Raw genomic sequence first — 57,531 nt, 5'->3', positions numbered from 1 at the left:
GATCGAGAGTCTGTCCCCACAGCTTTTCGAAGGCCCCACGCAGATCGTCGCGGCCGACCGGCTGATAATCCGGCAGAAACATCGGAATCAGGCCGGCATCGGAAGCGCCCTGCACGTTGTTCTGGCCGCGCAGCGGATGCAGGCCGGTGCCGGGACGGCCGACCTGACCGGTGATCAGCGCCAGCGCAATCAGGCAGCGCGCATTGTCGGTGCCGTGAACATGCTGGCTGATCCCCATGCCCCAGAAGATGATCGAGGATTTGGCCCGCGCATAGGTTCGTGCGACCTCGCGCAGGGTTTGCGCCGGGACGCCGCAGATCGGCTCCATCTTCTCCGGCGTGAAGTCCTTGATCTTCTCCTTGAGCTCTTCGAAGCCCTCGGTATAGCCCGCGATGTACTGGTCGTCGGTCAGGCCTTCGGTGATGATCGTGTTGATCATCGCGTTCAGCATGGCGACATCGGAGCCCGGCTTGAACTGCAGATGCTTGGTCGCGTGGCGCGACAACGTCTGCCGGCGCGGATCCATGACGAAGAGTTTTGCGCCATTCTCCCTCACCGCGTTCTTGATGAAGGTCGCAGCGACCGGGTGGTTTATAGTCGGGTTGGCGCCGATCACGATGATGACCTCGGCGTCCATGGCCGCCGAGAACGGCGCCGACACCGCGCCCGAGCTCAGGCCCTCGAACAGTGCCGCGACCGACGAGGCGTGGCACAGACGGGTGCAGTGATCGACATTGTTGGAGCCGAAGCCGGTGCGCACCAGCTTCTGGAACAGATAGGCCTCTTCGTTCGAGCCCTTGGCCGAGCCGAAACCGGCGAGTGCCTTCACGCCCTTTTCGTCGCGAATCTTGACCAGGCCCTTGGCGGCGATATCAAGCGCCTCCTCCCAGCTCGCCTCGCGGAAATGCGTGAAGGGATTGGCCGGATCGACCTGGTCGTTGGCATCCTTCTTCGCATTGGGCAGCCGCACCAGCGGCTTGGTCAGCCGATGCGGGTGGTGGATGTAGTCGAAGCCGAAGCGGCCCTTGACGCAGAGACGGTTGTGATTGGCGGGGCCGTCGCGGCCCTCTGCGTAAATCACCTTTTCGTCCTTGACCTGATAGGTCACCTGGCAGCCGACGCCGCAGAACGGGCAGAGCGAGTCGACCTTCTTGTCGGCGTAGGTGACGCGGGTCTGCTTGTCGTCGAGCATCACGGCCGGCATCAGGGCGCCGGTCGGGCACGCCTGCACGCATTCGCCGCAGGCGACGCAGGTGGACTCGCCCATGGGATCGTCGAAGTCGAACACGATCTTCGACTCGTGATTGCGATAGGCCATGCCGATGACGTCGTTGACCTGGACCTCGCGGCAGGCGCGCACGCACAGGCCGCACTGGATGCAGGCATCGAGATTGACGCGCATCGCCGGATGGCTGGCGTCGGTCGCCCAGCGCTCGGCGGCGGGGAAGCGGCTCTCGGTGACGCCGGTGGTCTCGGCCCAATGCCAGAATTTGGATTCCGGATCATGCGAGGTCGCGCGCGCCGGCTGGTCGGCGACTAGCAACTCCATCACCATTTTTTGCGCAGCGACCGCGCGGTGGCTTTCGGTCTTCACCTTCATGCCGACCGATGGCGTGCGCTTGCAGGAGGCCGCCAGCACGCGCTCGCCCTCGATCTCGACCATGCAGGCGCGGCAATTGCCGTCGGGACGGTAATCCGGCTCCGGTGAATAGCACAGGTGCGGAATCTCGCGGCCCTGGCGCTTGGCCACCTGCCAGATGGTCTCGCCGGCGCTGGCCTCGACCTGCTTACCATCGAGCTCGAACGTAATTTTGGTCATTCGGCCGCTTCCTTGAACTCGTCAGGGAAATATTTGATCACGGATGAGAGCGGGTTCGACGCCGCCTGTCCGAGCCCGCAGATCGAGGCATCGCGCATCGCCTGGCTCAATTCTTCCAGCAGGGCGCGGTTCCAGACCGGCTTCTGCATCAACAGCGCCGCCTTCTCGGTTCCGACACGGCACGGCGTGCACTGGCCGCAGCTCTCGTCTTCGAAGAACTTCATCAGGTTCAACGCCGCCGCCTTCACGCTGTCGTGCTGCGACAAGATCACGATCGCAGCCGAGCCGATGAAGCAGCCGTATTTTTCCAGCGTGCCGAAATCGAGCGGGATGTCGTCCATCGACGCCGGCAAGATGCCGCCGGACGCGCCGCCCGGTAAGTAAGCGTAGAACTGATGGCCGTCGGCCATGCCGCCGCAATATTCGTCGATCAACTCCCGCACGGTGATGCCGGCGGGCGCGAGCTTCATGCCGGGAGTCTTGACTCGTCCGGAGACCGAGAAGCTGCGCAGGCCATGGCGCTCATGGCGGCCGTTGCCCTTCCACCAGTCGGCGCCCTTCTCGACGATGTCGCGCACCCACCACAGCGTCTCGATGTTGTTAATCAGGGTCGGCAGGCCGAACAGGCCGACCTGGAACGGATAAGGCGGCTTATGCCGCGGCAGGCCCCGCTTGCCCTCGATGCTCTCGAGCAACGAGGATTCCTCGCCGCAGATGTAGGCGCCGGCGCCGCGGCGCATATGAAGGATCGGGCCGCCCGCTGGCAGTTTTGCGATTTCGCGTTCGAGGATGGCGCGCGCCGCCGGATACTCGTCGCGAATGTAGATGTAGACTTCGGACGCCTGCACCACATGCGCCCCGATCAGCATGCCCTCGATGAAGCGGTGCGGGTCGGTTTCGAGATAGACACGGTCCTTGAACGTGCCGGGCTCGCCCTCATCGCCGTTGATCGCCATCAGCCGCGGGCCGGGCTCCCCTAACACCGCGCGCCATTTGCGTCCGGTCGGGAAGCCGGCGCCGCCGAGGCCGCGTAGCGAGGCATCGTCGAGCGCCTTCAGCAAATCGTCGGTCGGCAGCTCGCCCGAGCGCAGGCGATTGAGCAGCTTGTAACCGCCGTCGGCAACATAAGCATCGTAGTCGACATATTTCGGCAAGTGCGCGTGGGTATCGCCGGCCTTCGCCGCCGCCAGCACATTGCCCACAGTCGCATGGTCGACGAAATTGTGTCCCACTTCCGCGGCAGGCGCCGTATCGCAGCGGCCGACGCAGGGCGCGCGCACCACGCGAATGCCGGGGCCGGACGCGCTTTGCAGATCTTCCAGCAGCTTCTCGCCACCGAGCATCGCGCAGGTGAGCGAATCGCAAACGCGGATCGTCAGCGGCGCGATATCCGCCTCGCCTTCCTTCACCACGTCGAAATGCGCATAGAAGGTCGCGGTCTCAAACACCTCGGCGAAGGCGAGCTTCATTTCGTCGGCCAGCGCCGCGAGATGCGCGGCCGAAATCTGGTGATACTTGTCCTGGATCAGGTGGAGATATTCGATCAGCAGATCGCGCCGCCGCGGCCTGTCGCCGAGCAATTGCTCGATTTCATGCGCGGCCGTGGGATCAACCTGCCGCCCCTTGGGGGTGGCCTTGGCTCGCTTTCGTCCCTCGCCTGGATGTTCGAACGAGCGGACCTCGTGCACGTCGTGGCTCATCAATGCGTCTCGTAACTCTCTTTAGAACGGGTCAAAGTCTAACTCTTGGCATACCAGATGCCAAGAGAATTCATACGTTCCAATAAGCGTTTAAGGGGGGCATGCAGCCGCCAGCTCCCATGCCCCCTCACCGATTCGATTGTCGCGCAGTCTCACGTCTTGTTCATGCACTCTTCGATGTAGAACCAGCGGTCGTCGCCTGCGAGGCCCTTGGATTTCACGTCGGCGCGACAGGCCTTGAGCTTGGGCTTGTTGGCTGCCCACTTGGCCTTCATGTCCTTCAGCTTTTGCATGGTGAGCTTGATCTTGCCCGGCGGCTTGGCGTCGGTCGTTGCGGCGGGTGCCGCAGGCGCCGTTGCGGTCTGCGCGGATGCGGAGTGGAGCGAGCCGGCCACGAGCAGTATTGCGGCAAGGCAGACAAAACTACGAACCATTGGACTCCCCCAGCTATTCCTTGTTGCGGTAAGGCGACCGCGGCGCACGAAACGCGCGCCGCGGCGGTGATGTTGCAATCAGAGAATCTTGACCGCGCTCTCCAGGGTCTTCCACACACCCCAAGCCAGTGGAACACCAACGAACGCCCAGAACAGCGCAGCCTTGACGTCGAGGCCACCCGTGCCGATACCAAACGAACCATGCTGGACGCCGGCTTCGGTCTTGGCGCTGGCCGCCTGAAGTCTGGCGACTTCCGCGTTGCTCATGTTCCACTTTGGATCGACCGGCTTGATCAAAGAGTTGCAGATCAGGCCCGCGATCAGCATGGCGCACAGGATGTACATGGTCGTGTTGTAGAGCTGGTCGCGCGGAACGCCCGCCGCGAGCTGGAACTCGCGGATGTAGTTCACCACGACCGGGCCAATGATGCCTGCAGTCGACCACGCCGTCAGCAGCCGGCCGTGAATGGCGCCGACGAACTGGGTGCCGAACATGTCGGCGAGATAGGCCGGCACGGTCGCGAAGCCACCGCCATACATCGACAGGATGATGCCGAAGCCGAGTACGAACAGCAGTTTCGAGCCCATCGCCGCGAAGGTCGGCGCCAGCGCATAGAGCGCGATGCCGAGGATGAAGAACGTGTAGTAGGTGTTCTTGCGACCCATGAGGTCCGACATCGACGCCCAGAAGAACCGGCCGCCGATGTTGAACAATGACAGCAGACCGGCGAAGCCCGCAGCGATTGCAGCGATCGTTGCCTTCTGTTCAACCGAAAGCTGGCCGAAGGTCAGCTCCGGATGCCCGATCAACTTGCCCGCGAAGATCTCCTGGAGCATGGGCGAGGCCATGCCGATCACGCCGATACCCGCCGAAACGTTCAAGCAGAGCACCCACCAGATCAGCCAGAACTGCGGCGTCTTGTGCGCGTTGTTGAGGTGCACATGGTGCTCGGTGATCATCGACTTCTTCTCACTCGGCGGGGTCCAGCCTTCGGGCTGCCAGCCGGCCGGAATCACGCGATAGGCGAAGGCGCCGATCATCATGAAGACGAAGTAGATCACCCCCATCGTGACGAAGGTCTCCCATACGCCGACCGAGGTGGGCGTCTTGAAGTAGTTGATCAAGAGATTGGCTAGAGGCGCCCCAATCATGGCACCGCCGCCAAATCCCATGATGGCCATGCCAGTCGCCATGCCGCGGCGATCCGGAAACCATTTAATCAAGGTCGACACCGGGGAGATGTAGCCGAGTCCAAGTCCCACGCCACCGATCACGCCGGCGCCGAGCCACATGATCCAGAGCTGGTGGACGTAGACACCGAAAGCACCGATCAGAAGACCACCGCCCCAGCAGCAGGCGGCGACGGCGCCCGCCTTGCGCGGACCGGCGCGCTCGAGCCAGCCGCCCCAGATCGCGGCGGAGACGCCGAGCAGGACGAAAAACAGCGTGTACATCCAGCCCAGGCTGGCGACCTTCCAGTCGCAGGTCGTGGTGAACAACTCCTGCCACAGCGACATGTCTGGACACGCTTTGCTCTGCGTGATGCCGATCGCGCGCGACAGCGGCAGCCAGAACACCGAGAACCCATAGGCCATGCCGATGCAGAGATGGATGCACAGCGCCGCCGGCGGCACCAGCCAGCGATTGAAGCCGGCCTTGGCGACCGTGTGCTCGCGATCAAGAATTCCTGCGCCAGCGCCCGAAACTGTCCCAGCGCCTTCAATTGTAGCCATGCATTTCTCCCCTCCAGCCGCCCTTCTGAGCGGCCTGCCACTAGGATCCTGATCCTCAGCCCCTTGCAGTGCAGCCTATGTCCCTGCTGCTCTGCACGATCGTTGAACGCGCCAGGATCATCACGCGCGTTCGAGACGTTAACCCCTTGAGCCAGGGTCTATGCCTGACGTTCAGGCTTCCTTCGATGGCCCGTTTGCTCCCCAGATCGCAGACGCGACTGAACCTCCGCGTCTCGGCGGCGGTAGTCAATTGGGGCAGAACTGATGATCGATGTCGATAGACAAAAGGTAGGTATCAACCGCGTGACCGCTCGCTAAGTGGACGCATCATTGGTTTTCCCTATCGATCAATCGGACTTCTCTATCAGAAACACGATGCGCGCGGCGTTGCGCTCGGTGACCTCCACCTTGTCGCCGGTCTCGCGGATCAAGTTTGGAATGTCGATCACCGACAAGGGATCGGTACAGTGCACTTCGAGCTGATCGCCCGGCTGCAACGGCTTTAAGGCTTTACGCGTCTTCAAGGCGGGCAGCGGGCACTTCAGCCCCGTGAGATCAAGGGTGGTTCTGGTCATGGGCGCAACATGGCGAGCTCAGTCGATGGCGTCAACGCGACCGCTCAGATCAGACCGGCATAGGGCAAGAAACCCACACTCTGCCCCGGCTCGACACCGGTGATGTCCTCACCAAGCTCAACGAGCCCGTCGGTCTCGACCAGCGAGGACAACAGCCCGGCACCTTCGCGCGGAAACTTGACCGCCTCCAACGCGCCATCGTCGCCGCGCCGCAAGGTGGCGCGAACGTATTCGCGCCGGCCCGCCTTCTTCTTGTAGGTGAAGGCCGCGCGCAGCGGCATCGGCGTGAGCGGCTCGGGCAGGCTGCCGGCCAGCGCCAGCACGGTCGGCCGCACCACATGGACGAAAGTGACAAAACTCGCGACAGGATTGCCGGGTAATCCGATCAGCGGCGTGCCGCCGATGATGCCCATCGCCACAGGCCGGCCGGGCTTGATCGCCATCCGCCACAGCACCAGCGAGCCGACGCTCTCGACCGCCGCCTTGACGTGATCCTCCTCGCCGGTCGAGACGCCGCCGGTGGTGAGGATCAGATCATGCGTGCCGGCGACCCGCTTCAGGCCGTCCGCAAGCAAGCTGCGGTTGTCGCGCAAAATGCCGAGGTCGCTGATCTCGCAGCCGAGCCGGCGCAGCATCGCCATCAGCATGAAGCGGTTGGAGTCGAACAACTGCGAGGCGCTGCGCGGCGCGCCGGGCGAGGCCAACTCGTCGCCGGTCGAGAACACCGCGACCCGGATGCGCCTGACGACATCCAGCCTGGTCAGGCCGAACGCGGCGGCAAGCGCGACATGCTGCGGCCGCAGCCGCTGGCCGGCACGCAGCGCAATATGCCCCTCGGGAATATCCTCGCCCGCGGGGCGGACGTTCGCACCGGGCTTCAGCCCGGGCGGCAGCACGATCTTGCCGGCCTCGTCAATGCGGACATCTTCCTGCATGAAGACGGTCTCGGCGCCCGGCGGCATCGGGGCGCCGGTGAAAATGCGCGCGGTGTGGCCGGGCTTGACCGCGACATTTGCAGGGCCTCCGGCCTGGATACGACCGTCGAGCGGAAGCGCCCGTTCCTGGGCTTGCGGAATGTCCGCATCGCGCACGGCATAACCGTCGACGGCGGAGTTGGTGAAAGGCGGCAGCGGCAGGGGCGCTGCGATATCGCGCGCCAGCACGCGCCCGTCGGCATCGACGAGCATCACGGTCTCAAGATCGGTAATCGCGTTGACACGCGTCGTGATCAGGCCAACGGCCTCGTCGACCGACATCATCGGTCCACCGAAGGCAAAGCAATCGTCGGACAATTGCGCCATGTTGCCTCGTCAGCGCATTGCAGCGCTTCTAGCGACCACTTCCTCGACCGGCATCGCCGCGCGCAGCAGCAATGCCGCCGCAGCCGGGATATCATCGAGATGGACGGTCGGCAGCCGGGTTTCAACCGCGATGTCGGTCGCGATTCCGGCAATTCCGGGATCGTTGGGGAACAGCAGCGGCTTGTCGTTCCCCGCACGATGCACCTCGATCTTGCGATGCGGCTCGCGCTTGAAGCCTTCGACCACGACGAGATCGACCGCGGACAACTTGTTCAACAACTCGGGCAGGCGCGGCTCCGCGGCCCCGCGCAACTCATGCATTAGGGCCCAGCGGTGAGCCGAGGACACCAACACCTCAGCCGCGCCCGCCTCGCGATGGCGCCAGGAATCCTTGCCCGGCACGTCGACGTCGAATTGGTGATGCGCATGCTTGATGACGGAGACGCGCAGGCCTTGCGCGTTGAAATGCGGGATCAGCCGCGTCAACAGCGTGGTCTTGCCCGCACCGCTCCAGCCTGCAAGGCCGATGACTTTCATCACTGTTCGATCCTCGCCAACAGCTCGCCAGCCGATGGAACCTCGGACCTCTCCCCGTCATTGCGAGCGCAGCGAAGCAATCCAGAGATATATCCGCGGTGGCAGTCTGGATTGCTTCGCTACGCTCGCAATGACGAGGAGGTGCCATTACGTTCTCTCGCCAGCATGCTTATATCGGCTTGAGCCGAATGTCATGCTAACCTCGCACCCATGATGAAGATGGACAAAGCCCCCGTCCCCCTGATCGTTCCTGATACGGACGACCCGCGCCTCACCCGGAGCGTGACCGGGACCGACCAGGCCGGCGCCAAGGTCGAGATCAAGGTGCCGATGGAGCGACCGCTGACGCTCTACCTGAATGCACAGGAGATCGTCACCATGATGACGATCGGCGACTATCCGGAGTATCTGGCGCTGGGCTACCTGCTCAACCAGAACATGCTGAAATACAATGACGCGGTCAGCGAGGTCGAATACGACGACGACCTCCAGGTCGTGGTGGTGCGCACCGAACATCACACCAATTTCGAAGCCAAGCTGAAGAAGCGCACGCAGACCTCGGGCTGCGCGCAGGGCACCGCCTTCGGCGACCTGCTCGAAGCCGTCGAGAGCGTCGCCCTGCCGCAAGCAGAACTGCGCACCTCCTGGCTGTACCAGATGACGCAGACCATCAACACCATGCCCTCGCTCTATCTCGAAGCCGGCGCAATCCACGGCTGCGTGCTGTGCAAGGAAGGCACGCCGCTGTGCTACACCGAGGACGTCGGCCGCCACAACGCCGTCGACAAGATCGCGGGCTGGATGTACCGCCATGGCGTCGATCCGTCCGACAAGATCCTCTATACTACGGGGCGGCTGACGTCGGAGATGGTGATCAAGACGGTACGGATGGGAATTCCGATTCTGGTGTCGCGCTCCGGCTTCACCGCCTGGGGCGTCGATCTCGCTAGGCAGGTCGGGTTGACGCTGGTCGGACGTGCGCGCGGCAAGCGGTTCATCGTGCTGTCGGGAGAAGAGCGCATCGTCTACGACCAGAACCTCGCTTACGTCGAGGAAGAGTCGGCGAAGCACAAGCGCAAGGGCGAAAGTGGTGACGACTAGGATACCACGCACGCAAGGCGTGCTGCTCGCCGGCGGTCTGGCGCGGCGCATGGGCGGCGGCGACAAGCCGATGCGCACCATCGGTGGCCGCACCATTCTGGACCGCGTGATCGCCCGCCTGACGCCGCAATGCGATGGGCTGATCCTCAATGCCAATGGCGATCCGGCGCGCTTTGCTGCGTTCGGATTGACGGTCGTTCCCGATAATATCCCCGACTTTCCCGGCCCGCTCGCCGGCATACTCGCCGCGCTCGAGTGGACCGTGGCGAACCGGCCGGAGGTGGAGTGGGTGCTCAGCGCCGCTGGCGACTGCCCGTTCCTGCCGCGCGATCTCGTGGCGCGCCTGCATGAGGCACGGGAGCGAGAAAGCGCGCAGCTCGCAGTCGCCGCATCAGGCGACCAGTCGCATCCGGTGATCGGCCTGTGGCGCGTGAACTTGCGCGATCAATTGCGGCACGCGCTGGTGGTCGAGGACCTTCGCAAGATCGACCGCTGGACCGCGCGCTATCCGCTAGCAACCGTGACGTGGCCGACCGAGCCGCTCGATCCGTTCTTCAATGCCAATACGGTCGAGGACATTGCCGAAGCCGAGCGGCTGGCGGCGCTGGATGAAAAGCGCCCAGCTTGAACCGCCGCGTCGTTCGTCTAGAGCATGATCCGGAAAAATGGGCAGCGGTTTTCCGAAAAAGATCATGCTCAAACAAAAACCTAAAGCGCAATGACGATTCATCCCAATCTCATCGCGCTTTACGCCGGCCGAAATCCGGCTCGCTCCAGCGCCGCGCGGGCCTGGTCCGAGCCGAGTGCGTCGAGGAAAGCCTGCACAGCCGGACGCTGCTTGCGCGCCGTGACCAGCGCAAAATCATAGTGCTCTTCGGCGAGCGGAGTGAAACCGAGGCCGGAGGCATGGGCGACCGGCGCAATGCTCATGCCCCAATCCGCGCGGTGCTGCGCGACGGCTGCCGCTACGGCGTTGTGCGAGCGCGGCTGGTTCCAGTAGCCTTCCGGGCGCGCGCCGCCGAGCAGACGGTCGATCAGAATGCGCGTGCCGGCGCCCTGATTGCGGTTGACCATGATGCAGGCGGAGTCAGTGAGCGCAGCGGCGACGGCCTCTTTCGCGGAGAGCCCTTCGAAGCGCTTGTCTCCCTTTCGGAAGACAATGCCCTGCATCCGGCACCAGCCGGGGACGAGTTCGAGTCCCTCGACGAGAAACGGCGTGTTGTAGGTTTCGCTCTTGTCGTCGAACAGATGGATCGGCGCCAGATCGCATTCGCCACGCCGTGCCGCCGCAAGCCCGCCAAGGCTGCCCACCGCGATCGAACGCACGATCAGACCGGCATGCGCAAGCGGCGCGGTGACGAGATCTAGCCCGGTACAGTGGCTGCCGACGATGACGAGATCGGGCACGCGCACATGCGGCGTGAACAGCGTGACCTCGGCCTCGGTCCCGGCCGGCATCTGGTCGGCAAGCGCATCGATCCGCAGAAAGCCGTCAGCCTGCGCAAACGAGGTGATTGCACCAGAACCCTTGCCGGACGGATAGGCGATCAAGCCGTCCTTGCCCTCGACCAGCGAAACCATGACGAACTCGGTGCGGCCAAGTTCGGAGGCAATGCGCACCGGCACGGTCGCGCTCACCTTGGCGTCGGTGCGCGACGGCAGTCCGGCCATCTTGCGCAGCACCGGCACGATCATGTCGTGGAAGGTGAACATCGCCGAGGTCGGGAAGCCCGGCAGGATCACCACCGGCTTGCCATCGCACACCGCCAGGCACAGCGGCTTGCCGGGCTTAAGCGCAACACCATGGGCGATGATGCCGGGCTTGCCGAGCCGGCCGATGATGCGATGGGACAGATCACCTGCACCCTTCGATGTGCCGCCCGAGAGCACCAGCATATCCGCATCGGTCAGCGCACGGCGCATTGCGGATTCCAGCTTCGCTTCATCGTCGGGAATGGCGCCGAGGAAGGTCGCCTCGCCTCCGTTCTCGTCGATCGCAGCGGCGACGATTGCGCCATTGGTGTCGTAGATCGCGGCCGGCGGAAGCGGCTGACCGGGCTGAATCAGTTCGTCGCCGGTAGAGATCACGGCCACCCTCGGCTTGCGTGCGACCGTCACCTCGGCGAGACCGCAAGCCGCCAGCATGCCGATTTCGCGCGAGCCGATGATCGTGCCGGCACGCAGCAATGCCTCGCCGCGCGCGATGTCGGACCCTGCGTAGGATACGAATTGCCCCGGCGAGGCCGCGCGGCGGACGTCGATGCCATCCGATCCGGCCGGCTGGGTGTGCTCGACCATGACGACGGCGTCGGCGCCGCGCGGCAGCGGACCGCCGGTGGCGATCGGCGTCGCGGTTCCCGGCGCCACTTGCAGCGCCGGCACGGTCCCACAGTGAATGGTCTCGCCGTTCAGCGCGAGGCGAACGGACGCGCTTTCGCCGGCCGCGGCGAGATCCGCCGAGCGCACGGCAAAGCCATCGACATTGGAACGGTCGAAGGGCGGAACGTCCACCGGCGCAGTGACATCTTCGGCGAGTGCCGCGCCGAGTGCATCGGCAAGCTTGCGCGCTTCGCTTCGCAGCGCCCGCGGGAACAGCGCGGCCTGGAAGCGCGCCAGTGCATCCTCACGTGGTAGAATCTTGAGGAACTGCTCCTGCTCGAATTGCAGTTGAGGATTCATGGACATGTCGGAACCCAATTCATTCCTGCAACAGATAGGCATCGACCGGCGTGCCCGCACCAAATCCCTCGCTGCTGCCGGGAATGAGCAGCCATGCGCCTGCGCGGGCAATTGCCTGTAGCGGCCATTCGCCGACCGCAAGCGGCAGCCAAACGCCCTGCTCTTGCGCCAACAACGCGATTTCGGCGATGCCCACGCCCGATGCAATCTTGCGCGCGAGCGGCAAGGTCAGCGACAGGCGCGGCCGCCGTGCCGACAATCGATCGATCAGCGGAAGGGCAAGCGCGAGCCATGCAGCGAGCGCATGATCCGGCGAGCCGGGCAAGACGACGACGGGAACTTTTCCGAGCCGCCCGACAGCGGCGGTGCGCCCCGGCTGGAGCGCAATGCCATGGGCGATCACATCGCCACGTTGAGCCAGCGCTGTCACGACAGCATCCTGGCGCCCGACGCCGCTGCCGCCGATCGTCAACAGGAGATCGCAGGCTGAATCATCGAGCTCAGCGGCAATCGATGCCGCGTCGCGCGCGCCGGCTTGGTGCACGCTCACATCCAATCCCGCTGCACGCGCGATGCCGGCGATCATATGCGTCGTCGCCGTTGCACCCGGCAGATTGACGATGCGCAGCCGCGGGCGGCGAACGCTCAAGCTATCAACCCGGGCGACCCGCGCGAGTAGCAGCGCGGCCGCGCTGACCGCACATCCCTTTGCAACGACCGGCGTGCCATCGGCGATGTCGCTTCCGGCTCGCCTAACGCCCTGCCCCGGCAATCCCTCCGCCAACACCTGCGCAAGCGGACCCGAGACGTCGATCGCATCGGCATCGAGCACGCAATCGCATTGCTCCGGCATCGCGTCACCGGCATCGACCCACACCGGAAGGTTCGCCAGAGGCAGCGGCGAGTACGAAGACGCACCGACGAGATCGTCGGCGCGCAACGCCCAGCCATCCGCGGCCGCGATGTCATAGGGCGGATAGGCCGCGAGCAGCGGCGTGCCCGCTGCGATGCAACCCGCTGCCTCTGCGAGCGGCAGCTCGACCGGCGCGACCGGATCAACGCCGCGCAGCAACGCCGCGAGCGCGGTGTCGAGCGATGTGAGCGATGGCGGCAGGCGCTGGGTCATGCGCCATGATGGACCATGCATCGTGCGGTTTGGCAACCGCTCCCGATGCGGACATCAGCCGCCCGATTTGTCCGCATTGGGAAAGAACAGCTGCTGCCCATCGACCTTGTAGGCGGCGATCACCGCCTGCCCCTCCGGCGAGATCAGCCAGTCGATAAAGGCCTGCCCGAGTTCCTCCTTCACGTTCGGAAACTTCTCCGGATTCACCAGCATCGCGCCGTATTGGTTGAGCAGCCGCTTGTCGCCTTCGACGACGATGTCGAGATCGCCGCGCTCCTTGAAGGAGATCCAGCTGCCGCGATCGGACAGCACATACGCTTTCGCCGCGCGCGCGGCGTCGAGGGCCGCGGCCATGCCCTTCCCGGCCTCGCGATACCAGGCGCCCTTGGCGCCGGCGATGTCGATGCCGGCGACGATCCAGAGCGCAAGCTCCGCCGCATGGGCGCCGGAGCGATCGCCGCGCGTCACGAACGGGGCGCCCTTGGCCTCGATCGCCTTCAGTGCGGTCGCGATGTCCTTGCCCTTCACGCCGGCGGGATCGCTCTTCGGCCCGATCAGCACGTAGTCGTTGTACATCACGTCGAAGCGTTTTGCGCCGAAGCCGTCGGCGACGAATTTCTCCTCCTGCGGACGCGCATGCATCAGCACGACATCGACCTCACCCCTGCGCGCTCCGTCGAGCACCTCGTCGGCGCGCCGTGCAATCACCGTCACCTCGATGCCGGTCTTGTCGCGGAAGATCGGCAGCAGATAGTCGAGCAGGCCTGATTCCTGCGTCGCCGTCGTCGTGGCCAGGACAATCTCGCGGTCCTCCGCGGATGACGCTGCAACGCCAGCGGCAAGGCCGCAGAGGAGCGCAAATGCAGCGTAGAGGCGGCGAAAGGCCATGAGCTGGCTCCCTTTGGATAAGGGGCGATCTTGATGATCGATTGCGCCGCACTCGTGGCGCGTTCGCCCATTGCGCCCCTGCTCGGGAAAGTTCGGCAATGCCGAGCGGCACGCCGATCGCAATGGCGGCAGAGACAGCCGCAAGACCCGCGTCACGCGAGCACTTGGGGATCATTCACCAAGGCGAGAAGCGCGCATGAGGATGTGTTGCAAAGCAGCAAGATGATCGGGCATGGTCCCCGCGGACGAAAATGAACTGCAGAATTCCACCTGCGTCGAACGTCAAAAAAGAAGCAAGAATTTGCATAGGAATGCAGGATGGAATTCCTGACGACCAGCGAAGCCGCCGACTATCTCAGGCTCGGCGAACGCAAGCTGTACGAACTCGTCACCAACGGCGCGATCCCCTGCACCAAGGTGACCGGCAAGTGGCTCTTTCCCCGGCACGAGCTCGACCTCTGGGTGTTGTCGGGACTGGCGCGTCCGGCCGGCATGCTGACGGCCGAGCCGCCGCCGGTCGTGGGCGGCAGCCAGGACGAGTTGCTGGACTGGGGCCTGCGCGAATCCGGCTCCGGGCTGGGGTCGATGAGCGAGGGCAGCGCGCGCGGGCTCGAGCGCCTGCAGCGGGACGAGGTCATGGCCGTGGCGGTGCACTTCCACAGCCTCGATGCCTCCGACAACCTGGCCAGCGATGCCAATGTCGAGGCGCTGCGGGCCGCAACGAACCTGCACGATGCGGTGCTGGTCGCCTTCGTGCGCCGCGAGCAGGGCCTCGTGCTGCCGCCGGGCAATCCCAAGCGGCTGCGCGGCCTGTCCGACGTGCTCGCGCTCGGTGCCAGGATGGCGATGCGACAACAAGGCACAGGCGCGCAGATGTTGCTCGACGTGCTGGTCAAGCGCGCCGGCGCCACGATGCGGGATTTGCGCCGGGTCGAGACGCCGTCGCTGACCAGTCCGGATCTGGCCGAAGTGATCCGCGCCGGCCAGGCCGATTGCGGAGTGGCGACGCGGGCGGCGGCGCGCTCCGCCGGCCTCGATTTCGTGCCGCTGGTCTGGGAAAACTTCGATCTTGCGATGCGGCAGCGCAGCTATTTCCGCCCCGCCATGCAGGCCCTGATCCGATTCCTCGGCGAAAGACGGCTGCAGCAGCGGGCCGACGAGCTGACCGGCTACGATCCCTCGCCGGCCGGACAAATCCGCTTTTCGGCCTGACGTTGACGCCCGCCCCCAAATAGTTGCAAAAGAAACCAATTCAGCCGGGCCGTACCCGGAAAAAAGCAACACCGGCCAACGCGCCGGATCAGCGGAGGACAAGCGTGAATCCAGTCAGATTTGGACTGCCGGTTGCGGCCGCGCTCGCGGCGGTGCTCGTATCGGGTGCGGCCTCGGCGCAGGTTTCCGACAATGCCGTCAAGATCGGCGTGCTCACCGACATGAACGGTCCGGCCTCGGCGGCGACCGGCCCGGGGTCGGTGACGGCGGCGCAGATGGCGATCGACGATTTCGGCGGCACCGTGCTTGGCAAGCCGATCAGCATCGTCACCGGCGACCATCAGCTCAAGGCCGACGTCGGCGGCGCCATCGCGCGGCGCTGGTTCGATGTCGACCAGGTCGATCTGATCGTCGACGTGCCGGTCTCCGCGGTGGGGCTTGCGGTGCAGAACGTCGCCACCGAGAAGAAGCGCCTGTTCATCACCCACTCCACCGGCACCGCCGATTTCCACGGCAAGTTCTGCACGCCCTATGCGATCCAGTGGGTATTCGACACCCGCGCGCTCGCGGTCGGTACTGCGGATGCCGTGGTCAAGCGCGGCGGCGACAGCTGGTTCTTCATCACCGACGACTACGCCTTCGGCCATTCGCTGGAGCGCGACGCCTCCAGCGTCGTCACCGCCAACGGCGGCAAGGTGCTGGGCTCGGTACGGCCGCCGCTGGCGACGCCCGATCTGTCCTCCTTCGTGCTGCAGGCGCAGGCCTCCAAGGCCAAGATCATCGGCATCGCCGCCGGCCCCCCGAACAACATGAACGAGATCAAGACCGGCTCGGAGTTCGGTGTCTTCAAGGGCGGCCAGCAGATGGCGGCGCTGCTGGCGCTGATCACCGACATTCACGGCCTCGGTCTGCAGGCAGCCCAAGGCCTGTTGCTGACGACGTCGTTCTACTGGGACATGGACGACAAGACGCGCGAATGGTCGAAGCGCTATTTCGCAAAGATGAACAAGATGCCGACGATGTGGCAGGCCGGCGTCTATTCGAGCGTGACGCACTATCTCAACGCCATCAAGGAAACCGGCACCGACGATCCGCTCAAGGTCGCGGCGAAAATGCGCGAGAAGCCGATCGAGGACTTCTTCGCCCGCAACGGCCGCTTACGCGAGGACAATCTGATGGTGCACGATCTCTGGCTGGTGCAGGTCAAGACGCCGGAAGAGAGCAAATATCCGTGGGACTATTACAAGATCCTCACGACCATCTCCGGCGACAAGGCCTTCGGGCCGCCGGACCCGGCGTGTGCGATGGTGAAGAAGTGACGGCGTAGAGCCGCGCTGACGGTCACCCTCGCCCCTTGTGGGAGAGGGTGGCTCGCAGCGTCAGCGGCGAGCCGGGTGAGGGGTTGTCTCCGCGAGTCCGTCTCTCATTTGAATGCGCGGAGACAACCCCTCATCCGGCGCTTCGCGCCACCTTCTCCCACAGGGGGAGAAGGAAGTAAGCGGGCGTCGCGTCCTATTTCATCACGCCGATCTCGCGGAAGTATTTTGCGACGCCGGGATGAATCAGCTCCGGCTTTGGCGCGGCGGCAACCGTGTTCGCGGCCGTGGTCTCGCAGGCCTGCGCCAGCTTCTTGCAGAACGCCGGCTCGATGCCGTGCAGCGTTTTCGCGAGGCGATAAGCGATGTCATCCGGCAGGTCCTCGCGCGTCAGCACAAAGCTCCAGGAGCCGAGCGAGGCGATCGGCTCGGACTGGTTCGGATAGCTGCCCGCCGGCACGGTCAGCGGTTTCAGGAACGAATGCTTGGCGCGGATGCGCGCGATCTCCTCGGCACTTGGCGCGATGAAGCGCGCGCCTGACGCGCTCGATGCGACCGCGGCAAAGCCGGGCCAGCCGATGCCGGCGCCCCACAGCGCCGCGGCGCGGCCGTCCTCGACCATCGCGGGGCCATCGCCGGCGCGATCGAGATAGATCGCCTTGAAGTCCTCGTCCTGCTTCAAGCCGAGCCCGTCGAGCACATAGCGCGCCAGGATCGGCAAGCCGGAGCCCTTGGCGCCGAACGCGACGGGCTGGCCGACGAGATCGCGGATCGTCCTGTAGGGACTATCCGCCCGCACCACGAACATTCCGGGATTGGAATAGATCGCGGTGAGGATCTTCAGGCGCACCGGCGCGCGGCCGATGCCGGCAAAAGCCTCGTAGGCCGGCTCGCCCGCGACCAGCGCGAGATCGAGCTCGCCCTTCTCCAGCAGCGGAATGTTCTCGTTGCTGCCCTTGGTATTGCGCGGCGCGATTGTCAGCGACGAATCGGCCGCGTTCATCACCTCCGCAAAGGCATTGCCATAGAGCGGGAAGCCGCCGCCGGGCGTGGCAGTCCCGAGACTGATCGTCGAAATGGCCTTGTCTCCGGTTTGGGCCACAGCGGGGCTCGCGAGCAGCGCCGCGGCGAGAAGGATGGATGATGCGAGTTTCATGATGTGTCCCGGCCGCTCCGCGTCAACATCGACTTGAGGCGATGTAGGCAGCGGGCGGTTTTTATGAAAGCATGCGGCCCAACGACAATAAAGCAATGGGAGACGTCATGTTGCGAATTTTGCGGTGCGCCGTTGTTGGGCTTGCGTTGATGTCAGGCTTGTTCGGCGCGGCGCCTGCCGCCTCCGCCGCCGACTACCCGAGCCGCCCCGTGCACTGGCTGATCGGCTTTTCCGCCGGCGGCCCGGTCGACATCGTGTCGCGCATCATGGCGCAGTGGCTGTCGGAACGTCTCGGCCAGCAATTCATCGTCGAGAACCGCACCGGCTCCGGCGGCAACATCGCGGCCGCGGCGGCGATCAGCTCGCCGCCGGACGGCTACACGCTGCTGTTCGTCGCGCCCAACAACGCGATCTCGACCTCGCTCTACAAGAAGCTGCCGTTCGACTTTTTGCGCGACACCGTCCCTGTCGCCAGCATCATGCAGCTCACCAACATGCTGGTCGTCTCCAACGTGTTTCCGGCCAAGACGGTCCAGGAGTTCATCGACTACTGCAAGGCCAATCCCGGCAAGATCTCCTTTGCCTCATCCGGCAACGGCACTTCGGTGCACATGTCGGCGGAGCTGTTCAAGGTGATGACCAAGTGCGACATGGTGCACGTGCCCTATCGCGGCTCGGCGATCGCCTTCCCCGACATCATCTCCAACAAGGTGCAGCTGATCTTCGACAACCTTCCTTCCGCGCTGGAGCAGGCGAAAGGCGGCACTGTCCGGGCGCTCGGCGTCACCTCGCCGCAGCGCTGGCCGATCGTCCCCGACGTGCCCGCGATCGCCGAGACCGTGCCGGGATTCGAATCGGTCGGCTTCTACGGCATCTCCGCGCCGAAGGGCACGCCGCCCGAAGTGGTCGAGATCCTCAACAAGGCCGTCAACGAGGCGCTGAAGGACCCGAAGCTGGTGGCACGCCTCGCCGAGACCGGCGGCATCCCGAAGCCGATGACGCCGGCCGAGTTCGGCAAGCTGGTCACCGACGAGACCGAGAAGTGGCGCAAGGTGGTGGAGTTCGCAGGGGTGTCGGTCGACTAGCGCCAGCCCGCCGCGGGGCTCTGCCGGCGGCACATCGGGGGGCCGGTGGCCCCCTCGAATCAAAAGCGCGAAAACAACCCCATGCACAGTAGAAAAGGCGCGCGATCACAGCGGGTTACAGAAGCGAAAAACAAGCCCCTCAGGGGCATTTGACCCGTCGGGCAAAACACCGGCATAATGCTATCATCATCCATCCAGTAATCGACCGACGCGCAGCGCTTGGACTGCGCGAGGCGGGCGTTCCCGCCTCGGGGCCGGCATTGCGCCCTCGCCTCCGGCCTTGTAAACGAACCGCGCACCGTTGCCGGCCGCACATCCGCGGCCGTCTCGCGGCGGGGCCTGTAGCTCAATGGTTAGAGCCGGCCGCTCATAACGGTCTGGTTGCAGGTTCGAGTCCTGCCGGGCCCACCAGCAAATCGACGATGGCTTAGTCGGTGTTATTTCATTGCCCCGCTGAGCTACCGCACCAGAAATGCTCTGCTTCGTCACTGATTGTCGTAGTTCAGTGCCCGGCAAGGTAACGCTCCTGGTTCGATCTGACTATGGTCTCTACCATTCCATCGTAGAATCGGTGGCCTTGTCGCGTGAAACGGCCTGCCCCCAATTCGCATCGGCGTCCGGTCGAGCGCCACGAGCTCGGCGGCGACCAAGGATTGTTCTGTGCCGGGAGTGCGGCATGAGAGCGCACGGACGCGCGCTTCGATTGCGGTTATAATCTCGAACTGCCCGGTATCCCGCCCAAGCGCCTGCAAAAGCAAGCGCTGTCACGTGGAACGACATCCGTGAGACGGGTCGGACCGATTGATCGTTTCCGTGCGGCTTTGCCGCTCGTCGTCGGTCGCCCGCCTCTGTCGCGATTTGACACGCTCCTGCCGAGCGCACTCCTGTCGTTCGACGTCGTCGGCAGACGGCGCAAAGGCGGCTGGATAAACATCGGAACGATGCGCCGACGCTCCCGGGGAGGGAATAGGTCCAGCGCCGCTCCGAGTGTTTCATATCAGACGCTGGGCTACCGATGGCGGTGCAACCCAAGCATCGGAGGCACCCATGTACACGATTTATGAGGGGCACGACGATCTGACAGCGGTCTCCCTTTTCTCTGCCCTTGGCTTGGTGCTTTCGCTGGCGGTCATACCCATGATGCCGGCGGAGGCCATGAGCTGGGCAATTGCGCAGCTGGAAGTGACGGGACATTGACGGAGGAGGTTCGATGGCCGCCGCGGTGCCAGCATCGGAGGTATCATGACGTCATCAGCAACGATCTCGACGGCGCATCCTGGCGCGCAAGCCCAAGCGGGCTACCGCTGGATGCAGCTCATTCTCGGCGTCATCTGCATGGTCGCCGCCGCGAACATCCAATATGCCTGGACGCTGTTCGTGCCGGAAATCCAGAAAACGTTCGGTTGGCAGCGCGCCGGGATCCAGGTCGCGTTCACGATCTTCGTGCTCGTGCAAACCTGGCTTACGCCATTCGAGGGCTATCTGATCGACCGCTTCGGCCCGCGCATCATCGTGCTCATCGGCGGCTTCTTCACGGGGCTCGCTTGGATCATCGATTCTTACGCCGCCTCGCTCACGGACTACTACATCGCCGCCGCAATCGGGGGCATTGGCGTGGGCTGCGTGTACGCGACCTGCGTCAACAACGCGATCAAATGGTTTCCGGATCGCCGCGGGCTTGCGGTTGGGTTCACTGCGGGAGCCTACGGTGCGGGATCCGCTCTCACCATCATTCCGATCGCCAACATGATCGCCAATGGTGGATTCCAGGCCGCCTTCTTCTGGTACGGCCTGATCCAGGGTATCATTATCATGCTCGCCTCGCTGGCGCTGCGGGCTCCGCAAGCGGGTGAAACGCGACCCTCGACGACCGTTCCGCAAAGCCGACGCGATTACACGTTGCTCGAAGCCGCCAAGACGCCTGTCTTCTATGTCTTGTTCGTGATGTTCACGATGACGGTGACCGGCGGCCTCATGGCAGTCGCGCAGCTCGGGCCGATGTCGCAGGATCTTGGCGTGAAGGATCTCAGGGTCGATCTGTACTTCTTCGCCCTCGCCGCGCTGCCCTTCGCGCTCCTGCTTGATCGCATCATGAACGGGATTTCGCGGCCGCTGTTCGGTGTCATCTCCGATTATATCGGGCGCGAGAACACGATGTTCGTTGCCTTCTCATTGGAAGGGCTCGGCATTACCGCGCTCGCCACGTTCGGCGGCAATCCATGGGCTTTCGTTTTCCTGAGCGGCGTCGTCTTCCTGGCCTGGGGTGAGGTCTATAGCCTGTTCAGCGCTACATCGGGAGATGCCTTCGGGACGAAGAATATCGGAAGCATCTACGGCGTGCTGTATTGCTCGAAAGGCGTCGCCGCTCTGCTCGTCCCGATCGGCAATCTCATCACGGAAGCGACCGGCACCTGGTCCACCGTTCTTTACACGGTATCTGCGATGGACATTCTGGCAGCATTGTGCGCGATGGTGCTGCTCAAGCCGGTGCTGCGGCGCCACCTCGCGAATGCTTGACGCTAGGATCGGATCGCTCCCTCCGGCATCGTCTGCGGCGAGGTGGCAATCCAGATGCTAGGATTACGGTGACAGTGCACTCAATGACCATCGTCGCTTTCGGTCGAAGGCTCGGCAATTAAGTGCACTGTCACCGTAATACCCGCACTCGCAGCATTCGAGCAATCTAGGCCGTGAAACTATAAATCTGCGGGGCGACCGGCTTGCCAAAGTCGGCTAGGGATTACGGTGACAGTGCATTCAATGATACCAGCCGCTTTCGCGGATTCGAAGACCTATGAATTAGTGCGCTGTCACTGAAACTGTCTGGATTATCGACTACCGCCCTCGCCCCACTCCGCCTATACAAAGCGCCAGTTAACCGCTCTCCAGCGGCAGGAGACTTTCATGGTCAGTGAAAAAGGCCCGAACATAAAGAAGAAACAGAAATGCAAAAATTGTGAAGGCAAAGGTTTGCTCAAGAAGGGCGACAAGGTGGTGAAGTGCCAGCGCTGCAAAGGCACGGGGGTGCGGTGATGTCGAGTTGATGACCCCAATACCAAGGTAAAGGCCGCTAACTGCGCAAACTTTCCTTCCCGCTCATAACGGTCTGGCTGCAGGTTCGAGTCCTGCCGGGCCTACCAGCCTTCGCTCGCTTCGCGAGCTGCGGCTCGGCAAGCCGGTGCCGCAAAAAGGCAAGGGATTATGGGCGCCGGCCGCTTTTGCGAGTTCGAACGCTCAGAGTTAAGTGCACTGTCACGTAATTCCCAGAGTTTCGCATCGGTCCATCAAACCCTAGCTCGCCATTCGCTGCTTCAGGCTCTGGTAGAATGCCGTTTCGAAATTCATGTAGCCGATAAACGACGTTGGGTCCCCGAAAGGAAGAATCTGGGTGGCCCAGAACCCACCGACCCCGTTCTGCTGATCGATCCAGTAGAACAGATTGGCAAGGCCGGCCCAGCCCAGAGCACCGGCGGGACGCCCCGTGGGGGCTTGCTCATCATTGATCATGAAGCTCAGCGCCCAGGATTTTGACTGGCCCGGGAAGAACTCCGCGTCGTTGCACAGCGACGGAATGACACCGGTAATCGGCGTCACCTTCTTGTCGCCCAGATGGTTCTTTTCGGCCATGCGCACGGTCTCGGCCTTCAGCACGCGGCCGTGCTCGCCCGCGCCGTCGTTCAACCACATCCGGATAAAGCGCATGTAGTCGCCGACCGTGCCGTAAAGGCCATGGCCGCCCATGTGCACTTCGGGCTTGGCCGGCAGTTCGAAATCCATCGGCGTGAGCGAGCCGTCGGCACCTCTCGCATGGATCCCGGCCAGCCGCCCGCGCATCGCATCGGTCAACTCGAACGTCATGTCCTTGATGCCGAGCGGTTCAAAGATGCGCGTCTTGAAGACGTCACCAAGCCGTCGGCCGGTGATGGCCTCGACGATCTGGCCGCACCAATCGAGATTGGTGCCATAATCCCACCGCTCGCCCGGATCGAACAGCAGCGGAGTCATCAGGCAGGCCTTGGTCGCCGTGATCACGCTCGGCTGACCCTTTTCCTCTGCCAGCCGATTATAAGTGTGATTGATGAAATCATAGCTCAGGCCTGCGGTGTGCGTCATCAGCATGCGCGTGGTGATGTCGCGCTTCGGAGCGCGCAGGATCGGCTCGCCCTTGCCATCGAACCCCTCGATCACCTGGAGCTTGCCGATATCGGGCGCGTATCGCTTGGCCGGCGCCTCGAGATCGAGCTTGCCTTCCTCGACAAGCTGCAGGACGGCCGTGGCGGTGATCGCCTTGGTCGTGGAGAAGATCGCGAAGATGCTGTCGGTCGTCATGTCGGCCGCCTGGTCGAGACGGCGCTTGCCGGCTGCGCCTTCGTAGATGTTACGATGGCGGTTCGTCACCATCGCGACGATGCCGGGTACGCGCGGCATCGATGTAACGACATCGTCGAGAACGGTGTCTGCCACCGCACCAAAATTCATGATCATGATTGTGCTCCAGCCTGAATTGGATTGAGTTGGTCGACACGGCGCTTCGCGCCGCTCAATGCATGGCGAAACCCTGATAGCCGTTCGCGGCGACCTCGTCGCATTTCTGGCGATAGGCGCCGACGCCACCGCAGTAGGAAAGAACGCGCCGCGGCTTGCCTTCGACGTTCGAGCCCAGGTACCAGGAATTAGTCTTCGCGATCAGCGTCGCGTTGGCGATCTCATCGTGATGCGCCACCCATCCGTCTTCCGCATCCTTCGTCGGCTCGACGACCTTCAGATCCTTGCCGCGCATATGTCTGATGCAATCATCGATCCATTCGACCTGCTGTTGCAGGCACGTGGTCATGTTGCAGAGCGCCGCTGAAGGCGCGAGCGGCACGGCGGTCGTGAAGAGATTCGGATAGCCGTGAACCTGAAGGCCCATTGTGGTGCGGATGTCCCGGCTCCAATCCTCCTTCAGCGACCGTCCGCCGCGACCTCTGATATCGATGCGCGTCAGGGCCCCGGTTCCGGCGTCGAAGCCGGTGGCCAGAATGATGACGTCCAGCTCGTGGATGGTGCCGTCGGCGGTCTGGATACCCGTGGGCGTCACCCGTTCGATCGGATTTTGCTTGACGCTGACGATCTCGACATTCGGGCGGTGGAAGGCCTCGAGAAATTTCTGCTCTAGCGGCACCCGGTGCGTCCCGAAGCCGTAATCGGCCGGGATCAAGGCGTCGCACAGCTTTGGATCCTTGAGCCGCTCGCGCATCTTCTCGCGCACGAATTCGGAGATCTCGGCGTTGACCTCCGCGTCGAAGAACAGCTCGCCGAACGAGGATATCCACAGCTTCAGGGAGCCGTCATTCCAGCAATCCTCGATCACCTCGCGGCGGCGCTCTGGCGACAGTTCGGCCCAGGCGCGCTCGAAGTCATACTCGAATCCGGTGAAGGTGTGCGGGAGGCGCTCCGTGAACGACTTGAATTTCGATTTGTAGGCCTCGACATCCGCCGCGCCGTATTTGGGATTCTTCATCGGGATAATGTATTGCGGCGTACGAATGAAGACCTTGAGGTGACCGACCTCGCCGGCGATCGTCTGGATGACCTGGATTCCGGTCGCACCGTTACCAATGACGCCGACGCGTTTGCCGGCGAGATCGACCGGCTGCTTCGGCCAGCGCGCAGTATGGAACAACTGTCCCTTGAACGTCTCCTGTCCCGGAAAGGACACGTGCGGGGCCGAGAGCATGCCGCAACAGGTGATCAGAAACTGGGTGTCGATCAGGTCCCCCTTGTCGGTCGTGACCAGCCAGCGCTGGGTCGCTTCGTTGAAATGAGCGCTCTTGACCGTCGTACCGAACTGGATGTCCTTGCGCAGATCGAGACGGTCGGCGACGTAGTTCAGCCAGCGTTCGATCTCGGGTTGGCCCGGGAATTTCTCGCTCCAGCTCCATCCCTTGTAGAGCTCTTCGGAGAACAGGTACTGGTAGATATAGGCTTCGGAGTCGAAGCGCGCGCCAGGATAGCGATTCCAGTACCAGGTGCCGCCGACGCCCGACCCCGCATCGATCACCCTGACGTTCAATCCCTGTTCGCGCAGGCGATAGAGCTGATAGAGTCCGGCGACGCCGGCGCCAACGACCACGGCATCGAATTTCGCCGTCACATGCGCGCCGTTGCTTCCGTTGGACTTGGTCACGGGTTCTGCCATTTTCCCCTCCTAGGGTGTAAGAGCGCGTGGTCTTCCCCATCCGTGCTGTGACCGGATGATGGTGCATCGCGTCATTGTTGATCCCGACGGCTCGACCGGATGGGCTTGTTCTGCTTGCGGCGCTTGTGCCGTTCGTTCCGCGCGGCCTGGACTGCGGCAAGCTACGAGGTTGTCTGCGCCTGAGGCTTGAACAAAACCGACAATCCTTTGAACGAGGCCGCCGGTGCCGCGGACCCAAGGGGCGGATCTGGACGCAGTTTGCTTGGCAAAAGGCAAAAGCAGCTTATGCTGCCTCGCAGCTGTTCGGCATGAGAAGAAGAAGCGGTCAACCGCGCCGCAGAGGAGGGAGGCTCGCGCGATGGGCCAGTTCATTACGGTCGAGGAGCTGCCACGCTACGCGCCTGGCAAATTGATGTTGGACAGTTCTGCGGTGGGAAAGGCCGACTTTCGGCTGCGGGTGTTCCGCTATGCGCCATCCGACATCTGGGTCCCGCCGTCCGAGAACTTTCTGATCGTCATCTACCGCGAAGGCGTCACGGCGATGAACCGCCGCGTCACCGGCGCGTGGAAGCAAGATCACGTCGGCCGAGGTGTCACGACGCTGCTCACGCGCGCGGAAGCTTCGAACTGGCGATGGAGCCACGATCTCGAAGTCAGTCATTTCTACATTTCACCGACCCTGATGACAAAGACCGCGGGCGAGGCCTTCGATCGCGACGCGGAAGCGGTCGAACTGCACGACCTGCTAAAGATCGAAGATCCCGTCCTGACCTGGATCGGCGACCAGATGGTGCAAGAGGTTACTGCGGGAGGACCGGGCGGCCGCCTCTGCTACGATGCGCTGGCGCTTCAGGCCAGCGTGCACATCCTGCGAAGATATGCCTCGGTGCAATTCAAGATGCCCTGCTCGCAGGGACGCTTCAGGCCTGCCCATGCGCGGCTGATCGAAGACTATATCGAACAGAGCATCTCCAGGAACATCACGCTCGAGGAATTGGCCAACATCTGCAACTGCACGCCGGTGCAGTTCGCCCGCAAATTCCATGTGCACTATGGAATGCGGCCCCATGCCTATGTGCTGAGCCGCAAGGTGGAACGCGCCTGCCAGCATCTGCGCAAGGACCGCCTGGCGCTGAAGGAGATCGCGCTGCTCAGCGGGTTTTCGGATCAGAGCCACCTCAACCGGGTCTTTCGCCGACACATGAACCTCACGCCTGCCGAATATCGCAAGCAATCGACATGAGGCAGACCTGAGCCGGTCCTTGTTATAGCGGCGGTCCTCAGCGTGCTCTATTCAGTCATCGCTGGAGGTCTCATTTGTACCTCTGTCTTCCTGGTCGCAGAATCTGCAAGCTCGGTATTCCGCAACCAATTGATCATGCTGGGCATCGTGTTCATGTTCCTGAGCACTCCACTCATGCTCCTTGGCCAAGCCATTTACATACGCAAGACGCGCGGCTGATCGACCCCTGCCGACTAGGCGTACCGGGCCGGAACAACCTGCATTTGTGAGATTCGGAAGGCGCCGCGAAGGGCCGGATCGCGCCACGGATGTCTCTCGCCAATGTGACCAAGATCGCATTCGCGAATGTTCGAACGTCGTATCCTGTGCCCGTCAACAACCCAGGATTCCGATCATGTCCCTCTCTTTCGTATCCATCCTGTCGTCAGCCGTTCTCGTGAGCAATGTGGCCCTTGCTGCCGACGCGGGGCACGATCAGCAAGCATTCGACATATCCAGAACCGGGCACGGTTCGGCGATAATGGTCGCGGACGCCTCCAGCGTGAGGAACGGCCAGCCTGGCGCTGAAAAATCGATCATCATCGTCTCCGGGAAACAATCCAGGGGAGGCTGGACTGCATCTCGCGGATCCAACATCACACCCAATCCGCACCCGCTGCCGCCAAGGCAGAGCGTGGAGACGTCGATCAATTCAAAGGCTTCTCACGTCATGCTCAATCCGCAGCCGCTTCCGCCGAAACTAAGGTAGATTTCCTTCGGAAGGCCGCAGAATGGCGCGCTCGAGCCGCGCTGGCGGAACTCACGGTTGCCGGAAACCGCGCAGTGCCCGTAGGTTGGTAGAGCGCCACTTGTCGCACGCGCGGCCCTTCCCCAAATAATGACGCTAGTAGCGCCGCCTGGCCGCCTGAGAGCGGCAGGGTCCGGTTTCCCTGCAGAGGAGGCTTCCGGCCAGGTTTTCCGTCGCGGAGACCAGCTGTGCCGTTCCCGACGCCCGCAAACGAAACTGATCGGTTGGCTGCCCTGCGCGCGCTAAACATCATCGATAGCGCGCCTGAAACTGTTTACGACGAAATTGCCGAGCTTGCGGCGCAAATCTGTGGCTGCCCGGTCGCCTATATCAGCTTCATCGATGATGACCGGCGCTGGCTCAAGGCGAGATATGGACTTCCAGCCGCGATGGCCGACGCGCCGCGCGGCAATGCTGTCTGCACGACGACGATTTGCGGTACCGACCTATTCGTCGTTCCCGATCTGAAGCGGGACCCGCGGTTTGAGAACAGCCCGATGGTCGCGCTGGAGCCGCCGTGCCGCTTCTATTGCGGCATGCCGCTCATTACGGACGATGGCTATGCGCTCGGAACGCTCTGCGTGATGGATTTCGAACCGCGCCAGCTTTCCTTCGAGCAGACTGAATCGCTGCGAAGGCTGTCGCATCAGGTGCTGGCGCAATTGGAGCTCCGCAGGAAGCTGATCGCGTACGAGCAGACCATCAGTGAACTGGATCTCAAGGCTGCTGCCGAGAAAGCGCGTACCGAAGAGCTGCTCCGCAATGTCTTGCCCGCGCCGATCGCGGACGAACTGAAGCGGAGCGGCAGGGTTCGGCCCAAATACACCCGGTCAGCAACTATCCTGTTTGCAGATATCCAGGGGTTTACGCTGCTGGCCGAACGGACCGAGCCGGTGAGGCTCATCAATCTCCTCGATGAGTATTTTACGGCCTTTGACGAAATCGGCGCGCGCCATGGCCTGGAGAAGGTCAAGACCATCGGTGACGCCTATATGGCGGTTGCCGGCGTGCTTTCGCCCGACCGGCGGCACTCGATCGATGCCTGTCTGGCCGCGCTGGAGATGCAGACCAAAGTCGATCAGTTCAAGGCACGATACGAGAGGGAATACGCCTTGCAATTGCGCATCGGCATCCATACCGGACCGGTGATTTCCGGTGTCGTGGGCAACCACAGGCTGACTTTCGATATTTGGGGCGATGCGGTCAACACTGCATGGTTCATGGAGGCGCTTGGAATAGCGGGGCGGATCAACGTCTCGGAATCCGTGGCCGGACACGTCCAGGGACTGTTCGAGCTTGAGCCGCGCGGTCCCATCGAGGCCAAGCACGAGCGCGTGCACGAAATGTTCTTTCTCAACGGGTTGAAAGCGGAATATTCGCGCAGTGAGGACGGCAATTTGCCAAACGACAGATTTCTCGCGGAGTACAATCGTCTTGGTGGTTCGCGGTCGGCTGCGACCACGTGAGAACTCGCGCACCGAAATGCGTGAGCAAATGGGGCGCGTGCGCGGTTGGTGCATTCGCTCAATTTGCTTCGGGCCGGAAGCGGAAGTCTCAAACACAGAAGCTCGGACAATCAGCCTCCTTCGCCGCGAAAAAGGACCTTGCGTTAGATCAAGATCGGGGGGAGAAAAACTACTACCGTTAAAAGACAAGCAAAATCCCGTGCGAAGGGGGAATAGCCTTTGGGAGGCACGCAAAACAGCGTCGGCGACAGCATTGTCGTCGCGCAAGCGAAGGCCGTGGGTCCGCGCGAAGCAGCCGAGGACATTGCCCGGCAGCTTGCGTTTCTGGATCTTGCGATGATCATCGTGTTCGTTTCCCCCTTTTATGATCCTGCAATATTCATCGAAGAACTGACGTGCCGAGTTCCCGGCACGCCGATTTTCGGCTGCACCACCGCGGGTGAACTTGCACCCGGTGGCTGGGACGAGGACAGCGTCGTCGCGATGGGCTTTTGCGCAGAGGACTTCACCATCGCGGCCCGGCCCTTTGCCGATTTGTCGACCTTTCGAGTTGATCATGGGCGGTCGATCTGCAGCGAGCTGCATCAGGACTTCACCCGCTGCACCGAACAGCGGGACTGCGGCGAGGAAGCGTTCGGGTTCGTGTTCATCGACGGCATGTGCCAGCGCGAAGAGGCGCTCATGTCAGCGATCTATACCTCGCTGGAAGACATTCCGGTGGTGGGCGGATCGGCCGGCGACGGATTGCGATTTGACAAATCATGGATCTTCTACGACGGACGCGCCCATTCCGACGCGGCCATCCTGATACTGATCAAGACGCGCCTGCCGTTCCGGCTTTTCAAATGCGACCATTTCGAACCGACATCCGCCAAGATGGTGGTCACGGAAGCGGATATCGAGCGCCGGATCGTCAGGGAAATCAACGCCGAGCCGGCGGCGATAGAATATTCCCGCGCCGTCGGGATTGGCGATACCAAGCTTGATGCGCTGTCCTTTGCCGCGCACCCGGTTCTGGTGCGGGTTGGCGGCTCCTACTATGCCCGCTCGATCCAGCGCATGGATGGCGACGGCGCGCTTCGATTCTTTTGCGCCATCGACGAAGGAATGGTCCTCACCGTCGCGCAGGTCCGAGATCCAATCGACGCGACCCACGACCTTTTCAAGGAGCTGACCGACGATCTGGGCGACGTCTCCATCTTCATTGGCTTCGAATGTGTCCTGCGCCGGCTCGCCGTCGAACAACACCAGTTGTCGCGGGAAATGTCCGAGCTGTATCGCCGACACAACCTCGTCGGGTTCCAGACGTATGGTGAGCAATACCGGTCCATGCACGTCAATCAGACGCTGACGGGCGTTGCGATCGGAAGGCGAAGGATCGCACCGTGAGCGCCGAGGAGCCGAACCGGACGGCATCGCTCGAACGCGAGATAGCCAAGCTCCAAAAAATCAACGCGGCTCTGATGTCGCGCGTGGAACGTTCCACGGATCAGCAACTCAACGCATTTTCGCTGTTCGAAACGGCAATCTCCCTCGACCAGCAGGTTCGCAGCAGAACGCAGCAGCTCAAACAGGCCCTGCTATCGCTGGAAAAGACCAACGGCTTTCTCTCGCAGGCCAAGCAGCAGGCGGAAGCAGCCAGCTCGCTGAAATCGTCGGTCCTCATCTCCGTGACCCATGATCTCCTGCAACCGCTGAATGCCGCGCGGCTGACGCTGTCCGCGCTTGACGAAATGATCGCTTCACCGAAGGGGCTCCTGCTCACCGAGCAGATCGACCGTTCGCTTGCGACACTGGAAGATCTGCTCCGGACGCTTCTGGATATTTCCAAACTCGACGCCGGTGTTCTCAAGCCGGAAATTTGTCCGGTTTCGATCTCGACGCTGTTCGAACCGCTGCAGCAGGAGTTCGCCCCCGTCGCGGCAAAGCGTCAGCTTGTTCTGAGGATCGAACCCTGCGCCGAGACCGTGCTGTCAGATCCGATGATGTTGAGGCGAATTCTGCAGAATCTTCTGGCCAACGCCTTGCGATACACGCAGCGCGGACGCGTGCTCGTGGGGTGCAGACTCAAGGGCGCCGATCTCAGCATAGAGGTGCACGACACGGGTCCTGGCATTCCCGAGGCCCAGCGCGAAGCCATCTTCACGGAATTTCAGCGCGGGGAAACCAGTATCGGCGCCGATGCGGGCATCGGCCTCGGCCTGTCGATCGTTCGGCGATTCGCGACCGCACTCAATCATGAGATCCATCTGAAGTCGCGCCCGGGGCGAGGCTCGATGTTCGGCGTCACGGTGCCTCGTACCTCCGCACCCGAGGAAGCCGCTTCGAGCCGGGAACCTGTCGTTTCCGAGTCCGCCTTCGGGGGCATGGAGGATGCGAGGATCCTCCTGATCGAAAACGATTTGTCCAACGCCGAGGGGCTGGCCAGCCTGCTGGAAAAGTGGGGGTGCGACGTAGCCATTGCGACGTCGGCCGCTGACGCACTCGACAGCATCAGGGCGCTTGACGAAATTCCCTACGTCATCATCGCGGACCTTCACCTCGACGCCGGCGAAACCGGCATCGAAGCGGTCGAGGAGATACGCAACGCGATCAAGACCAACGTTCCGGCGATCATCGTGACGGCCGACTATTCCGCCAAGGCTGCCTCGGACGCCGCATCCTTCGGGCATGAGCTGCTGAAAAAGCCCGTCAAGCCAGCCGAGATGCGGTCCCTGCTCTCCTTTCTGTTGACGTGAACGGCCTGCAGGCAGATGCGAGCCTACTGAGCGGCCGCACCGGTCAAGATTGCGTCGCAGTTCCGGAGTCGCGAGTGGTCGTCGGCGCGCTACGTTCTGATCGCGCCAGATCCAGTCTGGAGAGTTCGATGATTGCATTGGTGCGGCTTCGAACGCCCAGCTTTCGCAACACGTCGGTGACGTGAACTTTGACCGTTGTGACGGAGATACCCAGCTCGTAAGCGATCTGCTTGTTCTGGAAACCTCGACAAATCATGTCGAGAACACGAAGCTGCTGGGAGGTGAGAAACGACAGCTGGCGCAGCAGGGGCTGGATCTCGGCGCCGGCACGCTTGGCTGCCGCGCGCCCATGGAGGCGCTTCGGAACATAGACCTCCCCCTCCAAAATTGAGCGGATCGAATGAGCCAGCTCGGTCTTCGGGGTCGATTTCGGGACATAGCCGGAAATGCCGAGCGCAAGCGCGTATCCCACGATCCGGGCGCTGTCGTGCGCCGAAACAATGACCAGCGCACTTTTCGGAGCTGCGGCACGAACGCGGAACGCACCCAGCAGGCTGGTCGTGCCGGGCATCGACAAATCGAGCAAAATGATATCGATGGAGCGCTTGGAGGCAAGGATCTCAAGTGCGCCGTCGATCGACATTGCCCGAAACACCTCGGCGGTCGGAAAGGCGGCGGCTATGACGCCGAGCAGGGCGTCGCAAAACAGCGGGTGATCCTCGACGACAAGCAACCTCACTGCATTTGCCTCGCCTGGCGTCGGCATGCTGGCGGCCGATCGCGTCGTTCAGCCGGCCCTCAGGACGGCGGAATTCGTTCGTGACGATCGGCACATTATCGCAAGGACGGAACGAAGCCTATAGCGGAGCGATCAGCCCGCCGGCGGAGCCTGCCGCTCCGCCAAGCCCGCCAAAAGCCCCCAACGAATTCCAGCTACCTCGGTCAAGAGGGCCTTTCCCGCTCGCCCCTCGCGCTTTGACAGGGAGCCGGCGACGGCCAGGCAATCTTTCCGATTTCAATAATCGCCTTGTTACGGCTGAAGAGCCCGAGCTTGCGTAGAATCTCGGTCACGTGCGCCTTCACAGTAGACTCCGCCAGCTTGAGCTCCGTGGCAATCTCGCGGTTCTGGAGGCCGTTCCTGAGCAGATGCAGCACGCGGACCTGCTGCGGCGTCAGCTTCCTGATTTTCTCGCGCAGGGCCGCTTCGGTTTGCACGGTCGTGCCCGCTGCCGCGTACGCTTTCGGTGCGGACACTGAGCCGCTCAAAATCCGGGCGATTGCATTCGACAGTTCGCCGACGGAGGTCGATTTGGAGAGATAGCCGACCGCCCCCATCGCGAGCGCTTCGCGGATCGTCGGTTTATCTTCAACACTGGATACAATGAGGATCGGCAGCTTCGGATGGCTGCCGCGCAATCTGAGAAAGCCGGAAGATCCCACGGCATCCGGCAGCAGAAGATCAAGAAGCGCAAGATCGATGTTGCGCTCCGTCGCCAGGATACTCAGCGCCTGGCGGATCGAGGCCGCCTCGAAAATTCGGGCGTCCGGATGCGAAATCCGGATTGCATTGCCGAGCGCTTCGCCGAACAACGGATGATCATCGATGATGAGGAAGCCCATCATGAGAGCCACACCCGAAGCATTGGCTGCATCCAGGCTGTAGCGCCCGCGGCATCCTGCCCGGCAGTCCTAATTCGAACCGTCGGCCGCCTCTTGCAACGTCTGCAGATATACAAAGACATTTCGAAGCTCATCGTCGCCGAACACTTCTCTCCAGGCGGGCATCCCTTTGGACGGCCGTCCGTCATGAACCGTCTTCCAGTACGTCGCTTCCATGTCTTCGCCATATCGCTTCTTCAGCAGGCGCAGGTTGATACGTTTCTCGGCCTGCACGCCGTCAGGCCCGTGGCAGTGCGCGCACGTGCCGTTGAACAGCTCGTGGCCGGCCGATATGTCCCCGGAAGCGGTAACCTTCGCTTCGGCGGGTTTGCTGTCGCCGGTCGATTGGCCAACGGTCACAGGTTCGTTCAGAACCGCATCAGCGACGGGAAGCGGATGGCTGAGCTCACCGAATTTGACCGGCGTGTCGCTCGGCACGCCATATTTCACGAACAACCTGTCGATGTCCTCCTGCAGGGACGGTAGAACCACGTTAACATCATCCCGAAGGCCCGTCGACGCTTTCGCAAAGCCGATCGCGGTGGACCACACGAGCCCCTCGCCAGCCGTGGTTCTGATCTGGTACTTTTCTCCGTAGGCGGTGGTGTTGAGCCAACCGGCCACCGGAGCCCAGATAAAAGCGACGTCGACCTTTCCCTGATCGAGCATCTTCATTCCTTCGTCGGGACTCAATACGGTCACCTTCTCGATCTCGTCGCGCAGCGCGAGCAGGTTTTGCGGCACGGTCTGATACTGTACGGCGACGCGCAATCCCTTCAGATCGTCGATGCCCGCGATGGTCCCGCCCTTCGCGCTCACCAGCGCGTAACCTTCCCGCGCGATCGGCTTCGAGAAGATGACGGCAGGCCCCATGAAATCGTCCACCTGCGGCAAACCAATCATGGCGTCGCACTGTTTGCTCAACAGCGTTTCACGAACGGTTCGCTTGCCGAAGTAGGACTTGTACCAGTTGTAGGTCACCGGCCGCTCCAGTTTCCGGGCGACCAACTGGCCGATCTCAAGATAGAGGCCGGGCCTTGCCGGGTCATCGCTCGAGAACGGCAAGTTCGTCGGATCCGCGCAGAGGCGCAACGGCCGTATTTCATCGGCGCCGGCTCGAAGAGCCGGCGTCGCCATGATTGTGGACAGCAGTAGCGCTCGAGCAACCTTCTCCAACCGGGAGCCGTACCTTGAAACACGAGCTGCGTTTGGAACTGCGCGGATCACTGCTGCCTCCACTCATTTGTCTTATTGCAGAGCAAAGTCTTATTGCAGAGCAAAGACGAACAGGGCGCCGCCTTCGGGCGCAGCTGCCACCATCTTCTTGCCTATCTCACCGAGGAAGGCTGGAAGGGCGGCCGTGCGTCCGACGACAATGGCGACATACTGCTTGCCGCCCACCGAGTAGCTCACAGGACCCGCACCGATTCCGCTTCCAAGGTTCTTGCTCCACAGTACCTTGCCGTTCTTCGCATCGATGGCGCGGAAATCGCCGTGTAGATTGCCGGAGAACACGAGGTTGCCGCCGGTGCTCAGCGTGCCGCCATTGAAAGGCAGGTCTTCCTTGATGCTCCAGACCTTCTTGTTGGCGATCGGATCCCAGGCGACCAATTCGCCGAGGAAACCGCCGGGCCCTTCCTTGGTCGGGAATTCGGCGCCGAGATAGAACACCCCGCGCTTGTAGCTGACATCGCTCACCGACCAATCCATGCAGACATTGTTGGCCGGAATGTAGACGAGGCCTGTCTGCGGATTGAACGACATCGGCTGCCAGTTCTTGCCCCCGATCAGGTTCGGGCAGATGTCCTTGGCAGGATGGCCGGGACCCGGACGCTTCTCGGGATCTTCCTCGGCACGCATGGTGCTGATGTCGAATTTCTTCGCCCAGTTCGCGTAGACGTATTTTTCGGCCGAGATCATTTTGCCGGTTTCCCGGTTGGCGACGAAGAAGAAGCCGTTACGATCAGCCTTCATCAGAACCGGCGTATTGGCGCCGCCGATCTTCAGATCGGTCAGCAGCAGTTCGTTGACGCCGTCGTAGTCCCAGGCATCGGCCGGCGTACCCTGGATGTGCCATTTGATCTTGCCGGTGTTCGGGTCGATGGCGAGGGTCGATGCGGTGTAGAGGTTGGTCAGCTTGCCGAAATTGCCATCCCCAGTGGAACGGACGCCGGTATTCCACGGTCCCGGATTGCTGGTCCCCCAGTACACCGTATCGGTCTTGGCATCATAGGAGCCGACCAGCCACGCAGCGCCGCCACCATGAAGGCCGGTGTCGCCCTTCCACGTTTCGCTGCCGGGCTCGCCCGGTGCCGGAACGGTATTGGTCTGCCAGAGCAGCTTGCCGGTATTCAGATCGAACGCCAGAAGTGCGCCGCGGACGCCATACTCGCCACCGCCGAAGCCGGTGATGATCTTGTCGCGAACAACCAGCGGCGGCGAGGTGATGACCGAACCCTGCTTGTAGTCGACGACCTTCGAAGTCCAAAGCTCCTTGCCGCTGGCGGCATCAAGCGCTGTGAGCTTGCCATCGAGGCGGCCAATGAAGATCTTGCCATCCGCGTAGGCGACACCACGGTTGTTGACGTCGCAGCAAGCGTACTGCAGCACGTCATCCGGTATGTCCGGCTGGTACGTCCACTTCTGCGCCCCGGTGGCGGCGTTGACGGCGTAGACATATTTCGGTCCCCACGACGTCGTGACGTAGAGCGTGTCCCCGATCACGACCGGAGACGATTCGTTGGAACGAAGCGAAGCCAGCGACAATGAGTACGCCAATTGAAGCTTGCCAACGTTCTCCGAGGTGATTTGCTTGAGCGGGCTAAAGCGCGTGTTGCCGTAGTCGTGCCCGGCGATTGCCCAGCCGTTGGGATCCGATACAGCCTTCACAACCGAATCGTTGGCCTGGACGCTGCTTGCCACAACCATCGCAAAGGCGGCGAACGAAACGCCGGCAAAGATACTCCTGCTTCTGAGTCCCATCTGTTTCCTCCGAGAATTCTTGTTACCCGCGTCCGCAAGTTCAGGGCGGGTGACGCGGAGATATCGATGCGGCGTTGTTTCGCCCATCGCAAACTAAAGTGCCAGCAACGTCGTCGCGCACGTATAGGCGGAAGGTAGTAGTTCATGCCAACAGCGACGGCTCTCACGATTCCGCTCTGCCAATCGAACTTTGTGCGCCGCGGCAGGAGTTCTGCTCGACCAAATGCCGTTCGCTCGACAAACAATGAATCGACCTGGAGCTACGTGCTGCTTCGAGATGGATTTGACCGCAGACCGATCGGCTCCGCTGCACGCCAAAGGCGCCGCTCCGGCCTACTACCTTGATCGCAGTTCCGCCGGTGGACGCGCGTGCTTAAATGCGCCCGCCACGCGAAGCATGCAGTGGCGGAAAACACACGCGCTGGTGCCACCAAGCTGAAAAGAGGGAAACATGACCTGGAACGCTCCGAAGATCGTCGAAATCGCCGTCGGGATGGAAATCAACATGTACGCGTGCGCGTCACGCAAAGCATGACTCGCTTTCGCTGCCGCCCTCCAGAACAGACCATCTGGACGGTGGCAGCGGATCGAGAGACCCAGCGCAGAGACCCATCCAACCGCGCGTGAACGGTCTGCTCACCTATGCATTCCAGATCTCCGCGGACGGGCTACCACCGGATGGGTACTTCCAGATTGCGTCGAACCGGCCAACGAAATTGATGAAAGGGATGCTCTCATGACGGGTCGCGTAATTCTTTCTGCCTTGCTGGTGACGTTCTCTGTTGCCGCGTTTGCGGCGGATTCCAGTGGTGATCCGGTTTCCGGAAGGGCCATCTTTCAGCACATCTGCCAAAACTGCCACGCCGCGGAAATCGGAATAAACAAGGTCGGACCGAGCCTTTGGAACGTCGTGGGACGTGAGCCGGGCAGAGTGCCGGACTACACCTATTCGGAGGCGATGAAAGCGAACAAGTCCACATGGACTGCAACCGCACTGGATTCTTATCTCGCAGATCCGCGCGGGGACGTTCACGGCGCGAAAATGTTCTTCAAAGGATTGCCGGAGTCCAGAGATCGCTCCGACGTCATCGCCTATCTGAAAACCTTGAAATAGGCCGGGTGAACGCGCTGTCGAACGGCCGCGGCAGGCAGTCTCTCATCACCATTTGCGGGTTCGAGTCCTGCCGGGTCCACCAAGGATCGATTGCCTGTCAGATCTTGTTTCGTCGGAGCCGGGTGACTCCAAATTCGCCTTGCCCCGGCTGCCGGCATCCCCTCCTGCACGCCTCCCTCAACCCTCCACCCGGTACAGCCGCCATCGCTCCGGCACGCCCTTGAGCTGGTGCACGCCGTGATCCTTGAAGCGGATTTCGGACTTCGAGATTTCAGACTTGGACACCAGCAAATCCTTGACTGCGCTCGAGACCAGGACTTCGCCGGCACGCGCTTTGGCGGCGACGCGCGTGCCGATGTGGAAGGCGAGACCGACCACCTCGCCGCCACTCACCTTGTATTCGCCCGCGTGCAGCCCGACCCTGATCTCGAGCCCCAGCGTACGCACGGCCTTTTGGATCGCGGTGGCGCAACTGATGCCGGCCGCCGGCGCCTTGAACGTCGCGAGCAGGCCGTCCCCTGTGGTCACGACTTCCTTGCCGCGCGAACACTTCAGCTCCTTGCGGACGGCGGCGTAATAGTGACCCATCACCTGCGACCAGCGGGCATCGCCGAGCTTTGCTGCTTTCTCGGTAGAGCGGACGATATCGACGATCAGGATGGTGGCGAGCGCCTGTTTGAGCTCGGCGCTACTGCCGGCGGACCGCCGCCGCATCGCGATGGGTCCCGCCAGCGGTTCATAGCGATGGCTTCGCCGCCGCGCGATCGCGGCTTTTGCATAGTCCATGGCGCGCTGCGCGGTGCCACAACGAATAGTCTTCTCCTGCGGCAGACGCGTCCAGTAGACCTTGCGTCCGTCTCCCGCTCCAAGGACCTCCACGGCGCCCCACTTCAGGAAAACCGCGGAGCCAACCCGCCTGACGCACCACGCCTTCGACGTGTATCCGGACACGTTCGACTGATGGATGCCGATGCGAAGGAATTTTGGCATGAATTTGCGGCCGATCGCAGCAACGTCTTTAGGTGTTGTTTGCGCATGATCTTTTCGGAAAACCGCTGCGCACTTTTCCGGATCATGCTCCGGGGTAAAGCGTAGTCATACAATCCTGCGTTGGCAACAGGACTCCCGACCGGAGATCGGCGGCTCTCGCCTCTGTTCGCATCGCGATCCCTGATATCGCGCGCATCCTGGGCCAGTCATTGCCTCCTGCCCGCAATGAAAAGAGCCCGGCCTCTGGCGAGACCGGGCTGAGTTGACTGGAACGATTGGTAAGGTTCAGTCGAACTTGTACATGAGTGCCGCGCGGACCGTATGGGTGTCGAGCGTGAAGGCCTCGGTGTTGAACGTCGGTGGCCCGAGACGGCCAGTGGTGTTGCCGAAATTGTCATAGAGATATTCGCCGCGAACGATCACGTTCGGCGTCACCTTGAAGTCGATGCCGCCGCCGACTGTGAAGCCGACGCGGGTGGCGCTGTTGCTGTAGGCAGGATAGACCGCGCCATTGAACAGGACGGGCGCAATGAAGTTCAGCTTGTCGTGCACGCCCGCAATCGCGGCACCACCGGCGACGAACGGCAGCCAGTTGCCGAACGAATATCCCAGGCGAGCGCGCGCATGCGCCGTCCAGTCGATCCTGTTGTCGATCGACGCGATACTGTTGCCAAGCCCGTTGAACGGCGTTCCGATGGTTTTGGAACCAGACACGTCAGCCCAGTTACCGTCGAATTCCACCCCGAGCACCGTGTTGCGCACCTGGATGTTGGCACCGACGATGCCGCCGGCGGTCCAGCCCGAGGTATTGTAGGAGCCCGGCCGATAAGGAGGGGACTCGTCAGAAGACCACTCGTTTGTGCCCCAGACGCCGCCAGCCGAAACGCCGAGATAGACGCCGGTCCAATCGGTGATCGGCGCGGCCACGGGTGCCTTGGTGTAGTGCGCCGCAAGGTCGGCTGCCGACGCAGCGGAGACCAGCGCCGTGGTCGCGGCCAGTGTCGCAAAAAGCTTCTTCATGATTTTGTTTCCTAAGTTCTCGTTGAAACGGAGCTTAGGCTTAATGGGCTCTGTGCAATCTGGCTGTAGTCCAGAAGCCACGCCTCGCCGCATGAGGTCTGCGCCAGGCGACTCGGCGCGGCTTGAAGCGACTTCAGATACTTCTGAAACCATTCGTTAAGCAGGCAGAGCCGCGCGCACGCGCCTCAACGACCGATCGCGTCTTCAGCCCTGATACGCAAACAGCTCGATCGCTTCGCTGAACCCGCGCACCTCGTATTCACCGACGCGCTCCAGCTCGAACTCCCGCTCGACCAGCTCAGCAAACGCGCGCGATAGCAGCACCGTCTTTCCCAATTGCTTGGTGAGCGCTTCGAGCCGCGAGGCCATATTGACGGCGGGGCCGATGACGGTGAAGTCGAGCCGGGTGCTCGATCCGATATTTCCGTACATGACGTCGCCGACATGGACGCCAATGCCGTAGTTCAGCGGCGCACGGCTGGTCGCTCTGTTCCTTTCGTTGAGGGCAACCATGGCCTGGCGCGCTTCGGTCACCGCATACAGCAAGTTCGCGCACGCGCCGGACTGGCTGAGCGGGAAGATGGCGAGCAGGCCGTCGCCGATGAATTTCAGGATTTCTCCGCCATGCCGCGCGATCGGCTCGGACATCGCGTCGAAATAATCGTTGAGGAGATCGATGACGTCGTCGCGCGGCCAGTTGTCGGAGATTTTGGTGAAATCGCGCAGGTCGCAGATCATGATCGCGGCGCGCACCGTCGTTCCGGTGCCGCGGCGGGTGGCGCCGGCCAGGATGAGCTCGCCGGCATGGGAGCCGACATAGGTTTCCAGCAGGGTTCGCGCCAGCCGGTTCTTGACGCGGATCTCGCTGACCAGCGCCAGCACCGGCAACACGCGCTTCAAGCCCGCGACATGCGCGTCGTCAAATCCGCCGGGCCGGTCGGTCGCGAAGGTGACGATGTGCCGCTTGCCGAGCGTATGGTAGAGCGGCCAGGCCACATAGTCGGTCAGGCCTTTCGCGCGCATCTCGTCGTAGATGGCGTGCTTGCGACCGAGCGAGGAATCCTGTTCGAGATTTTCCCGCAGCTCGGTTGCACCGTCATGGATTTCGTTGGCCGGGCTGCCGATATATTCCGACCGCTCCCTGACATCGTAGTCGACCCGCGCGATCTCCGCCTCGCGCATGCCGTCGGACCACATGATGCGGGCGCCGAGCCATTGCGGGTGCTGGATCAGGACGTGAAGCGTCGACCGCTTCAGCGGAATGCCGGCTTGCTGCAGCCGGATGCACATCTCGGCGAAGATATTGTCGATGAAGCGCTCGTCGCGGGTGCCGTTGGTCAGCCAGTCGACGACGTCGCCGCCGGGAGGCGTGGTGACGGAATTGCTGTTCGACGGCTCGTTCATATCCGGCCTCTTGGCGGCGGTCTGCATCGGGAGACATATCGTGCTCCGGCCCCACGGCGTCAACCTAGCCAACTGCACGGATTGTGCGCACCGGGCCAAGCGCGTAGCAGCAGGATTGCGGCTTAGCCGGCGATCTCGATCGACGCCAGCACCGCCAGGCCCAAGGCCAGCGTGAGCTGCGAGGGCCTGACCAGTTCGACCTTCAAGGTACACTGTTGCGGAATCGCAAACTCCGCTCCATCGAGACGGATGCTGCAATCGCCGCAAGCCGCGTAGACGAGATGCGTTCCGGCGGACAAGTGCAGTTCGCCGGGCTCCCTGAGCGCCGCAAGCTCGATCTCGACCGCACCGCGCCGCGCCATCAGGTTCACGACCTCGACCGGACCGGCCTCGAGCTCGGTCGCGATCGCAAGCTCGCCGGTGAAGCGCACGGTCGTGAACGGCTCGCGCTCGTCGAATTCGCGGTCGCCGGCCTTGAGTACCAATCCGCGCCCGCCGACGACCATCTGCAAGCGGTCGATGCCGGGCATGTAGGAAAAGGGACCGGGCGCCACGATCGGCGTCGAGGCGAAGCGCCAGAGCAGGCTGTCCCAATCCTTCACCGGCGCATCGGCGCGATGGGCATCCGCGATATCGGTGAAGACGCCGCCACCGTTCTTCCACGGCGAGCGGGTGTAGTTCTCAGGTGTCAGCAGCGTGGTTTTCATGTGTTGGAGCCTGCCCGAAACTGCGAGAAGCGATCGCCGAACGCATCATGCGCGGGACGGGCCAGTTTTGCCAATGGATTTGAGGAAAGACCAGGTGACGCTCGCTTCGCGGCTACTTCGTCGTCAGCGCAGCGACCGGCCGCCACGACGTATCGGGTGCGGCCTCCTCCAATTGCCGGCAACGCTCGCGCATCAGCTCGGCTGGACGATCGTGGCCGCGCTCCTTCAGTACGGCTTCGAAATCGGCCAGCGCCGCGGCAAACCGGCGTGCGCGATAGTTGGCGAGGCCCTGTTCGTAGCGCCCGATCCAGCTGGTCTCCTCGCTGCTTTCCTCCCCGACAAGCCCGATCAGTTCGTAGACCGAAAATCCCTCCTCGCGCCCGTACACCGCGATGCTGTCGATCTCGCGCGCGAGGATGGCGCCGCGAGCCAGGCGTTCGGTTGCCTCGCCGATCAGGATTTGCGTGCCATAGGACTTGTTGGCGCCTTCGAGCCGGCTTGCGACGTTCACGGCGTCGCCGATCACGGTGTAGTTCAGGCGCAGCTCCGATCCGATATTGCCGACCAGCATGCGACCGGAATTGATGCCGATGCGGATCTGGAGGGCATGGCCGAGATCGTCCGCAAGGCCGGACTGCGCGATCGCCCTCTGGCAGCCGAGCGCGGCACGGCAGCACGACAGCGCATGATCGCGCTGCGGCCGAGGCGCGCCCCAGAACGCCATGACGGCGTCGCCTATGAACTTGTCGATGGTGCCGCCATTGGCGACGATGGCTTCCGAGGCGAGATCGAGATAGCGCGACAGCAGCGGCACGACACGATCGCCCATCCGCTCCGACAGGCCGGTGAAGCCGGCGATGTCGATGAACATCACGCTGAGCTCCTGGATGGCGCCGCCCGGCTTGGCTTCGACGCCCTGGCGCAGCAGCGAGCGGACGAGATCGGCCGGAATGAACTTTCGGAAGGCGGAGAGCCCGGCCGCCATCTCGGCGATCGCGCCGGACAGGCTCGCGATCTCCTTCAGCCGCGATGGGTGACGCCGCACCTGCTCCAACGCAAAGGTCTCGACATGACGGAGTTCGCCGACCACGCGGGAGAGCGGCGCAGCGATCACCGACCGCGCCAGCATCGCCGAAGCCACGGCCGCAAGCACCGCGCCGACAGCAAGGCCGACGATCAGGCGACGCAGCGTGGTCTCGACCGGACCGAGGAACTCGGCCTCGGGAATGACGGTGGCAAGCGACCAGCCCGGAAACGGCAGCGGCGTCAGCGCGACTTCATAAGCCGCGTGGTTCGCGGTGAGCCGGCCTCGCCACGCGTCCTTGCGCCCCTCGTCGCCGGCTTTTGCCAGTGCCATCTGCGCCAACGGCAGCAGCCTCTGCTCGCCATGAGCGGGATGCAATTCGTCGGCGTCCTTGTCGGGCGCGGCGACGAGTTCGCCGCCGTCGTCCAGGATGAAAGCGGCGCCGGTGCGGCCGACCTCGAGCTGCGAAAGAAAGCGCGCGAGCCTGGTGTATTCAATGATGATCGCAAGGACGCCCTGGCGCTCCTGGTAGACGTCGATGGGACCGGCAAAGGCGATCGACGGGCGCTCGCCGATCGGATGCTCGGCCACGCGGAACCATTGTGGACCGCTTGCGGCGATGCCGGTCTTGAACCAGCTGCGCTCGGCGACGCGGAAGCCGGTCGGCTCGAAGCGGCGGCTGGCAAATTCGATATCGCCGGGGACCACGTCATATTCGTCGACGCGTCGCTGGCCCGGGTGATCCGTGAGCGAGATCTCCATCATCTCCAGATGTCCGTCGCCGAGCTTGTGGGCGGCGAAGAAGGAGCCATCCGGCCAGCCGAAGGCAACCCAGGAGATCGTGGCCTGCGATTGCAATTGCGACAGGAACACGAACTCGCGCTTGTCGGCTTCGCGGGTGTCGAGCACGTTCTGGAGGAACAGCGTGCGGATCGCGGTGTGCGCGGCGTGCGCCTCAGCGACGATGGCTGCAACCTCCTTGCGGACGGCGGCGACGATCTGCTCATTGATGGTCGAGGCCAGCTGCCGGCTGGTCGCCTCCGCCGTGCGCCACCACAGCAGGCTGGAGAGCGCGGCGGTCAGGAGGATTGCGGTCAGCACCAGCGCCGACACCGCAAGGCGGATGCTGACCGTCAACCTGGCGAGCGCATCAAGCTGCCGTCCGGGAAAGACGTTCATCGCTGTTTCCGCTCTCCGGCCCAGCCGGAACTGGCCAAACCACCCGGTATCGTTCTACGCGACGCCGCCCGCGTTCGTTACGTCTCGCATCTGCAGCCCGCGGCCTCCAATGCTCTCCAGCTACGGTCTCGATAGCGCCAAGGCATTGGATTTACCCGACCGCTTTCCCGCCTAATCCCCACCCAAGCGCACAGCCTGTGCGCCGCACCCAACGGTCTCACGAAATCGTGAGCGGCCTGCGCAGTAACGCTGTCCGCGGACGAACGAAGGAGATGATGCGCTCATCGCCCACAGGGCGATGCAATCCCGAGAGGAGATATTCGATGTCTGCAAAGCATACCGTCACTGCGTTCGTTCTCGCCGGCGCCGTCAGCACCGCGCTCGCGACGCTGGCCGTCGCCGCTCCGCTGACCAAGGCCGAGGGGGATGCCGCGGCGGCTGCCAAGAAGGAAAAATGCTTCGGCGTCGCGCTGAAGGGCCAGAACGATTGCGCGGCGGGACCGGGCACCACCTGCCAGGGCACCTCAACCGCCGACTTCCAGGGCAACGCGTGGAAGTTCGTGCAGGGCGGCACCTGCACCAGCATCGAGCTGCCGAACGGCAAAAAGGGCTCGCTCAAGCCGGTGTAACTCGGCCAGCCGGCGCATCACGACAAACAGAAAGGGAAGCGGAGGAGCACGATGGCCACGGCAACCAAGACAAATGCGTCCACGGCCGTGCCTCTCCGCTTTCCCGCTCCGATCGGCGGCGTCGCCGGGACGAGCTTCAAGCCCGAGCATCTGTCGGCCATTCTCGAAGCCGGCCGGCAGCGCGGCTTCTTCGAGGTCCATGCCGAAAACTACATGGGCGCGGGCGGCCCGCCGCATCGCGCGCTTGAAGCCATCCGTCGCGACCATCCGCTTTCACTGCACGGCGTCTGCATGTCGATCGGCGGCCCGCAGCCGCTCGACAAGGTGCATCTGGCACGATTTCGCGGCCTGGTCGCGCGCTACCAGCCGGCGCTGGTCTCAGAACATCTGGCTTGGTCCACGCATGAGACCAGCTTCTTCAACGATCTTCTGCCGCTGCCATATACGGAGGCGACGCTGCGCTGCGTCTGCGATCACATCGACCAGGTGCAGGAGGCGATCCGGCGCCCCATCCTGCTGGAGAACCCGTCGACCTATGTCGCGTTCCGCGACTCGACCATGAGCGAGACGGACTTCATCCGCGGCGTCGCGCAGCGCACCGGCTGCCGGCTGCTGCTCGACGTCAACAACGTCTTCGTCTCCGCCGCCAATCATGGATTTTCAGCCCTGGATTATCTGGCGGACTTTCCGCTGTCGCATGTCGCGGAAATTCATCTCGCCGGTCATGCCGAACAGGCGGACGACGGCGGCGCGCTGCTCCTGATCGACAGTCATGATGGCCCGGTCGCGGACGCCGTGTGGACGCTGTTCGAGATCGTCATCGAGCGCCGCGGCCCGGTGCCGACGCTGATCGAATGGGACAGCAAGATTCCCGATTGGGCCGTCCTGCAAGCGGAAGCCGCCGCCGCGCAGGCGATCCTCGACCGCGGCGCATCCAGCGCGCTGCCGGCAGGCCGTCATGCCGCTTGAGCAGAACCAGACTTTTGCCACGGTCTTCGCGCGGGGGCTGCTCGATCCAACGCGACCTGCGCCGCCGGACGTCGCGGGCCGAGATGGCAGATCAGCCGGACGGCGCTACGACGTCTACCGCAACAACGTCACGGTCAGCCTGATCGAGGCACTCGCCGCGATCTATCCGGCGGTGCAGCGCATCACCGGCCCCGATTTCTTCCGCGCCGCGGCGCGCTGCCACATCCGCAAGTCTCCGCCGACCTCGCCGCTGCTGTTCGACTATGGCCGAGACTTCCCCGCGTTCATTGAGGGCTACGAACATGCGCGCGAACTGCCCTGGCTCGCCGACGTTGCCCGCATCGAACGTGGCTGGCTCGACGCCTACCACGCACGGGACGCCGCGCCGTTGTCGCCGGCGCGGCTCGCTGCGGTCGCACTGGATCGGCTGGCCGACCTGGTTTTCATCCCGCATCCCGCCGCTGGAATCGTGCGCTCGCAATTCTCGGCGGTGACGATATTCGCCGCCAACCGCGACACCGCACCGGTCGAACGCATCGACGGGTCGACGCCGGAGGATGCATTGATCACGCGCGCCGAATTCGACGTCACCGTCCGGCACCTTCCGCCCGGCGGCGCCGTTTTCGCGACCAATCTGATGTCGGCCCGGCCGCTCGGCGAGGCTGCTGCGTCGGCGCTGGACGCGGCGCCCGATTTCGACCTCGCCTCGAACATCGCCGGCCTGATCGAGGCGGGTGCATTCACCTCGATTGCTTTGGGAGACGCACGATGATCGCGGATCAACGCATGTCGTCGGACAGCAGCAGCCTGCCGGCGCTCGGGCTCCTCATCGACAAGGCCAATCATCTGGTGCAGACCATCGCATCGCCCTCGATCGTGCAGCTCGTGCTTCGCTTCGCACTGGCCGTGCCGTTCTGGCGCTCCGGCATCCTCAAATGGGGCGGCTTCCTCAAGCTGAACGACACCGCGGTGACGCTGTTCACCGACGAATTCATGCTGCACCTCCCCGGCGGCCCCTATCATTATCCTGCGCCGACGGTGATGGCCTTCCTGTCGGGCTGCGGCGAGATCATGTTTCCAATCCTGCTGATCCTCGGCCTTGGCACGCGCTTCGCCGCGCTCGGGCTATTGTTCATGACTGTCATCGTCGAACTTACCGTGCCCGACGGCTGGCCGGTGCACATCACCTGGGCGGCGATGGCCCTCGGCATCATGGCCTACGGGCCGGGGCGCGTCTCGCTCGACCATGTGATCGGCCGGGCCCTCTCGCCCGAACGATAGCGGCTCAGCTCCAAGGAGTTTTGCCGCCAATGAGCGGCGGACAGTGCAGATCCAACCGCCACTTTCGGCGCGCCCGTAATTCGGGGTCCTACCAGAAGCTCCGCGGCATCGGCTGCGCCGGTTGATAGTATTGGTACTGGCCGCGCCGGCGCGGATTGACCGGCTGCGGATACGGATCGCGCTGCTGGAAGAAGAAGCCGAAGCCGTTGCCGCCATTGTCCCAGCTGTCATCGCTTGCAATGGCCATTGGCGCGGTCGGCTTGCGCGTGATGAAGCCGCCTTGGGGCTGGTTGCTCAGCACCGCGACGAACTCGGTGCGGTAGTTGGTCTCGCTGCTGAGCGGCTCGTCCGAGATGATGATCGACGATCGCGGCAATGCGGTCGGCGCGATCCGATCGAGCACCTCCTGCGGGATGGTGATGCGGTCGAGCGCGTTCTTGGCGCCGTCGCCGTTTTCGATCGTGACCACGCTCCAGCGCAGGCCAGTGTCGTTCTTCGCCATCGCCGTGAAGATATGCGTGCCGAGCGGCTGGTCGGGATTGCGGATCGCGATCGGGACCTCGATGCTGGTATCGAACACTTCACCGCCGCCATCCGGCGCCGGCTTGTGCGTGTTCCGCCGCACGTAAAGCTTCTGCGTCGCGCGGCTGATATAGACCGAAACCGGCTCGAGCGCGAGTTTTGCGTCGGTCGCCGCCTTGACCGCGTCGGCCTTCTTGGCTGCCGCCGCCTTCGCAGCATCCTTGGTGGCAGCGACGGCATCGCGCTTCGAATGCGCAGCGGCCTTGGCGGCATCGAGCTGGGTCGCTGCATCTGCTGCCTTGGCGGCCGCCTTCTGCTTGAGCTCATCAGCCTTTGCCACAGCCTGGTCGATCTTTGCGGCCGCCAGCGACTTGTCGGCAAAGGCGAGCTCGGCGTCGGCGCGGGCCTTCGACTGCTCCAGCTTGCGCAGCGAAGCAGGGAGCGAGGCGGCCTCTTTCGCTGCCGCCGCCGCAGCCTTTTTGGCCTCGTCGGCAGCGCGGGTCGCCTCCTCGGCCTCGGCGGCTAGCTTGCCGATACGGTTCGGCGCCGCCGCAATAGCTTCCCGCTTCGGCATGAACAGCGCCGGATGAGAGAAATCGACCGGGGCCGCGTCCTCAGGCGAGATGATCACCCGCATCCCGATCTGCGTCTTGTCGAACAGACCCTCCGCGAACCCAAAAGGCATCCGTACGCAGCCATGCGAGGCGGCATAACCGGGCAGCGGCCCGCCATGCAGCGCGATGCCATTCCAGGTGATGCGCTGCATGTTCGGCATCCAGGCATCGTCATACATGGTCGAGTGGTGGTCCTTGTCCTTCTCGATGACGGCGAAGACGCCCGCCGGCGTCTCGCGCCCTGTCGTGCCGGTCGACACCGGCGCGCGCAGGATCCAGCCGTCGGCGTCGTAGAACGTGACCTGCTGACTCCTGATCGACACGATCGCCATGATCGGCTCGCCGGCCTCGCGCGGGGCCACCGCTTCGACAGGCTGGCGCGCCTGCTTCGCCGCCGCGGTCGGAGTCAGTGCCGCAAAGGCGACCATTGCCGCCAACGTTAGAATTCCGGGAGGCCCCCAACGCCGCATCGCCACGGTGGATTGCGCCGTCGTCAGTCGGTTTTTCATGCCATCCTCGGTCGAAATGCCAGTCCGCGCTTGTGTCGGTCACGTATCAGATTGCGATCTCTGGATTAAGAAATCACAGCCGCCTTACGTTCCCTGTGTGGCGACATTCGGCCCGTTCCGGCGACAAACCTCTCATATACGACGCCGCGCGCAGGCGGAAGGGCGGCTCGCGGCCGGGGCTGGTCTGAGGCTGGTGGCCTCTCGCTGCGGCAGAATGTCCGGATTGCGGGCGGCGGGCGAGGTGGCCGGCATGACGTCAGTTGGCGGGGCAACGCCCAACGGGCCCACTAAACGCCCAGCGCCTTCCGGTTGAAGCTTCGCAGGAAGCGCAGCGACAGCGTTCGCACGTTCGCGACGTTGAGCAGCCACGCGGCGGCGGCATAGGCCAGCCCGCCGGCGAGGCTGACGATGATGAGCGGGACGAGACCGGTGCCGTTCGCTTGCGATCGTGCGACGAGGATTGCAGCCGCCATTGCGGCGGCGGCGGCGGCAACGCCGGCGAGGCGGTTGAGCTCGAACGGCACGGGATGAGCGCGGTGCATCAGCACGACCGCGACGAGGAGGCCGATCGCCTCGGTCGCGAGCGTCGCCAGTGCCGCACCGTAGATGCCGTAGCCTGCGACCAGCATGAGCATCAGCGCCACGCTCAGAACCAGCGTGAGGAACGACTGCGCCGCCAGCATGAAGGGCCGCTCGGCAAGCTGAAAGCTGATCTGCACGTAGAACTGGTTGGCGATGCCGAACAAGCGGGCGAGCACCAGGGTCGGCAGCAGCGCCGACACGCCGGCTCGGAAATCGACGCCGACGAGCGTGCCTGCAACCTGGTCCGCCGCGAGCGCAAGCCAGACCGCAACGGGCGCGACGACGACGAGCAGCAGTTCGAGGCTCTCGGTCAGCCGCTGCCGCGTCACCGCGTCATTCTTTTCAGACAATGTCCGGAACACCAGCGGCACGGTCGCCGCGGCGACACTGGAGGCGACCATGACCATGAACTGGCGCGGCAGATCCGCCGCGACTCCAAAGATGCCGGCGGCATCCTTGCCGAGCAGCCAGGCGACGATGAGCCGGTCGCAGGTCGAATACAGCGCGACCGAGAGACCAGCCAGCGTCAGCGGCAATCCGTAACGCGCGAGCTGCATGAACTGGCTGCGCTGGAAGCGCGCGATCCTGGTGCGATCTCCGACGAGGTTGAGGATGATGCCCGTCAGCGAGCCCAGACCAAACGCCGCGAGCAAGCCCATGCCGCCCCAGCCAAGCCAGATGCCGAGCAGGCCGAAGCCGACGCTCGACACGCTGCGCACGATCGAAATGGCGGCGAAGCGGTAGGGCCGCAACTTGGCGCGCTCGAACTCCTGTCCGACATCGACCGCATTCGCCATGATCGCAACGAACATGCTGGCGAGCAGCAGCTCGATGCTGACGTCGCTGCGGAACAGGAAGACCAGCGGGGTCGCAGCGCAGAGGGCCGCGGCGGTGAGGACGAAGGCGACCATCGCCGTGCCGCGAAAATCCACCTCGGTCGACATCGCCTGATAGCGCGACACCGAGAGTTTGATCCAGGCGAAGAAGACCGCGCCAAGGATGCCGGCAAGGCTGATGCCAACGACATAGACGCCGTACTCCGCCGGGGTCAGCAGCCGTGTGTAGGCGGTGACCGCGAAGAAGCCCACCGCCGCAGGCAGGATGTAGGCCACGAGGTAAATGGAGAAATGGCGATTCAGCATGAGAGCATGGGACCGGCGGCGGCCTTGCGTTTGAGCCTTGCGATTGAGCGGCGGTTAATCAGTTGGACTTTGGCGTGGCGATCGGACTGCGCCCCAGCATCCCTCAAGATAGCCACATAAGTCTGCAAATCGGCTCCCGAATGGAGCGGGCCCGGCTGGTTTCGCGCGTTAGCGTTAAATTTGCCCTGTTCTTGAACGGGGCGCCGCAACGACCGAAAAGAAACTATGATTTCAAAGACGCCGCCCGGCCTTCTGTAATGCGTGGACGTGACTGACATGGACGTTGCCGAACGTACACGGGTGACCCCGGCCTCCCTGCTGCACGGCGGGGCCGATGCCGCCCTTGTTCCAGCGGCCCCCGCGACCGACCGCGAACGGATGGTGCTCAACCTGTTCTTCGAGGAGCAGGACGACCGCTGGTTTCCGGGCGACCGCCACATCCGGCCGCTGCTGCGGCGCATGCTGCTCGGCAAGCCGTGGATCAGCGGCCAGCGGCGCGTCCTCCTCAATCTCTGTGCCGGCCTCGACAGGATCGGTGTTCGCTACCGGGTGAACGATTACCGCTATATCCGCAAGCACCCGGAGGAGCTCGCCTGCATCATCGGGCGGCCGTTCGTGCTCGACTGGTTCGCCTGGAAGAACCCGCTCCTGCTCGGCGTCGCCATGTTCGACCATCCGGTGCAGGCACCGGAGCGTCTCAAGGACCTGCAAACGAAGGCCGTCCTGGTGCCCTGCACCTGGTACGCCGATATGTTCCGGCCGTATTGGCCGAATGTCGAGGCCTGGCCGGTCGGCATCGAGACCGACCTGTGGACGCCCACGCCCGCCGAGCGGAAAAGCGTCGACGTGCTGCTCTACGACAAGGTGCGCTGGGAGCACGACCGCTACGAGACCGAGCTGATCGGCCCGATCCGCAGGCATCTCGAGGCGGAAGGCCGCACGGTCGAGGTGATCCGCTACGGCCACTACAAGGAGGACGACTACAAGGCGGCGCTGGCGCGCTGCCGCAGCATGGTCTTTCTCTGCGAGCACGAGAGCCAGGGCATCGCCTGCCAGCAGGCGCTGTCGAGCGGCGTCCCCGTGTTCGCCTGGGATCGCGGCGGGCCGTGGCGGGATCCGGAGTATTTTCCGCACAAGGTGAGATACGAAGGCGGCGTGTCGTCGGTGCCCTATTTCGACGAGCGCTGCGGCGTGACCTTCACCGATGCAGATGGCTTCGTCTCCGACTGGAGCGAGTTCTGGTCGCGCGCCAGCGCCGGTGCATTCGCGCCTCGCGACTATGTGATGGACAATCTGACACTCGAGAACTGTGCGCTTCATTATTACGAGATCGCCCAAGCGGCGATGCAGCGTCACGCACGCTGAAACGCGTGCAGCCAGGTGACCAGCAAGTGACCAAGCTCGACAGACGCGAATTTCTCCTCGGCAGCGCCGCAATGCTTGCGGCGGGCGCATCGGCATCCGCAGCGCCGGGGTCAAAATTTGCCCAGCGCCGCCCGGGCTTTGGCGCCGCGGCCACGCTCTGGGATCTGCAAGCCGATCCGCGGCTCGGCGAAGCCATCAGCACCTATTGCACCCAAATCGTGCCGGTGCTCGAGCTGAAATGGCCGATGCTGCGGCCGGATGCACACACCTTCGCCTTCGAGCGCGCCGATGCGATCCTGGATTTCGCGCGGCAAAACGATTTGACGATGCGCGGCCACGCGCTCGCTTGGTATCACGACATCCCGGACTGGACCAAGCAGATCAAGCACGCGAATAGCGTCGAGCGCGCGTTCGTCGACCACATCGGGACCGTCGTCTCCTACTACAAGGACAAGCTGACGTCGTGGGACGTCGTCAACGAGCCGATCCCGGACAATCCGCGCAGTCCAAAAGACCGGCGCGACACGTTCTGGACGCAGCACCTCGGCGATCGCTGGATTGCGCTGGCGTTCCGCACCGCTGCCGCAGCCGACCCGTTCGTGAAGCTCGCGATCAATGAATACGACATCGAGTCGGCCAAAGATTCCTTCATCGCCAAGCGCGCCGCTTACCGCAATCTCATCATGGATCTGCTCGACCAGGGCGTTCCCCTTCACGCCGTGGGGCTGCAATCACACCTGCATGCCGAGCTCGAGATCGACACGCATGGGCTGGCCGAATTCGTCACAGAGCTGCGGTCGTGGGGTCTTGAGGTTCTCGTCACCGAGCTCGACGTCGACGACCAGAAGCTGACGGGCAATCCGGCGGAGCGTGACGCCATCGTCGCCAAGCGCGTCGACGACCTCTTGAGCGCGATCTCGACCAGCGGCCCGGTGCGTTCGATCCTGACCTGGGGCCTCTCGGATCGCTATAGCTGGATCAACGGCACCTTCGCCCGCAAGGACAAGCAGCCGAACCGTCCCTTGCCGCTCGACGGCGAGTTCAAGCCAAAGCCCTTCATGGACGTCATCAGCAAGTTCACGAAGGACGTCTGAGGCCTGGAGCATGATGAAATTGGGTTCGTCGGCTGTCCGCTGTTCACCTCTCCCCGGCGGGGAGAGGTGATTCGAGCTCCGGCGCGCGCATCGATTCGACCAAAATTCATCCGGCTTCTAGCGCGTCTTCGGCGTCTCGAATTCGATCGCATCGCCCAAATGCTCGGGCGACAGGCTCGGACCGCGCCGGTGGCGTGAGTTCAGGGGGAACACATCCCGAATGTCGTCGATCGAGGTCGACGAATAGGACTGGATGCAAAGCGCGACCTGCTCGGGCGAGGCGGCGCGCATCAACGCCTCGATCGCCGCGCGGTCGAGGCGGGTGTCCTCCCAGTGGGAGACGGCGATGCTGTCTTCCGTCACCCGATGGACCGCCAGATGGTTCGGCGAATTGGCGACGAAGTGGCCGTAGAGCAGATACTCCGAAAACTTCTTCTTCCGGCACAGCGCCAGAACCCAGTTCACGCCCGTCGCCGACTTGATCGTGTCGGTCATCGCACGCGCAGTGTCCTTGTCCCAGACCAGCGCGTTGCCGACATAGTCGTCCGCCGGAAAAGCGCGGTCCTTGATGCCGAGCAATTGGTCGACCGTGCGCAGCCAGAGGCCGTGCAGCGGCGCGTCGGCGCTGATGGCACGCGGCGTGAAGAACAGCGGCGTCTTCTCGGCCCCGGCATATTGGCCGACGTCGAATTCGCGGAAGAACAGATTGTCCGAGTCCAGGATACAGACGCGCTGCTCGGGTGCATTGAGCACGCCCGCGATTTTCAGGATCTGCTGGATATGCCAGCCATGGACCGGCGACGACAGAAGGGACAGCCAGACGCGCCGATTGCTGAACTGGAGAGCCGGCGGCAAGGCCCAGAGCCATTTTGGCAAATAGCGCGAGGCCGGAACGATGACGCGCTTGTCGGAGCGAAACCGCTCGAACAGCGGCACGTCCTCATCGTTAACAAGAACATAATGCCGCGTGTATCCCGAGAGCCAGGTATCGATGCTCTCGCTGAGCAGCGAAAAACGTTCGATATCCTTGGCATAGCTAGCGGTCAGCAGTGCAACGGAATGCATAAGCGCGCTCAAATGGCCATCAAGCCGCAGTCATACCCCGACCGGGAAGCGTTGGAAACTTGCATTCGCAATCAAGGTAAAATGAAACGAAGCATTAGCCATCCGACGGCAACCCCTGCTCGATGCCGCGAAAGCGCAGCGGCGCCAGGGCGGATGCCCGCTGCCACCAGTCGGCGACACGGTCGTCGAGGGCGGTCGTGCCGCGGCCCTGGCCGGGAAAGATCCGGATCTGCTGCACAGCCTCGGCCTCGAAGCCGGTGCCTTTGCGCGTGATCTTGATGACGGCGCCTTCGCGGTCCCGCTGCGTCAACGGCACCAAGAGACGGCCGCGGGGACGGAGCGACTGAAGCCAGAGCGGATGCGGATGCGAGAAGCCGGCATGCACCAAGATGACATCGGCGGGACCACCGATCCTCTCACATCCGTCGCCATGAACCACCTCGACGTTGCGATAGGGGCGAAGGTAACTCGCAGCGCGGTACGCCAGACGCTGATCGCATTCGATCGCGAGTACCAGCCCTTTCGGGCCGACCATCTTCGACAGCACTGCCGAGAAATAGCCGAGCCCGCAGCCGATCTGGACCACGCGGTCCTTGTCCCGGATGTCGAGCACATCGATGAAATGCGCCCAGAGGCTCGGCAGCCCGGTGTCGAGCTTGCGGCGTGCGTCGATCGCGACCAGCACATTGTCGTAGAGCCGCACCGGATCGGTGTCAGGCGTCAGCCGATAGCTGCGCGCCACCTCGCTCTTGATGCGCCAGGGCCCCCTTGCCAGAAAATCCTCACGCGGGATGGCGGCGAGCGCTTCGAGCAGGCGCGGCGAGGAAATTTGCTCGCGTTTCGCGACCAGCTCGACATAACGCGCACGCGCGGCAACAAGATCGCTCATTTCACCGGATCGGTCCGTTGACGCACGGGCGCGTCGGCGCCGATCTCGTTGATCAGTTGCATCGCCTGCTTCAGGTCCGGCGTATAGAAGCCCTCGCTGAACTTGCCGACGATCGGCACGAGCAGGAGGCTCGCATGCTCACGCTTGCCGGTGTCCCGCGACAGCCGTGCAAGGCTGACGGCGGTTCGCAGCTCCCAGGACAGCGCGCCCTGCTTGCGGGCGGTCTCCAGCGAGAGGCCGAACAGGTCTTCCGCCTCCTGCATCGAGGCCGGATTGCCGTCCGACAGCGTGATCTCGCCTTGCAGGCGATAGACCTCGGCGAGATAGGAGTGATCGCCGGTCCGCTTCGCGGTTGCGAGCGCGCCGTCGAGCGCGCGCAAGGCGGCATCGCGCATCCCGACCTTGGCATAGGCCTCCGCGAGCAGACAGCGGAACCAGCAGCCGGCCAGCCAGGAATCCATCGCCTCATACTCGTCGAGGCCGAAGCGCATCTGGCTTAGGCCCTCGTCGGCCTCGCCGAGCTGGGCCAGCGCCCAGCCGCGCAGGATGGCCGCCTGCTGCTTCCAGTGCAGGAAATTGTGCTCGGTGGCGATGATCATGGCGCGGTTGGCGTGGTCGCGCGTGCCCTCGACGTCACGCAAATGCTGGCAAAGATAGGCGCCGAAGACCAGTGCGAAAGCGAGCGTGAAGGGATGGCGGATCTTCTCGGCGTTCGCGATCGCCTGCTCGCTGTGCTGACGCGCCGCATCGGGCCGGCCGAGAAACCATAGGAGGTAGCCGAGATAGGACAGCGAGACGACGCCGGGATCGGTGCCGTGCCGCTCCATCAGGTCGGAGTGCAGATCTGGGCTGTAGAGGTTAATGCAGCGGTGCAAATGATGCTGCGAGGCGGCAAAGCGGCCGCGATAAAGCATGGTCATCGCGATGGCGCGGTGCGCCTCGATTAGATAGCCGGTCTGCTGCGCCGGCTGCGCACGCTCGTTCAGCCGCTCGCGCTTGGCGAACTTCATCAGCTCGACGCTGAGATCGTGCGCGCGCGTCAGGTCGGCGCGGATGAAATGACACACCCAGAGCCCGCGCGTGGCGGCAAACGCCTTCTCCTCGTCGTCGAGCTGCTGCCCGAGCTCGAGCGCGCGGATGTAATTCTCCTCGACCTCCTGCACGGCATAGCCCTTGGCGGCGATCAGCGCATTGCCGAGCGCGATGCGCAGCTCGAGCTCCATCTCGTCCGCGCCCTGCATGCGCGCATTGGCCTGCACGACGCCCAAGCCGCGCCGCAGATGACCGATCGCTTCCAGATTGGCACCGCTCTTGGCCGCCTGCTTGCCAGCCTTGAGCCAGAAGCTGGCGGCGCCCTCGCTCTGGCCCGACTCGGTCAGATGGTGGGCGAGCATTTCCGGCTCGCGCTCGGTCTTCTCCGGATACATCTCGGCGAGCACCTGGGCGATCCGGGAATGCAGCTTGCGCCGCTCGCTGTGCAGCAGGCTGGCATGCGCAGCATTCTGGATCATCACGTGCTTGAAGGAATAAAGCGCGTCCGGCGGATGGCCGCGGCGCATGATCAGCCCCGCCTGCTCCAGATGATTGAGCGCCGCCTCGATCTGCTCCGGCGGCGTGTTGGCAACCGCGTGCAGCGTCTCGTAGGAGAACTCGCGGCCGATGGTGGCGCCGATCTGTGCGATCCGCTTGAACGGGCCCATCCGGTCCAGCCGCGCCATCAGCGAGTCCGTCAATGTCGCGGGGATGGCGAGCTGCCGCCACGGACCCGACAGCACGTAGCGCCCGTGCCGCTCGGTCAGGAGATTGGATTCCAGAACCGTCTTGGTCAGCTCCTCCAGGAACAGCGGCACGCCGTCGGTCTTGACGATGATCTCCTCGACGACCTCCTTGGGAAGCTCCCTTCCCGCGACGCGTTCGACCATCGTCGTACGCAACTGCCGGCTCAGGCGGTTCAGCACCAGGGTGGTGATGTGAGAATGCGCGTTCCAGCTCGGCTGGAACTCGGAGCGCGCGGTGATGATGACGAGGATCGGCCGGTTCTGCACCCTGTCGACGAGGAGATCGATGACCTCGCGGGAGGTCGGATCGATCCAGTGCAGGTCCTCGAAGGCGATCACCAGCGGCATCTCGCGCGCGAGGCCGAGGAAATGATTGACCAGCGCAGAGACCGTCGCATCCTTCTGCTGCTGCGGCGACATGTCGAGCGGCGGATAGCGATCTCCGGTCGGGATCGACAACAATGCGGCAAACAGCGGCGCGACCTGCTCGATGTCGCCTTGGGCGGCGGCGATCGCGGTCTCTAGGCTGGTCAGCGCCACCGCGGACACATCCTCACGGTCGAGGCCTAGGGAGAATTTGAGCTGCTCGGCAAACGGATAGAATGCCGTGGAGGTGTAGTAGGGGGAGCACTGGAACGAGACCTGGCCGTGCCGGTCACCCGCGATCCGATCGAAGATTTCCTGGATGATGCGCGACTTGCCGATGCCGGGCTCGCCGAACTTGACCACGACCTGGCCGTTGCCATCCTTGACCTGCTGCCACCGTCCCATCAGCAGCGCGATCTCCTCTTCGCGGTTGACGAGCGGCGTCAGCCGCGTGCCCGCCGCGGCGGCAAAGCGGGTCTCCACCCGCGAGGCGCGCACCACGTGCCAGGCCTGCGACTTCTCCGAGATGCCCTTCAGCGCGTGGACGCCAAGATTGCGGTAGTCGAACTTGCCTCTCAGCAGCGATTGCGTCGAAGACGAGATTACAACGCCGTTGGGCGGCGCCAGGCCTTGCAGGCGCGCGGCCAGGTTGACGGTCTCGCCCACTGCGGAGTCGCGCTCCTCGGTGCCCTGTCCCACGAGATCGCCGACCACGACGAGGCCGGTCGCGATCCCGATGCGAACGGCGGGCGCGTGGCTGAGCGCGCCGCGCGGCTCGACCGCGCGTGCGGTCGACAGCACCCGGACGATCTCCAGCCCGGCGCGCACCGCGCGCTCGGCATCGTCCTCATGCGCGGTCGGATAGCCAAAATAAACCAAAATGCCGTCGCCGACGAAACGGGCGGCAAAGCCTTCATAATGCTTCACCACGCGGACGCAGGTTTCGCGGAAGCTCGCGATCATGTCGCGCACGTCTTCCGGATCGAACTGCACCGAGAGCGAGGTGGAATCCACCATGTCGCAGAACATGGTGGTGAGCTGACGCCGCTCGGCGCCGACCTCCGTCCGGACTTGCGGGCGGGCCGGCGCGAGCGGCTCTTCTGCGGTCTCGGCCTGGAACAGCGCCGCCATGGCCCGCTGGAGCCGCTTGCGATCGCCAAGCGGCAGTCCAAGTTCGGCCAGATCGGCTTCAGTCAGGTCTGCCACGACGTCGAGATCGAGGCGGTGCTGCACGAACAAGTCGTTGTATTGGCCAAGACCTACGCCTTCGAGCCAGCGCTTCAACCCGCCTTCCGTCCCCGGCTCTGTCTCCAGCATGGTGATTTCCGCCCGACCATCACTCCGTCGAAGGGCTTAAGGTCCCTCAACCACAGATTTTGGGGCCCAAACTTCACCTCGGACTGGACGCATTCCCTAAGTTCCTGGAAGAATAGCCCAATCAGATCAAAAGGGAATGGACTTGTCGGAACTCATATCCCCGTCGCAGGACGGATCGGCCAGCACGAGCGCCGAAACGGGGATCTTTGCCCATATCGGCGGCCTTCTCGATTTCTACGCACGAAAGACGCC

Annotated in this window: 48 protein-coding genes and 1 tRNA gene (1 of these 49 only partly in view); 22 read left to right on the top strand and 27 right to left on the bottom strand. The window is 63.4% G+C overall.

Annotation, left to right across the window (positions count from 1 at the left end):
- From fdhF to mobB, 7 genes are all read right to left on the bottom strand, one after another.
- Window positions 1-1,819: the 5' portion of a formate dehydrogenase subunit alpha gene (fdhF, locus tag GWG65_RS30855; RefSeq protein WP_275199246.1), read on the bottom strand. 950 nt of this gene lie to the left of the window's left edge; the window shows 1,819 of its 2,769 coding nt (coding positions 1-1,819); it begins with the start codon at window positions 1,817-1,819; its stop codon lies off the left edge, out of view.
- Window positions 1,816-3,519: an NADH-ubiquinone oxidoreductase-F iron-sulfur binding region domain-containing protein gene (locus GWG65_RS30850; protein ID WP_275199245.1), complete on the bottom strand. Its 1,704-nt coding sequence runs from the start codon at window positions 3,517-3,519 to the stop codon at window positions 1,816-1,818. Before GWG65_RS30850 ends, fdhF begins: the two co-directional genes overlap by 4 nt.
- Before the next feature lie 152 nt (window positions 3,520-3,671).
- Complete coding sequence (locus GWG65_RS30845; RefSeq protein WP_275199244.1) at window positions 3,672-3,953, bottom strand: hypothetical protein; 282 nt, start codon at window positions 3,951-3,953, stop codon at window positions 3,672-3,674.
- A 78-nt stretch (window positions 3,954-4,031) separates the two neighbouring features.
- The gene (locus GWG65_RS30840; RefSeq protein ID WP_275199243.1) at window positions 4,032-5,687 is read right to left on the bottom strand and encodes an OFA family MFS transporter; all 1,656 of its coding nucleotides are present in this window, start codon (window positions 5,685-5,687) and stop codon (window positions 4,032-4,034) included.
- Window positions 5,688-6,034: 347 nt separating this feature from the next.
- Complete coding sequence (locus tag GWG65_RS30835) at window positions 6,035-6,262, bottom strand: sulfurtransferase TusA family protein (protein ID WP_148740516.1); 228 nt, start codon at window positions 6,260-6,262, stop codon at window positions 6,035-6,037.
- 44 nt (window positions 6,263-6,306) lie between these two features.
- Entirely contained in the window at window positions 6,307-7,563 is a 1,257-nt protein-coding gene (gene glp, locus GWG65_RS30830) for a gephyrin-like molybdotransferase Glp (RefSeq protein ID WP_275199242.1), read from the bottom strand.
- 9 nt (window positions 7,564-7,572) lie between these two features.
- A complete protein-coding gene (gene mobB, locus GWG65_RS30825) occupies window positions 7,573-8,100 on the bottom strand; it encodes a molybdopterin-guanine dinucleotide biosynthesis protein B (protein WP_275199288.1) in 528 nt (175 codons plus the stop codon).
- Between the two features lie 210 nt (window positions 8,101-8,310).
- Here mobB and fdhD point away from each other — a divergent pair, with 210 nt between their 5' ends.
- The gene (gene fdhD, locus GWG65_RS30820; protein ID WP_275199241.1) at window positions 8,311-9,201 is read left to right on the top strand and encodes a formate dehydrogenase accessory sulfurtransferase FdhD; all 891 of its coding nucleotides are present in this window, start codon (window positions 8,311-8,313) and stop codon (window positions 9,199-9,201) included.
- Window positions 9,188-9,829, top strand: coding sequence for a molybdenum cofactor guanylyltransferase MobA (mobA, locus tag GWG65_RS30815; RefSeq protein ID WP_275199240.1), 642 nt, complete (start codon window positions 9,188-9,190; stop codon window positions 9,827-9,829). Before fdhD ends, mobA begins: the two co-directional genes overlap by 14 nt.
- Before the next feature lie 119 nt (window positions 9,830-9,948).
- Here the strand turns inward: mobA and GWG65_RS30810 are convergent, their stop codons facing one another.
- From GWG65_RS30810 to GWG65_RS30800, 3 genes are read right to left on the bottom strand one after another with little or no spacing between them, the layout of a single operon-like run.
- Window positions 9,949-11,886, bottom strand: a complete 1,938-nt coding sequence (locus GWG65_RS30810; protein WP_275199239.1) for a molybdopterin biosynthesis protein — start codon at window positions 11,884-11,886, stop codon at window positions 9,949-9,951.
- A gap of 13 nt (window positions 11,887-11,899) precedes the next feature.
- A complete protein-coding gene (locus tag GWG65_RS30805; protein WP_275199238.1) occupies window positions 11,900-13,006 on the bottom strand; it encodes a molybdopterin-binding protein in 1,107 nt (368 codons plus the stop codon).
- 54 nt (window positions 13,007-13,060) lie between these two features.
- Entirely contained in the window at window positions 13,061-13,894 is an 834-nt protein-coding gene (locus tag GWG65_RS30800; protein WP_275199237.1) for a substrate-binding domain-containing protein, read from the bottom strand.
- A gap of 318 nt (window positions 13,895-14,212) precedes the next feature.
- On the opposite strand from GWG65_RS30800, the gene GWG65_RS30795 reads away from it, so the two are divergent.
- A complete protein-coding gene (locus tag GWG65_RS30795) occupies window positions 14,213-15,106 on the top strand; it encodes a helix-turn-helix transcriptional regulator (RefSeq protein WP_275199236.1) in 894 nt (297 codons plus the stop codon).
- Between the two features lie 104 nt (window positions 15,107-15,210).
- Window positions 15,211-16,425: an ABC transporter substrate-binding protein gene (locus GWG65_RS30790; protein ID WP_275199234.1), complete on the top strand. Its 1,215-nt coding sequence runs from the start codon at window positions 15,211-15,213 to the stop codon at window positions 16,423-16,425.
- Window positions 16,426-16,618: 193 nt separating this feature from the next.
- Here the strand turns inward: GWG65_RS30790 and GWG65_RS30785 are convergent, their stop codons facing one another.
- Window positions 16,619-17,578, bottom strand: a complete 960-nt coding sequence (locus tag GWG65_RS30785) for a TAXI family TRAP transporter solute-binding subunit (RefSeq protein WP_275199233.1) — start codon at window positions 17,576-17,578, stop codon at window positions 16,619-16,621.
- A 107-nt stretch (window positions 17,579-17,685) separates the two neighbouring features.
- On the opposite strand from GWG65_RS30785, the gene GWG65_RS30780 reads away from it, so the two are divergent.
- From GWG65_RS30780 to GWG65_RS30760, 5 genes are all read left to right on the top strand, one after another.
- On the top strand, window positions 17,686-18,663 hold the full coding sequence (locus GWG65_RS30780; protein ID WP_275199232.1) for a tripartite tricarboxylate transporter substrate binding protein: 978 nt from the start codon (window positions 17,686-17,688) through the stop codon (window positions 18,661-18,663).
- Window positions 18,664-18,998: 335 nt separating this feature from the next.
- Window positions 18,999-19,074, top strand: a tRNA-Ile gene (locus GWG65_RS30775).
- A gap of 636 nt (window positions 19,075-19,710) precedes the next feature.
- Window positions 19,711-19,860 carry a hypothetical protein gene (locus GWG65_RS30770; protein ID WP_187435937.1) on the top strand — a complete coding sequence of 50 codons (150 nt, stop codon included), beginning with the start codon at window positions 19,711-19,713 and terminating at the stop codon, window positions 19,858-19,860.
- 111 nt (window positions 19,861-19,971) lie between these two features.
- On the top strand, window positions 19,972-21,180 hold the full coding sequence (oxlT, locus tag GWG65_RS30765; protein ID WP_275199287.1) for an oxalate/formate MFS antiporter: 1,209 nt from the start codon (window positions 19,972-19,974) through the stop codon (window positions 21,178-21,180).
- Between the two features lie 387 nt (window positions 21,181-21,567).
- Window positions 21,568-21,696, top strand: a complete 129-nt coding sequence (locus tag GWG65_RS30760; protein WP_256374932.1) for a hypothetical protein — start codon at window positions 21,568-21,570, stop codon at window positions 21,694-21,696.
- Between the two features lie 258 nt (window positions 21,697-21,954).
- Here GWG65_RS30760 and GWG65_RS30755 read toward each other — a convergent pair whose 3' ends face one another.
- Together GWG65_RS30755 and GWG65_RS30750 are read right to left on the bottom strand one after the other, a co-directional pair.
- Window positions 21,955-23,148, bottom strand: coding sequence for a serine hydrolase domain-containing protein (locus GWG65_RS30755; RefSeq protein ID WP_275199230.1), 1,194 nt, complete (start codon window positions 23,146-23,148; stop codon window positions 21,955-21,957).
- Between the two features lie 55 nt (window positions 23,149-23,203).
- Window positions 23,204-24,844 (bottom strand): NAD(P)/FAD-dependent oxidoreductase, encoded by a 1,641-nt coding sequence (locus GWG65_RS30750; protein ID WP_275199228.1) that lies wholly within the window; start codon window positions 24,842-24,844, stop codon window positions 23,204-23,206.
- Between the two features lie 358 nt (window positions 24,845-25,202).
- Here GWG65_RS30750 and GWG65_RS30745 point away from each other — a divergent pair, with 358 nt between their 5' ends.
- The 5 genes from GWG65_RS30745 to GWG65_RS30725 all read left to right on the top strand — a co-directional run bounded on the left by GWG65_RS30745 (window position 25,203) and on the right by GWG65_RS30725 (window position 31,078).
- Window positions 25,203-26,087 (top strand): AraC family transcriptional regulator, encoded by an 885-nt coding sequence (locus GWG65_RS30745; RefSeq protein ID WP_275199227.1) that lies wholly within the window; start codon window positions 25,203-25,205, stop codon window positions 26,085-26,087.
- Between the two features lie 394 nt (window positions 26,088-26,481).
- Window positions 26,482-26,835, top strand: a complete 354-nt coding sequence (locus GWG65_RS30740) for a hypothetical protein (protein WP_275199226.1) — start codon at window positions 26,482-26,484, stop codon at window positions 26,833-26,835.
- Window positions 26,836-27,098: 263 nt separating this feature from the next.
- Window positions 27,099-28,340: an adenylate/guanylate cyclase domain-containing protein gene (locus GWG65_RS30735; protein WP_275199225.1), complete on the top strand. Its 1,242-nt coding sequence runs from the start codon at window positions 27,099-27,101 to the stop codon at window positions 28,338-28,340.
- Window positions 28,341-28,559: 219 nt separating this feature from the next.
- Window positions 28,560-29,729 carry an FIST N-terminal domain-containing protein gene (locus tag GWG65_RS30730; RefSeq protein WP_275199224.1) on the top strand — a complete coding sequence of 390 codons (1,170 nt, stop codon included), beginning with the start codon at window positions 28,560-28,562 and terminating at the stop codon, window positions 29,727-29,729.
- Entirely contained in the window at window positions 29,726-31,078 is a 1,353-nt protein-coding gene (locus GWG65_RS30725) for a hybrid sensor histidine kinase/response regulator (protein ID WP_275199223.1), read from the top strand. Before GWG65_RS30730 ends, GWG65_RS30725 begins: the two co-directional genes overlap by 4 nt.
- A gap of 43 nt (window positions 31,079-31,121) precedes the next feature.
- Here the strand turns inward: GWG65_RS30725 and GWG65_RS30720 are convergent, their stop codons facing one another.
- The 4 genes from GWG65_RS30720 to GWG65_RS30705 all read right to left on the bottom strand — a co-directional run bounded on the left by GWG65_RS30720 (window position 31,122) and on the right by GWG65_RS30705 (window position 35,665).
- Complete coding sequence (locus GWG65_RS30720) at window positions 31,122-31,844, bottom strand: response regulator transcription factor (RefSeq protein WP_275199222.1); 723 nt, start codon at window positions 31,842-31,844, stop codon at window positions 31,122-31,124.
- Between the two features lie 176 nt (window positions 31,845-32,020).
- Window positions 32,021-32,701, bottom strand: a complete 681-nt coding sequence (locus GWG65_RS30715; RefSeq protein WP_275199221.1) for a response regulator transcription factor — start codon at window positions 32,699-32,701, stop codon at window positions 32,021-32,023.
- Window positions 32,702-32,767: 66 nt separating this feature from the next.
- Window positions 32,768-33,964 (bottom strand): transporter substrate-binding domain-containing protein, encoded by a 1,197-nt coding sequence (locus GWG65_RS30710; RefSeq protein ID WP_275199220.1) that lies wholly within the window; start codon window positions 33,962-33,964, stop codon window positions 32,768-32,770.
- Between the two features lie 39 nt (window positions 33,965-34,003).
- Window positions 34,004-35,665, bottom strand: a complete 1,662-nt coding sequence (locus GWG65_RS30705) for a PQQ-dependent dehydrogenase, methanol/ethanol family (RefSeq protein ID WP_342760682.1) — start codon at window positions 35,663-35,665, stop codon at window positions 34,004-34,006.
- Between the two features lie 505 nt (window positions 35,666-36,170).
- Here GWG65_RS30705 and pqqA point away from each other — a divergent pair.
- Both pqqA and GWG65_RS30695 read left to right on the top strand, forming a co-directional pair.
- Window positions 36,171-36,254, top strand: coding sequence for a pyrroloquinoline quinone precursor peptide PqqA (pqqA, locus tag GWG65_RS30700; protein ID WP_275199286.1), 84 nt, complete (start codon window positions 36,171-36,173; stop codon window positions 36,252-36,254).
- Between the two features lie 201 nt (window positions 36,255-36,455).
- Window positions 36,456-36,833: a c-type cytochrome gene (locus GWG65_RS30695; protein ID WP_275199218.1), complete on the top strand. Its 378-nt coding sequence runs from the start codon at window positions 36,456-36,458 to the stop codon at window positions 36,831-36,833.
- A 177-nt stretch (window positions 36,834-37,010) separates the two neighbouring features.
- On the opposite strand, the gene GWG65_RS30690 is transcribed toward GWG65_RS30695, so the two are convergent.
- From GWG65_RS30690 to GWG65_RS30670, 5 genes are all read right to left on the bottom strand, one after another.
- The gene (locus GWG65_RS30690) at window positions 37,011-37,823 is read right to left on the bottom strand and encodes an adenylate/guanylate cyclase domain-containing protein (RefSeq protein ID WP_275199217.1); all 813 of its coding nucleotides are present in this window, start codon (window positions 37,821-37,823) and stop codon (window positions 37,011-37,013) included.
- A 285-nt stretch (window positions 37,824-38,108) separates the two neighbouring features.
- The gene (locus tag GWG65_RS30685; protein WP_275199216.1) at window positions 38,109-38,843 is read right to left on the bottom strand and encodes an outer membrane protein; all 735 of its coding nucleotides are present in this window, start codon (window positions 38,841-38,843) and stop codon (window positions 38,109-38,111) included.
- A 204-nt stretch (window positions 38,844-39,047) separates the two neighbouring features.
- Entirely contained in the window at window positions 39,048-40,247 is a 1,200-nt protein-coding gene (locus tag GWG65_RS30680) for an adenylate/guanylate cyclase domain-containing protein (RefSeq protein WP_275199215.1), read from the bottom strand.
- A 122-nt stretch (window positions 40,248-40,369) separates the two neighbouring features.
- The gene (locus GWG65_RS30675; protein ID WP_275199214.1) at window positions 40,370-40,954 is read right to left on the bottom strand and encodes a HutD family protein; all 585 of its coding nucleotides are present in this window, start codon (window positions 40,952-40,954) and stop codon (window positions 40,370-40,372) included.
- A 112-nt stretch (window positions 40,955-41,066) separates the two neighbouring features.
- Window positions 41,067-43,157, bottom strand: coding sequence for an adenylate/guanylate cyclase domain-containing protein (locus GWG65_RS30670; RefSeq protein ID WP_275199213.1), 2,091 nt, complete (start codon window positions 43,155-43,157; stop codon window positions 41,067-41,069).
- Between the two features lie 323 nt (window positions 43,158-43,480).
- On the opposite strand from GWG65_RS30670, the gene GWG65_RS30665 reads away from it, so the two are divergent.
- Genes GWG65_RS30665 through GWG65_RS30650 form a run of 4 tightly spaced genes read left to right on the top strand, consistent with a single transcriptional unit; the run spans window position 43,481 to window position 46,036 of the window.
- A complete protein-coding gene (locus tag GWG65_RS30665) occupies window positions 43,481-43,786 on the top strand; it encodes a DUF2282 domain-containing protein (RefSeq protein ID WP_275199212.1) in 306 nt (101 codons plus the stop codon).
- A gap of 51 nt (window positions 43,787-43,837) precedes the next feature.
- Window positions 43,838-44,755, top strand: a complete 918-nt coding sequence (locus GWG65_RS30660; protein WP_275199211.1) for a DUF692 domain-containing protein — start codon at window positions 43,838-43,840, stop codon at window positions 44,753-44,755.
- The gene (locus GWG65_RS30655; protein ID WP_275199210.1) at window positions 44,745-45,527 is read left to right on the top strand and encodes a DNA-binding domain-containing protein; all 783 of its coding nucleotides are present in this window, start codon (window positions 44,745-44,747) and stop codon (window positions 45,525-45,527) included. The genes GWG65_RS30660 and GWG65_RS30655 overlap by 11 nt, the downstream gene beginning before the upstream one ends.
- Window positions 45,524-46,036 (top strand): DoxX family protein, encoded by a 513-nt coding sequence (locus GWG65_RS30650; RefSeq protein WP_275199209.1) that lies wholly within the window; start codon window positions 45,524-45,526, stop codon window positions 46,034-46,036. Before GWG65_RS30655 ends, GWG65_RS30650 begins: the two co-directional genes overlap by 4 nt.
- An 88-nt stretch (window positions 46,037-46,124) precedes the next feature.
- On the opposite strand, the gene GWG65_RS30645 is transcribed toward GWG65_RS30650, so the two are convergent.
- Both GWG65_RS30645 and GWG65_RS30640 read right to left on the bottom strand, forming a co-directional pair.
- Complete coding sequence (locus GWG65_RS30645; protein WP_275199208.1) at window positions 46,125-47,681, bottom strand: L,D-transpeptidase; 1,557 nt, start codon at window positions 47,679-47,681, stop codon at window positions 46,125-46,127.
- 287 nt (window positions 47,682-47,968) lie between these two features.
- Window positions 47,969-49,405, bottom strand: a complete 1,437-nt coding sequence (locus GWG65_RS30640; RefSeq protein ID WP_275199207.1) for an oligosaccharide flippase family protein — start codon at window positions 49,403-49,405, stop codon at window positions 47,969-47,971.
- Between the two features lie 276 nt (window positions 49,406-49,681).
- Between GWG65_RS30640 and GWG65_RS30635 the strand changes: the two genes are divergently transcribed.
- Together GWG65_RS30635 and GWG65_RS30630 are read left to right on the top strand one after the other, a co-directional pair.
- On the top strand, window positions 49,682-50,770 hold the full coding sequence (locus GWG65_RS30635) for a glycosyltransferase (RefSeq protein ID WP_275199206.1): 1,089 nt from the start codon (window positions 49,682-49,684) through the stop codon (window positions 50,768-50,770).
- Between the two features lie 26 nt (window positions 50,771-50,796).
- Entirely contained in the window at window positions 50,797-51,864 is a 1,068-nt protein-coding gene (locus GWG65_RS30630) for an endo-1,4-beta-xylanase (RefSeq protein ID WP_275199205.1), read from the top strand.
- A 117-nt stretch (window positions 51,865-51,981) separates the two neighbouring features.
- Here GWG65_RS30630 and GWG65_RS30625 read toward each other — a convergent pair whose 3' ends face one another.
- The 3 genes from GWG65_RS30625 to GWG65_RS30615 form a co-directional block, all read right to left on the bottom strand.
- Complete coding sequence (locus GWG65_RS30625; RefSeq protein WP_275199204.1) at window positions 51,982-52,929, bottom strand: DUF6492 family protein; 948 nt, start codon at window positions 52,927-52,929, stop codon at window positions 51,982-51,984.
- Window positions 52,930-53,023: 94 nt separating this feature from the next.
- Window positions 53,024-53,818: an rRNA adenine N-6-methyltransferase family protein gene (locus tag GWG65_RS30620; protein WP_275199203.1), complete on the bottom strand. Its 795-nt coding sequence runs from the start codon at window positions 53,816-53,818 to the stop codon at window positions 53,024-53,026.
- Window positions 53,815-57,279 carry an AAA family ATPase gene (locus GWG65_RS30615; RefSeq protein ID WP_275199202.1) on the bottom strand — a complete coding sequence of 1,155 codons (3,465 nt, stop codon included), beginning with the start codon at window positions 57,277-57,279 and terminating at the stop codon, window positions 53,815-53,817. The genes GWG65_RS30620 and GWG65_RS30615 overlap by 4 nt, the downstream gene beginning before the upstream one ends.
- Window positions 57,280-57,531: the final 252 nt, after the last annotated feature.

Source organism: Bradyrhizobium sp. CSA207 (assembly GCF_029051685.1).
Lineage (GTDB): Bacteria > Pseudomonadota > Alphaproteobacteria > Rhizobiales > Xanthobacteraceae > Bradyrhizobium.
Note: the sequence above shows the minus strand (reverse complement) of the source record. Positions and strands in the feature narration are given on the sequence as shown.

What these genes read in the sequence shown, in the direction of transcription:
- oxlT (WP_275199287.1), top strand. Translation starts at nt 19,972, where the DNA reads ATGCAGCTCATTCTCGGCGTCATCTGCATGGTCGCCGCCGCGAACATC.
- GWG65_RS30740 (WP_275199226.1), top strand. Translation starts at nt 26,482, where the DNA reads ATGTCCCTCTCTTTCGTATCCATCCTGTCGTCAGCCGTTCTCGTGAGC.
- GWG65_RS30840 (WP_275199243.1), bottom strand. Translation starts at nt 5,687, where the DNA reads ATGGCTACAATTGAAGGCGCTGGGACAGTTTCGGGCGCTGGCGCAGGA.
- mobB (WP_275199288.1), bottom strand. Translation starts at nt 8,100, where the DNA reads ATGAAAGTCATCGGCCTTGCAGGCTGGAGCGGTGCGGGCAAGACCACG.
- GWG65_RS30805 (WP_275199238.1), bottom strand. Translation starts at nt 13,006, where the DNA reads ATGACCCAGCGCCTGCCGCCATCGCTCACATCGCTCGACACCGCGCTC.
- GWG65_RS30800 (WP_275199237.1), bottom strand. Translation starts at nt 13,894, where the DNA reads ATGGCCTTTCGCCGCCTCTACGCTGCATTTGCGCTCCTCTGCGGCCTT.
- GWG65_RS30750 (WP_275199228.1), bottom strand. Translation starts at nt 24,844, where the DNA reads ATGGCAGAACCCGTGACCAAGTCCAACGGAAGCAACGGCGCGCATGTG.
- GWG65_RS30720 (WP_275199222.1), bottom strand. Translation starts at nt 31,844, where the DNA reads ATGCCGACGCCAGGCGAGGCAAATGCAGTGAGGTTGCTTGTCGTCGAG.
- GWG65_RS30680 (WP_275199215.1), bottom strand. Translation starts at nt 40,247, where the DNA reads ATGAACGAGCCGTCGAACAGCAATTCCGTCACCACGCCTCCCGGCGGC.
- GWG65_RS30850 (WP_275199245.1), bottom strand. Translation starts at nt 3,519, where the DNA reads ATGAGCCACGACGTGCACGAGGTCCGCTCGTTCGAACATCCAGGCGAG.
- glp (WP_275199242.1), bottom strand. Translation starts at nt 7,563, where the DNA reads ATGGCGCAATTGTCCGACGATTGCTTTGCCTTCGGTGGACCGATGATG.
- GWG65_RS30705 (WP_342760682.1), bottom strand. Translation starts at nt 35,665, where the DNA reads ATGGTTGTGGCAAGCAGCGTCCAGGCCAACGATTCGGTTGTGAAGGCT.
- GWG65_RS30665 (WP_275199212.1), top strand. Translation starts at nt 43,481, where the DNA reads ATGTCTGCAAAGCATACCGTCACTGCGTTCGTTCTCGCCGGCGCCGTC.
- GWG65_RS30685 (WP_275199216.1), bottom strand. Translation starts at nt 38,843, where the DNA reads ATGAAGAAGCTTTTTGCGACACTGGCCGCGACCACGGCGCTGGTCTCC.
- GWG65_RS30645 (WP_275199208.1), bottom strand. Translation starts at nt 47,681, where the DNA reads ATGAAAAACCGACTGACGACGGCGCAATCCACCGTGGCGATGCGGCGT.
- GWG65_RS30690 (WP_275199217.1), bottom strand. Translation starts at nt 37,823, where the DNA reads ATGCCAAAATTCCTTCGCATCGGCATCCATCAGTCGAACGTGTCCGGA.
- GWG65_RS30760 (WP_256374932.1), top strand. Translation starts at nt 21,568, where the DNA reads ATGGTCAGTGAAAAAGGCCCGAACATAAAGAAGAAACAGAAATGCAAA.
- GWG65_RS30780 (WP_275199232.1), top strand. Translation starts at nt 17,686, where the DNA reads ATGTTGCGAATTTTGCGGTGCGCCGTTGTTGGGCTTGCGTTGATGTCA.
- GWG65_RS30640 (WP_275199207.1), bottom strand. Translation starts at nt 49,405, where the DNA reads ATGCTGAATCGCCATTTCTCCATTTACCTCGTGGCCTACATCCTGCCT.
- GWG65_RS30785 (WP_275199233.1), bottom strand. Translation starts at nt 17,578, where the DNA reads ATGAAACTCGCATCATCCATCCTTCTCGCCGCGGCGCTGCTCGCGAGC.
- fdhD (WP_275199241.1), top strand. Translation starts at nt 8,311, where the DNA reads ATGATGAAGATGGACAAAGCCCCCGTCCCCCTGATCGTTCCTGATACG.
- GWG65_RS30795 (WP_275199236.1), top strand. Translation starts at nt 14,213, where the DNA reads ATGGAATTCCTGACGACCAGCGAAGCCGCCGACTATCTCAGGCTCGGC.
- GWG65_RS30620 (WP_275199203.1), bottom strand. Translation starts at nt 53,818, where the DNA reads ATGAGCGATCTTGTTGCCGCGCGTGCGCGTTATGTCGAGCTGGTCGCG.
- GWG65_RS30635 (WP_275199206.1), top strand. Translation starts at nt 49,682, where the DNA reads ATGGACGTTGCCGAACGTACACGGGTGACCCCGGCCTCCCTGCTGCAC.
- GWG65_RS30845 (WP_275199244.1), bottom strand. Translation starts at nt 3,953, where the DNA reads ATGGTTCGTAGTTTTGTCTGCCTTGCCGCAATACTGCTCGTGGCCGGC.
- GWG65_RS30655 (WP_275199210.1), top strand. Translation starts at nt 44,745, where the DNA reads ATGCCGCTTGAGCAGAACCAGACTTTTGCCACGGTCTTCGCGCGGGGG.
- GWG65_RS30675 (WP_275199214.1), bottom strand. Translation starts at nt 40,954, where the DNA reads ATGAAAACCACGCTGCTGACACCTGAGAACTACACCCGCTCGCCGTGG.
- GWG65_RS30650 (WP_275199209.1), top strand. Translation starts at nt 45,524, where the DNA reads ATGATCGCGGATCAACGCATGTCGTCGGACAGCAGCAGCCTGCCGGCG.
- GWG65_RS30615 (WP_275199202.1), bottom strand. Translation starts at nt 57,279, where the DNA reads ATGCTGGAGACAGAGCCGGGGACGGAAGGCGGGTTGAAGCGCTGGCTC.
- GWG65_RS30755 (WP_275199230.1), bottom strand. Translation starts at nt 23,148, where the DNA reads ATGATCATGAATTTTGGTGCGGTGGCAGACACCGTTCTCGACGATGTC.
- GWG65_RS30715 (WP_275199221.1), bottom strand. Translation starts at nt 32,701, where the DNA reads ATGATGGGCTTCCTCATCATCGATGATCATCCGTTGTTCGGCGAAGCG.
- GWG65_RS30695 (WP_275199218.1), top strand. Translation starts at nt 36,456, where the DNA reads ATGACGGGTCGCGTAATTCTTTCTGCCTTGCTGGTGACGTTCTCTGTT.
- GWG65_RS30660 (WP_275199211.1), top strand. Translation starts at nt 43,838, where the DNA reads ATGGCCACGGCAACCAAGACAAATGCGTCCACGGCCGTGCCTCTCCGC.
- GWG65_RS30625 (WP_275199204.1), bottom strand. Translation starts at nt 52,929, where the DNA reads ATGCATTCCGTTGCACTGCTGACCGCTAGCTATGCCAAGGATATCGAA.
- GWG65_RS30835 (WP_148740516.1), bottom strand. Translation starts at nt 6,262, where the DNA reads ATGACCAGAACCACCCTTGATCTCACGGGGCTGAAGTGCCCGCTGCCC.
- GWG65_RS30670 (WP_275199213.1), bottom strand. Translation starts at nt 43,157, where the DNA reads ATGAACGTCTTTCCCGGACGGCAGCTTGATGCGCTCGCCAGGTTGACG.
- GWG65_RS30745 (WP_275199227.1), top strand. Translation starts at nt 25,203, where the DNA reads ATGGGCCAGTTCATTACGGTCGAGGAGCTGCCACGCTACGCGCCTGGC.
- GWG65_RS30770 (WP_187435937.1), top strand. Translation starts at nt 19,711, where the DNA reads ATGTACACGATTTATGAGGGGCACGACGATCTGACAGCGGTCTCCCTT.
- GWG65_RS30810 (WP_275199239.1), bottom strand. Translation starts at nt 11,886, where the DNA reads ATGTCCATGAATCCTCAACTGCAATTCGAGCAGGAGCAGTTCCTCAAG.
- pqqA (WP_275199286.1), top strand. Translation starts at nt 36,171, where the DNA reads ATGACCTGGAACGCTCCGAAGATCGTCGAAATCGCCGTCGGGATGGAA.